Origin of the sequence: Pseudomonas sp. R9.37 (assembly GCF_963878885.1) — a bacterium.
Classification (GTDB): Bacteria; Pseudomonadota; Gammaproteobacteria; order Pseudomonadales; family Pseudomonadaceae; genus Aquipseudomonas.
Genome location: NZ_CAWNZA010000003.1, coordinates 57,672 through 113,761 on the forward strand (window position 1 = coordinate 57,672; position 56,090 = coordinate 113,761).

The 56,090-nt window shown below is 52.5% G+C and carries 55 protein-coding genes and 3 pseudogenes (2 of these 58 cut by a window edge); 30 read left to right on the forward strand and 28 right to left on the reverse strand.

The features are described 5' to 3' along the window. The 4 genes from AACU78_RS02360 to AACU78_RS02375 all read left to right on the forward strand — a co-directional run. On the forward strand, positions 1 to 113 hold the 3' end of the coding sequence (locus AACU78_RS02360; RefSeq protein WP_106579631.1) for an AraC family transcriptional regulator. 652 nt of this gene lie to the left of the window's left edge; the window shows 113 of its 765 coding nt (coding positions 653–765); the start codon falls outside the window, past its left edge; its stop codon occupies positions 111 to 113. A gap of 89 nt (positions 114 to 202) precedes the next feature. Next, positions 203 to 376, forward strand: a complete 174-nt coding sequence (locus tag AACU78_RS02365; RefSeq protein WP_106579632.1) for a DUF1427 family protein — start codon at positions 203 to 205, stop codon at positions 374 to 376. Between the two features lie 30 nt (positions 377 to 406). Then, positions 407 to 1,366 carry a quinone oxidoreductase family protein gene (locus tag AACU78_RS02370; RefSeq protein ID WP_106579633.1) on the forward strand — a complete coding sequence of 320 codons (960 nt, stop codon included), beginning with the start codon at positions 407 to 409 and terminating at the stop codon, positions 1,364 to 1,366. A gap of 1,500 nt (positions 1,367 to 2,866) precedes the next feature. Then, positions 2,867 to 3,202, forward strand: coding sequence for a DUF6124 family protein (locus AACU78_RS02375; protein WP_106579634.1), 336 nt, complete (start codon positions 2,867 to 2,869; stop codon positions 3,200 to 3,202). A 125-nt stretch (positions 3,203 to 3,327) separates the two neighbouring features. Here the strand turns inward: AACU78_RS02375 and AACU78_RS02380 are convergent, their stop codons facing one another. The 3 genes from AACU78_RS02380 to AACU78_RS02390 form a co-directional block, all read right to left on the reverse strand. Then, positions 3,328 to 4,353, reverse strand: coding sequence for a purine-nucleoside phosphorylase (locus AACU78_RS02380; protein ID WP_106579635.1), 1,026 nt, complete (start codon positions 4,351 to 4,353; stop codon positions 3,328 to 3,330). Between the two features lie 14 nt (positions 4,354 to 4,367). Then, complete coding sequence (locus tag AACU78_RS02385) at positions 4,368 to 5,315, reverse strand: nucleoside-specific channel-forming protein Tsx (protein ID WP_106579636.1); 948 nt, start codon at positions 5,313 to 5,315, stop codon at positions 4,368 to 4,370. Between the two features lie 154 nt (positions 5,316 to 5,469). Next, positions 5,470 to 6,408 carry an AraC family transcriptional regulator gene (locus AACU78_RS02390; RefSeq protein ID WP_106579637.1) on the reverse strand — a complete coding sequence of 313 codons (939 nt, stop codon included), beginning with the start codon at positions 6,406 to 6,408 and terminating at the stop codon, positions 5,470 to 5,472. A gap of 261 nt (positions 6,409 to 6,669) precedes the next feature. Here AACU78_RS02390 and AACU78_RS02395 point away from each other — a divergent pair, with 261 nt between their 5' ends. Both AACU78_RS02395 and AACU78_RS02400 read left to right on the forward strand, forming a co-directional pair. Continuing rightward, positions 6,670 to 7,929 (forward strand): ABC transporter substrate-binding protein, encoded by a 1,260-nt coding sequence (locus tag AACU78_RS02395; protein ID WP_371924194.1) that lies wholly within the window; start codon positions 6,670 to 6,672, stop codon positions 7,927 to 7,929. Positions 7,930 to 7,946: 17 nt separating this feature from the next. Next, the gene (locus tag AACU78_RS02400) at positions 7,947 to 8,720 is read left to right on the forward strand and encodes an L-iditol 2-dehydrogenase (RefSeq protein ID WP_106579639.1); all 774 of its coding nucleotides are present in this window, start codon (positions 7,947 to 7,949) and stop codon (positions 8,718 to 8,720) included. A 138-nt stretch (positions 8,721 to 8,858) separates the two neighbouring features. Here the strand turns inward: AACU78_RS02400 and AACU78_RS02405 are convergent, their stop codons facing one another. Next, positions 8,859 to 9,551: an NUDIX hydrolase gene (locus AACU78_RS02405; RefSeq protein ID WP_106579640.1), complete on the reverse strand. Its 693-nt coding sequence runs from the start codon at positions 9,549 to 9,551 to the stop codon at positions 8,859 to 8,861. A gap of 146 nt (positions 9,552 to 9,697) precedes the next feature. Between AACU78_RS02405 and AACU78_RS02410 the strand changes: the two genes are divergently transcribed. The 4 genes from AACU78_RS02410 (at position 9,698) to AACU78_RS02430 (ending at position 12,685) form a co-directional block, all read left to right on the forward strand. Beyond that, on the forward strand, positions 9,698 to 10,345 hold the full coding sequence (locus tag AACU78_RS02410) for a nicotinamidase (protein ID WP_106579641.1): 648 nt from the start codon (positions 9,698 to 9,700) through the stop codon (positions 10,343 to 10,345). Between the two features lie 978 nt (positions 10,346 to 11,323). Continuing rightward, complete coding sequence (locus AACU78_RS02420) at positions 11,324 to 11,719, forward strand: DUF6957 family protein (RefSeq protein ID WP_106579643.1); 396 nt, start codon at positions 11,324 to 11,326, stop codon at positions 11,717 to 11,719. A 47-nt stretch (positions 11,720 to 11,766) separates the two neighbouring features. After that, the gene (locus AACU78_RS02425) at positions 11,767 to 12,210 is read left to right on the forward strand and encodes a hypothetical protein (RefSeq protein ID WP_106579644.1); all 444 of its coding nucleotides are present in this window, start codon (positions 11,767 to 11,769) and stop codon (positions 12,208 to 12,210) included. Between the two features lie 91 nt (positions 12,211 to 12,301). Then, positions 12,302 to 12,685 (forward strand): hypothetical protein, encoded by a 384-nt coding sequence (locus AACU78_RS02430; protein ID WP_106579645.1) that lies wholly within the window; start codon positions 12,302 to 12,304, stop codon positions 12,683 to 12,685. 86 nt (positions 12,686 to 12,771) lie between these two features. Here AACU78_RS02430 and AACU78_RS02435 read toward each other — a convergent pair whose 3' ends face one another. After that, complete coding sequence (locus tag AACU78_RS02435; protein ID WP_106579646.1) at positions 12,772 to 13,593, reverse strand: DUF6602 domain-containing protein; 822 nt, start codon at positions 13,591 to 13,593, stop codon at positions 12,772 to 12,774. 328 nt (positions 13,594 to 13,921) lie between these two features. On the opposite strand from AACU78_RS02435, the gene AACU78_RS02440 reads away from it, so the two are divergent. Continuing rightward, a complete protein-coding gene (locus tag AACU78_RS02440) occupies positions 13,922 to 16,369 on the forward strand; it encodes a UvrD-helicase domain-containing protein (RefSeq protein ID WP_106579647.1) in 2,448 nt (815 codons plus the stop codon). 105 nt (positions 16,370 to 16,474) lie between these two features. Here AACU78_RS02440 and AACU78_RS02445 read toward each other — a convergent pair whose 3' ends face one another. The 7 genes from AACU78_RS02445 to AACU78_RS02475 form a co-directional block, all read right to left on the reverse strand. Further along, positions 16,475 to 17,011, reverse strand: coding sequence for a hypothetical protein (locus AACU78_RS02445; protein WP_256587024.1), 537 nt, complete (start codon positions 17,009 to 17,011; stop codon positions 16,475 to 16,477). Between the two features lie 124 nt (positions 17,012 to 17,135). Next, complete coding sequence (locus AACU78_RS02450; protein WP_106579648.1) at positions 17,136 to 19,358, reverse strand: hypothetical protein; 2,223 nt, start codon at positions 19,356 to 19,358, stop codon at positions 17,136 to 17,138. 1 nt (position 19,359) lies between these two features. Next, positions 19,360 to 20,517, reverse strand: coding sequence for an ATP-binding protein (locus tag AACU78_RS02455; RefSeq protein WP_106579768.1), 1,158 nt, complete (start codon positions 20,515 to 20,517; stop codon positions 19,360 to 19,362). Between the two features lie 498 nt (positions 20,518 to 21,015). Next, entirely contained in the window at positions 21,016 to 22,218 is a 1,203-nt protein-coding gene (locus tag AACU78_RS02460) for an XRE family transcriptional regulator (RefSeq protein ID WP_106579649.1), read from the reverse strand. Continuing rightward, entirely contained in the window at positions 22,215 to 22,850 is a 636-nt protein-coding gene (locus AACU78_RS02465) for a hypothetical protein (RefSeq protein WP_106579650.1), read from the reverse strand. The genes AACU78_RS02460 and AACU78_RS02465 overlap by 4 nt, the downstream gene beginning before the upstream one ends. Before the next feature lie 146 nt (positions 22,851 to 22,996). Further along, complete coding sequence (gene umuC / locus AACU78_RS02470; RefSeq protein ID WP_106579651.1) at positions 22,997 to 24,277, reverse strand: translesion error-prone DNA polymerase V subunit UmuC; 1,281 nt, start codon at positions 24,275 to 24,277, stop codon at positions 22,997 to 22,999. Beyond that, positions 24,264 to 24,695 (reverse strand): LexA family protein, encoded by a 432-nt coding sequence (locus AACU78_RS02475; RefSeq protein WP_106579652.1) that lies wholly within the window; start codon positions 24,693 to 24,695, stop codon positions 24,264 to 24,266. The genes umuC and AACU78_RS02475 overlap by 14 nt, the downstream gene beginning before the upstream one ends. Before the next feature lie 99 nt (positions 24,696 to 24,794). Between AACU78_RS02475 and AACU78_RS02480 the strand changes: the two genes are divergently transcribed. Continuing rightward, entirely contained in the window at positions 24,795 to 25,505 is a 711-nt protein-coding gene (locus AACU78_RS02480) for an SOS response-associated peptidase family protein (RefSeq protein WP_106579653.1), read from the forward strand. Between the two features lie 98 nt (positions 25,506 to 25,603). Here AACU78_RS02480 and AACU78_RS02485 read toward each other — a convergent pair whose 3' ends face one another. The 3 genes from AACU78_RS02485 to AACU78_RS02495 form a co-directional block, all read right to left on the reverse strand. Continuing rightward, entirely contained in the window at positions 25,604 to 26,338 is a 735-nt protein-coding gene (locus tag AACU78_RS02485; RefSeq protein ID WP_106579654.1) for a hypothetical protein, read from the reverse strand. A 310-nt stretch (positions 26,339 to 26,648) separates the two neighbouring features. Beyond that, on the reverse strand, positions 26,649 to 26,984 hold the full coding sequence (locus AACU78_RS02490; protein ID WP_106579656.1) for a hypothetical protein: 336 nt from the start codon (positions 26,982 to 26,984) through the stop codon (positions 26,649 to 26,651). A 170-nt stretch (positions 26,985 to 27,154) separates the two neighbouring features. Beyond that, complete coding sequence (locus tag AACU78_RS02495) at positions 27,155 to 27,649, reverse strand: hypothetical protein (RefSeq protein ID WP_106579657.1); 495 nt, start codon at positions 27,647 to 27,649, stop codon at positions 27,155 to 27,157. Between the two features lie 258 nt (positions 27,650 to 27,907). Here AACU78_RS02495 and AACU78_RS02500 point away from each other — a divergent pair, with 258 nt between their 5' ends. From AACU78_RS02500 to AACU78_RS02515, 4 genes are all read left to right on the forward strand, one after another. Continuing rightward, positions 27,908 to 28,324: a hypothetical protein gene (locus AACU78_RS02500; protein WP_106579658.1), complete on the forward strand. Its 417-nt coding sequence runs from the start codon at positions 27,908 to 27,910 to the stop codon at positions 28,322 to 28,324. Between the two features lie 205 nt (positions 28,325 to 28,529). Then, on the forward strand, positions 28,530 to 28,814 hold the full coding sequence (locus tag AACU78_RS02505; protein ID WP_146151456.1) for a hypothetical protein: 285 nt from the start codon (positions 28,530 to 28,532) through the stop codon (positions 28,812 to 28,814). A gap of 201 nt (positions 28,815 to 29,015) precedes the next feature. Next, the gene (locus AACU78_RS02510) at positions 29,016 to 29,636 is read left to right on the forward strand and encodes a hypothetical protein (protein ID WP_048402005.1); all 621 of its coding nucleotides are present in this window, start codon (positions 29,016 to 29,018) and stop codon (positions 29,634 to 29,636) included. Between the two features lie 527 nt (positions 29,637 to 30,163). Beyond that, a complete protein-coding gene (locus tag AACU78_RS02515; protein ID WP_106579661.1) occupies positions 30,164 to 31,411 on the forward strand; it encodes a colicin-like pore-forming protein in 1,248 nt (415 codons plus the stop codon). A gap of 18 nt (positions 31,412 to 31,429) precedes the next feature. On the opposite strand, the gene AACU78_RS02520 is transcribed toward AACU78_RS02515, so the two are convergent. The 3 genes and pseudogenes from AACU78_RS02520 to AACU78_RS02530 form a co-directional block, all read right to left on the reverse strand. Continuing rightward, positions 31,430 to 31,771, reverse strand: a complete 342-nt coding sequence (locus tag AACU78_RS02520) for a colicin E1 family microcin immunity protein (RefSeq protein ID WP_158266165.1) — start codon at positions 31,769 to 31,771, stop codon at positions 31,430 to 31,432. Between the two features lie 118 nt (positions 31,772 to 31,889). Beyond that, positions 31,890 to 32,353 (reverse strand): annotated as a pseudogene (locus tag AACU78_RS02525) (hypothetical protein). After that, positions 32,350 to 32,558: pseudogene (locus AACU78_RS02530) on the reverse strand (hypothetical protein). Before AACU78_RS02530 ends, AACU78_RS02525 begins: the two co-directional pseudogenes overlap by 4 nt. Before the next feature lie 187 nt (positions 32,559 to 32,745). Between AACU78_RS02530 and AACU78_RS02535 the strand changes: the two are divergent. Beyond that, positions 32,746 to 32,994, forward strand: coding sequence for a CsbD family protein (locus AACU78_RS02535; RefSeq protein WP_106579663.1), 249 nt, complete (start codon positions 32,746 to 32,748; stop codon positions 32,992 to 32,994). Positions 32,995 to 33,296: 302 nt separating this feature from the next. On the opposite strand, the gene AACU78_RS30000 is transcribed toward AACU78_RS02535, so the two are convergent. From AACU78_RS30000 to AACU78_RS02545, 3 genes and pseudogenes are all read right to left on the reverse strand, one after another. Continuing rightward, a complete protein-coding gene (locus AACU78_RS30000; RefSeq protein WP_256587036.1) occupies positions 33,297 to 33,620 on the reverse strand; it encodes a DUF7693 family protein in 324 nt (107 codons plus the stop codon). 210 nt (positions 33,621 to 33,830) lie between these two features. Further along, positions 33,831 to 34,439: pseudogene (locus AACU78_RS02540) on the reverse strand (histidine phosphatase family protein); the annotation flags it as partial. Between the two features lie 184 nt (positions 34,440 to 34,623). Beyond that, positions 34,624 to 35,139: a helix-turn-helix domain-containing protein gene (locus AACU78_RS02545; protein WP_106579665.1), complete on the reverse strand. Its 516-nt coding sequence runs from the start codon at positions 35,137 to 35,139 to the stop codon at positions 34,624 to 34,626. 199 nt (positions 35,140 to 35,338) lie between these two features. On the opposite strand from AACU78_RS02545, the gene AACU78_RS02550 reads away from it, so the two are divergent. From AACU78_RS02550 to AACU78_RS02560, 3 genes are all read left to right on the forward strand, one after another. Then, on the forward strand, positions 35,339 to 35,896 hold the full coding sequence (locus tag AACU78_RS02550) for a hypothetical protein (RefSeq protein WP_106579666.1): 558 nt from the start codon (positions 35,339 to 35,341) through the stop codon (positions 35,894 to 35,896). Between the two features lie 226 nt (positions 35,897 to 36,122). Then, entirely contained in the window at positions 36,123 to 36,530 is a 408-nt protein-coding gene (locus AACU78_RS02555; protein WP_093543799.1) for a hypothetical protein, read from the forward strand. Between the two features lie 12 nt (positions 36,531 to 36,542). Continuing rightward, the gene (locus AACU78_RS02560) at positions 36,543 to 36,746 is read left to right on the forward strand and encodes a hypothetical protein (protein ID WP_106579667.1); all 204 of its coding nucleotides are present in this window, start codon (positions 36,543 to 36,545) and stop codon (positions 36,744 to 36,746) included. 33 nt (positions 36,747 to 36,779) lie between these two features. Here AACU78_RS02560 and AACU78_RS02565 read toward each other — a convergent pair whose 3' ends face one another. Both AACU78_RS02565 and AACU78_RS02570 read right to left on the reverse strand, forming a co-directional pair. Further along, on the reverse strand, positions 36,780 to 37,595 hold the full coding sequence (locus AACU78_RS02565; protein WP_106579668.1) for a DUF1206 domain-containing protein: 816 nt from the start codon (positions 37,593 to 37,595) through the stop codon (positions 36,780 to 36,782). 194 nt (positions 37,596 to 37,789) lie between these two features. Next, on the reverse strand, positions 37,790 to 38,332 hold the full coding sequence (locus AACU78_RS02570) for a restriction endonuclease (RefSeq protein ID WP_256587025.1): 543 nt from the start codon (positions 38,330 to 38,332) through the stop codon (positions 37,790 to 37,792). Positions 38,333 to 38,509: 177 nt separating this feature from the next. Between AACU78_RS02570 and AACU78_RS02575 the strand changes: the two genes are divergently transcribed. From AACU78_RS02575 to AACU78_RS02590, 4 genes are all read left to right on the forward strand, one after another. Continuing rightward, entirely contained in the window at positions 38,510 to 39,178 is a 669-nt protein-coding gene (locus AACU78_RS02575; RefSeq protein WP_106579670.1) for a Cap15 family cyclic dinucleotide receptor domain-containing protein, read from the forward strand. A gap of 266 nt (positions 39,179 to 39,444) precedes the next feature. After that, the gene (locus AACU78_RS02580; protein ID WP_106579671.1) at positions 39,445 to 40,590 is read left to right on the forward strand and encodes a CBASS cGAMP synthase; all 1,146 of its coding nucleotides are present in this window, start codon (positions 39,445 to 39,447) and stop codon (positions 40,588 to 40,590) included. After that, positions 40,587 to 42,233: a ThiF family adenylyltransferase gene (locus AACU78_RS02585; protein WP_106579672.1), complete on the forward strand. Its 1,647-nt coding sequence runs from the start codon at positions 40,587 to 40,589 to the stop codon at positions 42,231 to 42,233. Before AACU78_RS02580 ends, AACU78_RS02585 begins: the two co-directional genes overlap by 4 nt. Then, positions 42,221 to 42,718 (forward strand): Mov34/MPN/PAD-1 family protein, encoded by a 498-nt coding sequence (locus tag AACU78_RS02590; protein ID WP_106579673.1) that lies wholly within the window; start codon positions 42,221 to 42,223, stop codon positions 42,716 to 42,718. Before AACU78_RS02585 ends, AACU78_RS02590 begins: the two co-directional genes overlap by 13 nt. An 85-nt stretch (positions 42,719 to 42,803) precedes the next feature. On the opposite strand, the gene AACU78_RS30005 is transcribed toward AACU78_RS02590, so the two are convergent. From AACU78_RS30005 to AACU78_RS02605, 4 genes are all read right to left on the reverse strand, one after another. Continuing rightward, positions 42,804 to 43,142 carry a DUF7693 family protein gene (locus tag AACU78_RS30005; protein WP_256587027.1) on the reverse strand — a complete coding sequence of 113 codons (339 nt, stop codon included), beginning with the start codon at positions 43,140 to 43,142 and terminating at the stop codon, positions 42,804 to 42,806. Positions 43,143 to 43,677: 535 nt separating this feature from the next. Then, on the reverse strand, positions 43,678 to 44,616 hold the full coding sequence (locus tag AACU78_RS02595; protein WP_106579675.1) for a Shedu anti-phage system protein SduA domain-containing protein: 939 nt from the start codon (positions 44,614 to 44,616) through the stop codon (positions 43,678 to 43,680). A gap of 637 nt (positions 44,617 to 45,253) precedes the next feature. After that, positions 45,254 to 45,946 (reverse strand): ImmA/IrrE family metallo-endopeptidase, encoded by a 693-nt coding sequence (locus tag AACU78_RS02600; RefSeq protein WP_106579769.1) that lies wholly within the window; start codon positions 45,944 to 45,946, stop codon positions 45,254 to 45,256. Between the two features lie 483 nt (positions 45,947 to 46,429). After that, entirely contained in the window at positions 46,430 to 47,260 is an 831-nt protein-coding gene (locus AACU78_RS02605; RefSeq protein WP_106579676.1) for an HNH endonuclease, read from the reverse strand. 1,180 nt (positions 47,261 to 48,440) lie between these two features. On the opposite strand from AACU78_RS02605, the gene AACU78_RS02610 reads away from it, so the two are divergent. Then, a complete protein-coding gene (locus tag AACU78_RS02610; protein ID WP_106579677.1) occupies positions 48,441 to 50,018 on the forward strand; it encodes an ATP-dependent nuclease in 1,578 nt (525 codons plus the stop codon). A gap of 33 nt (positions 50,019 to 50,051) precedes the next feature. On the opposite strand, the gene AACU78_RS02615 is transcribed toward AACU78_RS02610, so the two are convergent. Further along, the gene (locus AACU78_RS02615) at positions 50,052 to 50,603 is read right to left on the reverse strand and encodes a hypothetical protein (protein ID WP_177410124.1); all 552 of its coding nucleotides are present in this window, start codon (positions 50,601 to 50,603) and stop codon (positions 50,052 to 50,054) included. A gap of 437 nt (positions 50,604 to 51,040) precedes the next feature. Between AACU78_RS02615 and AACU78_RS02620 the strand changes: the two genes are divergently transcribed. From AACU78_RS02620 to AACU78_RS02640, 5 genes are all read left to right on the forward strand, one after another. Continuing rightward, positions 51,041 to 51,775 carry an ABC-three component system protein gene (locus AACU78_RS02620; RefSeq protein WP_106579678.1) on the forward strand — a complete coding sequence of 245 codons (735 nt, stop codon included), beginning with the start codon at positions 51,041 to 51,043 and terminating at the stop codon, positions 51,773 to 51,775. After that, positions 51,768 to 51,983, forward strand: a complete 216-nt coding sequence (locus tag AACU78_RS02625; RefSeq protein WP_256587029.1) for an ABC-three component system middle component 7 — start codon at positions 51,768 to 51,770, stop codon at positions 51,981 to 51,983. Before AACU78_RS02620 ends, AACU78_RS02625 begins: the two co-directional genes overlap by 8 nt. Further along, on the forward strand, positions 51,976 to 53,604 hold the full coding sequence (locus AACU78_RS02630; RefSeq protein WP_106579680.1) for a DUF2326 domain-containing protein: 1,629 nt from the start codon (positions 51,976 to 51,978) through the stop codon (positions 53,602 to 53,604). The genes AACU78_RS02625 and AACU78_RS02630 overlap by 8 nt, the downstream gene beginning before the upstream one ends. An 832-nt stretch (positions 53,605 to 54,436) precedes the next feature. After that, a complete protein-coding gene (locus tag AACU78_RS02635; protein WP_106579681.1) occupies positions 54,437 to 55,696 on the forward strand; it encodes an AAA family ATPase in 1,260 nt (419 codons plus the stop codon). Then, positions 55,693 to 56,090 carry the 5' portion of an HNH endonuclease gene (locus AACU78_RS02640; RefSeq protein ID WP_146151457.1) on the forward strand. The gene runs 334 nt beyond the window's last position, so 398 of the gene's 732 nt are visible here — the first part of the coding sequence; its start codon is at positions 55,693 to 55,695; its stop codon lies beyond the right edge, outside the window. Before AACU78_RS02635 ends, AACU78_RS02640 begins: the two co-directional genes overlap by 4 nt.

Here is a 56,090-nt window from a genome sequence, read left to right on the forward strand (position 1 = left end):
TCCAGGGCCAGTCGGTGAGTGGCATTGCACGGTCTTTGGGCTATTCGCCCAGCAGCTTCAGCGACATGTTCCGGCGTGAACTCGGCGTGGCGCCGTCGCACTACGCAGGTTGAGGGTTTGGCCGAAATCCTGAAGCACTTGGCCGATGCTTCAGGCAGGCGCTCACTACACTGAGCGCATCAACCTACAAGGCGCCGTCCTCATGAACTACCTGCTTTCCCTCGCCATCGGCCTGTTTGTCGGCGTGATCTACGGCGCCTTGGACTTCCGCTCACCCGCGCCGCCCGCCATTGCCCTGGTGGGCCTGATGGGCATGTTACTCGGCGAGAAACTCTGGCCCATGGGGCGCGAGTGGGTCAGCGGTTGGTTGTCCTGATTCCCTATTTCCCTTCAATGGATATTGGCCATGAAAGCACTGCAATTTTCCGCCACCGGCGACCTCGCCGCCCTGAGTTTCGTTGACGTCGCCGAGCCGGTGCCGGCTGCCGGTGAAGTACTGGTGCAAATCAAGGCTGCCGGCCTGAACCCCAGCGACGTCAAGAACGTGCTCGGTCGTTTTCCCTACACCACATTGCCGCGTATTCCCGGCCGGGATTTTGCCGGGGTTGTGGTCGAGGGGCCGCAGGCACTGGTCGGTCAAGAGGTGTGGGGCACCGGGCGCGACCTCGGCTTTTTTGCCGATGGCTCCCACGCTCAATACCTCACCGTGTCGGCCAAGGGTGTGGCGCATAAGCCAACGCATTTGAGTTTTGCCCAAGCCGCCAGCCTCGGTGTGCCGTACACCACCGCATGGGATGCGCTGGAGCGCAGCGGTGTGGTTAAAGGCACGCGGTTGTTGGTGATTGGCGCCAATGGCGCCGTGGGCAGCGCGGCCTTGGCGTTGGCGAAGATCCGGGGTGCGCAGGTATTGGCGGCGGTGCGCAAGGCTGATCAGGTCGAGGTGCTGCAGGCTCAAGGGTTTGAGGCAATTACGCTGGGCAAGCCGGAAGAGTTGGGCGCGCAGGTTAATGCCGTGTTCAAGGGCGGCGCGGATGTAATCTTCGACACCACCGGTTTCTGGTTGCCGGCGTCTGTTGTCGGTTTGGCGCCGTTCGGCCGTATTGCAATTATCGCCGCACCGGTGGATGGGCATGTGCAACTGCCGGCCCTGGCGCTGTATCGCAAAGGCGGTTCGGTGGTGGGGATCAACTCGTTACTCTACAACTGCGAGCAGTGCGCGGTGATGCTGGAGCAGTTCGGGCGTTTTTTTGATGAGGGGTCGTTGCCGTTGCCCACTGGCTTGCGCGAAGTGGCGTTGGCGGATGGCGTGCAGTGCTACGAAGAAGTGAACACGGGCAGTGCGGACAAGATCATCTTTGTACCTTAACTCACTCGCCAATGTGGGCGCTGGCTTTCCTGGGATGGCATCACCTTGGTTTGAGTACATATCCGTTGCTGCGGTAACGGCCGCTTATGGTTCCGCTCTTACAGCGGGTCACTTTTGGCAAACGCCCGGAATGCCGGCCCAGCCAAAAGTAACCAAAAGGTCTTTGCCCCACCACTCGGTGCCTCGCCTAGGCTCGGCATGCCCTCACTCCGGCTTGAATCCGTGGGCCGCCGTGACGGGCCATCCATGGCCCAACACGGCTAACCCGGCGTCCTGCCGGGTTACCCACGGATTCAAGCCTGCGTTCGGCCAGCGTGGTTGACGGGGCCTGTCAGATCAAGATCAAAAGCAGATCAAGAGCAGAGCACGGCGGCCTGGTAGCCGACCTGAGTGGTTGAAGCAAAAGCAGGGCAAAAACAGGGCAAAGGCAGAGCTGTTTTTCTGTGGGAGCTGGCTTGCCTGCGATGCAGACACTTCGGTACATCATGCATAACCAGTTGATGCCATCGCAGGCAAGCCAGCTCCCACCTTTGACCGAGTACACCCATCTACCTGATGTACTGGGCTCAAAATGTGGGAGCGGGCTTGCTCGCGAATGCGGTGGGTCAGTTACTAATTAGCTGACTGACACACCGCCATCGGGGGCAAGCCCCCTCCCACAATTCAACCGAGTTCAGTTTCCAAGATCAGGTCGGCTACTAGGCCGCCGTGCTGTAGACCTTGATCTTGATCTGTATTTTGATCTTAGGCGCCCCGTTAAACCACGCTGGCCGAACGCAGGTTTTGGAGCGGGGGTAAACCGGCAGGACGCCGGTTTAGCCGCGCTGGGCCATGGATGGCCCATCGCGGCGGCCCCCGCTCCAAAGCCTGCGTGAGGGCACACCGAAGCGTGAGCGAGGTGCCGAGTGGTGGGGCAAGAGCCCTTTTGGTTACTTTTGGCTGGGCCGGCATTCCGGGCTCTTTTCCAAAAGTGACCCGCTGTAAGAGCGGAACCCATATCCGCCATCACCCAAACAACGGATATGTACCCAGCGGCCTCCGCAACCCCCACAGAACTAAATTCGTAAAAAAGATGTGTAGAAACCTATGCCGCGATAGCGGTGAGTCAGCCCACAATTTTTTACCTGATAGGCCGCCATCGCGGGCAAGCCCGCTCCCACATTTTGATCTTCATTGGGTTTCAGGAGGCGCGCTTGATCAGACGTTTCCCACAAGGGTTTCAGGTTGTCGCTCGGAAGGGCGCTGACTAACCTCACTGCCGTCGCTGCCCATTCAGCGACCGGATTTGACCGTCCGATTAATTGAAGTACTGCTACGGCAAAAACCTATTTCAGGTGTTTTTTTTACGCCTGAGGTATCGTGTTGCGGTGGCTGTACGCGGGATACCTTCGGGTATGCCGGATTTCCTTTGATTGCCGGTCGGTCAACCCGCGTACAGCTGCCTCCCTCTTTGCTTGACCGCGAATGTTGGCAGCTCCACTCAATCTTAGGATCTTGACCATGATCAAAGACAGCCCAAATCCCCCAGGCCAACCAGACTTCGATACCAGCACCCTGCACGAAGTGGCCTACCGCGCGATCAACCACTACCTCAACCCCGCAAAACCCATCCTCGAACCTGCCGACGGGCTCTTCACCGTGCGCGCCGATCTGGGCACAGAAACCTTGCTGGTCAATGCTTCCCAGGATTTGGCGTCCATCAGTGACATCGCTCACCATATGGCGTTTGAAATCGAAGGGTCGCAACGTAATGTCGCGCTGGGCATCTGCCGGATGCTGGAAGGGGTGCAGCTGTTGGTGGATAAGGCGCTGAATGTGGCCCATCCGACGGCATAAGGATTGTTAACACGGTCGAAAAAATGTGGGAGCGGGCTTGCTCGCGAAAGCGGTGGGTCAGCCACAGAAAGGTTGACTGGAACACCGCATTCGCGAGCAAGCCCGCTCCCACAGTTTGATCTTTACTAGGCTTCGGGGACGCCTTTTTCCCAGGCGGACCAGTTCTTGAGAATCGCCTGTACCAACGGATTGCCCGTGCGATACAGGTTTTCCAACGCCGGCACAAACCCGCCTTGGTCGGCATATTTCAGCAGGTTGTCCACCTCGCTGTAGCCAGGGTACGGCCGGTCGAAATCGGACCCGGCACGCACCACGGCCAGGCGCTGGATATCCACCAACCCTTCGCGGCTGGCGCGCAGCAGGGCTTCATAGGTGGAGTTGTCTTCCTGCTGGGTGGTGCAGTACTCGCCTTTGTTGTCGGTGAGCAACTTGGTCCAGACCTCGGCGCGCTCGCTCAGGCGGGTACCGGAAAACCAGGTGTTGCCCGCCACGGTGTCACATTGGGTCACTTGCGGCGGCTGATTGGCCGGGGCCGCCGGGTAGTGTTTGCGCCAGGCGGTGGATTCCTTGCTTTCGCTCAACTCCACCTTGTGCGACAGGGCAAATGCCTTGGCTTGCAGCTTGGGGTTGAGCTCAAACACTTCGGTTTTGTAGTCCAGCGGCGGTTTCTCGTTCGGGCCTTTGGTGTTGATACCGATGTAACCGGTCGGCCAGCCTTTAGGCGCATCGCGCGAGTCGATTTCCCACTGGGTGCCGAACTCCACCAGGTAATGCGCCCAGGCGGCGGTGCCAATGGTGCCGTGTTTGGGGCTGATGCCGGCAATCCCGGCAATCAGGAAATAGCTCTGGCGCAGGTCGAACTTGGGCGACAAGGCCAATGCCAGGGTGGAGGCGGCGGCGTTGGTTTGGCCCATGCCGGTGACCAGCAGGCACACGTCCTGGGTGTTGCAGCGGATCACCGGGTATTCGGCGGACAGGCCGGGCACGCGCACTTCCTGCTTGAGTTCCAGGCGATCGATCCAGGTTTGCGCCTCGGGGGCAAACATGGTGATCAGCATCACTTTAGGCTTGATCGGCGCGGTGTCCGCCAGCACCACATGGGGCAACACAGCCAGGCCGACGGCCAGCGAAAGACGGGTTAATGCGTTCATCTAATACTCCTTGATCAGAATTGGTAGCCGACACCGGCGTAGTAGCCCCAGCCATCCGAGCGGGCGCGGAAGTTGCCTTCGCCAAAATTCAGCTCGCTGCCGTCCTCCCAGTTGCCGCCGTTGTGAAAGTAACGGCCGACCAGGGTGAAACGCAGGTGGGTGAACGAGTACAGCAGCACGTTGGTGGCCACCACCGAATTGGCGGTGCGTGCCGGGTTGTCCTTGTGCAGGTCCGAGCCGAAGTCGTAGTTGGTGAAGCCGATGTAGGTCAGCGACGCGCCGTTGTCGAACTTGCTGATGGGCACGATGTACTTCATTTGCGCGCGGTAGCCATCCCACTGGTATTCATTGCTCGCGCCATAGTTTTCCCACTGGTAACGCCCATAGAAGTTGGCCGACAGGTTGACCCGCGAGTGCGTGTCGATGTCGGTGCCCAGGCCGCTGTACAGGGTGTTGGCGCGGTTCGACTTGTTGCTGCCGTGGTCGTAGATCCAGTCAAACGCCACGTACCATTCCTTGAACGGCCCGATGGCCAGGCTGCGGCCGGCCAGGTAGTCGATGGAGATGCGCGGTTCGTGCTCCATGAACACCGGCGAGCCATGGTCCCACGCGCCTTTGTCATTACTGTTACCGATCCCGAGAATTTTCGGCACGTCGATATAGCCATACAACTCGAACGGGCCCTTGCGACCGAAGTACTCGTATTCCAGGTACACGTCATCCTGCGGTTTGGGGCCGAAGCTGATGTCTTTGCTGCCGATCAGTGTCAGGTCCTGGTTGAACCATTCCGACAGGTACGCGCCTTTTTTCGTCGGGCTGGCTTCAGGGGCCAGGGTTTCGCCCTGTGCTGAGTCATCGGCGGGTTTTTCCTGCGCCAAAATGGGTGCGCTGAGTACTCCCGTAACGGCGGCCAGTAGCAAGGAAACACCAAAGGAAGCAGGACGCCTTGAGGTGGGGTGCATGGAAAATCCCTATTCGTACGCGGTTTGACCCGATTCCTCGGGTAAAGGAGAACTTGCCTACCAAGTTCGTTCCGCAAACGTTTGCACAGGCTGTACCAACTTTGCTCAATGGCTTGAATAAAATGGAGAAAAGCATAATTAGTCGACGCTTTGATCAAAAATGACTGGGTGTCATTTTCTCGATCCGGTTGAACAAATGCATCGCCGTCTCCCGTCGATACTCGCTCGGCGTCTGGTTCATCTCGATCCGAAAATGCCGGTTGAAGTTGGACAGGTTGGCGTAGCCCACTTCAAAACAGATATCCGCCACCGACATGTCGCTTTGCAGCAACAGCCGACAGGCGCGCTGTACGCGAAACTTGCGCATCAGGTCGATAAAACCGTGGCCGGTGTTGCGTTTGAAAAACCGCGAGAAGCCCGGCTCGCTCATGTCCAGCTGTTGCGCGATGACGGACAAGCGCAGGTCGCCGGTCAGTTCCCTCATCAGGTAATCGAAGGCCTTGTTGATGCGCTCGGCGCTGCGTGCGTCCAGGGTGGGGGCGTAGCAGGGGCTGGCCAGCGCCTGCACGTGGGGCACCGGGGCGTTTTTCAGGGTGTCGAGCAGTTGCAGGAACAGGATCAGCCGTTGCAGGCCTTGGGCGCTGCCGATGTCTTCGAGCAAGCGCGCGGCGTGCACGGCGGTGTCGCCGCTGAATTGCAGGCCGCGCCGGGCGTGTTCGAACAGCGGTTGCAGGTCGCCGAGTTCCGGCAGGGTTTTGCGCAGGGCGAGGAGGGCGGCGCCGTCGAATTGCAGCACCACGTCGCGCCCGGTCAGGTATTCGCCGGGGGCCAGGTCGCCGATCCAGTCGTGGGGCAAGTCCGGGCCGATCAGCGCGACATGCCCGGCACTGAACGCGCCGATATAGTCGCCGGCCACCAACTTGCCGCTGCCCTGGCGGATCAGGTGAATTTCGAACTCGGGGTGGTGGTTCCAGCGCGCCAGATCATACGGGTAATCGTGTTCGAACCAGCGGAAGCAGTGGTCCGGCTCGGGCAGGATGACTTCGAGTTCGGCGGGGCGGTGCTCGAACAGTTTGGCGCGGCTGATGGGCATGGTGATGCCTCTTTTACGGCTGGAATCCCAGCAAAATACCCGCGTTGGCAGCGGCTGCGCTACCCCCGGTTTCGCTCGGCACTGATACTTTTTTGATCTGCGCGCCCGGGTTAAAAAAGTATCAGTGGCGCATTCGCCATTCGTTTGTGAGGGCTTGGCCAAGCTGCTGTAATCGGCGCTCGACAACAAAAACAACAGGTGGATACCGCCATGTCAAAGCTCCCGCAAGCGCTTTTCCTGCTGTCCGGCCTGGCCTTGGCCATGCCCAGCTATGCCGCCGACACCGTCACCATCGCCACCGTCAACAACAGCGACATGATCCGCATGCAACGCCTGTCCAAGGTCTTCGAGGCCCAGCACCCGGACATCAAGCTCAACTGGGTGGTACTGGAAGAAAACGTGCTGCGCCAGCGCCTCACCACCGATATCGCCACCCAGGGTGGCCAGTTCGACGTGCTGACCATCGGCACCTACGAGACGCCGTTATGGGGCGCCAAGCACTGGCTGGAACCCCTGACCCAACTGCCGGCCGACTACGACGCCGAGGATATTTTCCCATCGGTGCGCCAGGGCCTGTCGGTCGATAACACCCTGTACGCCTTGCCGTTCTATGGCGAAAGTACGGTCACCTACTACCGCACCGACCTGTTCAAGCAAGCCGGGCTGAGCATGCCCGCGCATCCCACCTGGACCCAGCTGGGTGAGTTCGCCGCCAAACTCACGGCCAAAGACAAAGACCAATACGGCATGTGCCTGCGCGGCAAGGCCGGCTGGGGCGAGAACATCGCGCTGCTGAGCACCATGGCCAACGCCTTTGGTGCGCGCTGGTTCGACGAACAGTGGAAGCCGGAACTGACCAGCCCCGAGTGGACCGCCGCCGCCAACTATTACGTCAACACCCTGAAGAACTACGGCCCGCCTGGCGTCTCCAGCAATGGCTTCAACGAAACCCTGGCGCTGTTCAACAGCGGCAAATGCGCGATCTGGGTGGACGCCAGCGTCGCCGGCTCCTTCACTACCGACAAAAGCCAGAGCAAGGTCGCCGACGACGTAGGCTTTGCTGCGGCCCCCACCGAAGTCACCGACAAAGGCTCTTCCTGGCTCTACGCCTGGTCCCTGGCGATTCCGGCGACCTCCAAGCACAAAGACGCCGCCAAGGCGTTCATCACCTGGGCAACGTCCAAGGATTACATCCAACTGGTCGCCGATAAAGAAGGCATCACCAACGTACCGCCGGGCACGCGCCAGTCCACCTACAGCGAGGCTTACCTGAAGGCCGCGCCGTTTGCCCAGGTGACCCTGGAAATGATGAAGCACGCCGACCCCGCGCACCCCTCGGCCAAGCCGGTGCCGTACGTGGGCATTCAGTACGTGACCATTCCTGAGTTCCAGGCCATCGGCACCTCGGTCGGCAAGCTGTTTTCGGCAGCGCTGACCGGCGGCATGACGGTTGACCAGGCGCTGCTCGAAGCTCAGTCCACCACCGAGCGCGAGATGAAACGCGCCGGCTACCCGAAATAATTTCTACAGGACAGCCCATGAAACGACTCGAAGGTAAGAGCGCGCTGATCACCGGATCGGCGCGCGGCATCGGTCGCGCCTTTGCCCAGGCGTATATCGCCGAAGGCGCTACGGTAGCCATCGCCGACATCAACCTGCAACGCGCCCAGGCCACCGCCGCTGAGCTGGGCCCACAGGCGTATGCCGTCGCGATGGACGTCACCGACCAGGCCTCCATCGACGCCGCGATTGCCGCCGTGGTGGCCCATGCCGGCAAGCTCGACATCCTGATCAATAACGCCGCTCTGTTTGACCTGGCGCCCATCGTCGACATTACCCGCGACAGCTATGAGCGCCTGTTCTCGATCAACGTCGCCGGCACGCTGTTCACCCTGCAGGCCGCCGCCCGGCAGATGATCAGCCAGGGCCACGGCGGCAAGATCATCAACATGGCCAGCCAGGCCGGGCGGCGGGGCGAGCCGTTGGTGGCGATCTATTGTGCGACCAAGGCGGCCGTGATCAGCCTCACGCAATCGGCGGGGCTGAATCTGATCAAACAGGGCATCAACGTCAACGCCATTGCACCCGGCGTGGTGGACGGCGAGCATTGGGATGGCGTGGACGCGCTGTTTGCCCAGCATGAAGGGTTGGCGCCGGGCGAGAAGAAGAAGCGGGTAGGGGCCGAGGTGCCGTTCGGGCGGATGGGCACTGCGGAGGATTTGACCGGGATGGCTATCTTCCTGGCTTCCAAAGAGGCCGACTATGTAGTCGCCCAAACCTACAACGTCGATGGCGGCAACTGGATGAACTAGCGCCTTGCACCAATCAAAAATGTGGGAGCGGGCTTGCTCGCGAATGCGGTGGGTCAGCTAATCCATCCGGTGACTGACACACTGCTTTCGCGAGCAAGCCCGCTCCCACATTTGATCTTCATTGTTGGTGATATCGAGTCAGTCAGCAAAACTGCGATCAAAAAAATACACTTCCCCAGGCTTCAGGTTCTCCACCGTCGCCTGGGGCCTGCCGCCTTCGCCATTCTTCTTGCGCCCCGTCTCACGCAAATACCCTGCCTCAGTCAGCTTCAACAAACGCTGGCGAATACTGGTCTTCAACACCGGCCGCGCCAGCACCAGCGAGAAGATCGTGGTCGCTTGCGGCGCGCTAAATTCGTTGCCCAAAAACATCAACGGCAAGTTGCTGTACAGCGACTTGGACAACAGCCGCTCCTGCACGGCGGCGACGATCAGGTTGTGATCGAACGGCAGCTTGATACTGCCGTCGGCCACTGCATTCAGCGAAAACCAGGCCTGATGCTCACCCAACGCCACGTCATCGGCCACGATCGCCAGGTAGTAGGTGGACGACGACCAGCAGCGCGGGTCGCGAAACGCATCGCCCACCGTGCCGACTTGCTCGCTCCAGGCCAGATCAAAGCCGACCTTGTCACTGGCCCGCAAGCGCTCCACGGCGTCCTTGAGGCTCAGATCTTGCACGCCGCCATTGACCACCACGCCCGGTAACGCCCAATGCCCGGCAAACGGCTCGGCTTCGCGCTTGTTCAGCAGCAGCTTCAATTCCCCGGAGGCGCGGCAGTAGAACAACACGCACAGGTCGACGGTGTGGAGGTAGGCGCTAAGTGGCATGTGACATCCTTCTGAACAGCGGTGGCGCACAGTCTAACGGATCGAACAGCGATGTCATGTACTTGCTCCAGCATAGATAACTAAATGTTTCTTGCAATGAAAGTACATGACGTGTACTTTTGTTTCCAGGCCACCGGAGAATCACCATGACCCTCGTGAAAACTGCCATTGCTTCATTTGACGTCGACGCCCAGAAGAGCTTCACGCCGCTGTGCCCCGACGAATTGCCGGTGGTGGGCGGTGACCAGATCGGTGCCGAACTCAACTACATGGCCAGCCTCGCCGGCCACCGTGTCGGCAGCAAAGACGCGCACGCCCCGCACGCCCCATGGGTGGTCACGCAACACAGTGAGATGCTGCAACCCACCGGCCTGGCCCACGCCGATGTCACCTGGGTCAGCCACTGTGTGCCGGGCACCGAGGGTTTTACGCTGCTGGACGAATTGCCCACGCCGTATGACTACGACTACTTCATCTGGAAAGGCGTCGAGCCCGATCTGCACCCCTACGGTGCCTGCTACCACGACCTGCACGACAAGCTGTCGACCGGCGTCATCGAATATTTGAACGCTCAAGGCGTGCGCCGCGTGATCGTCGGTGGCCTGGCCCTGGATTACTGCGTCAAGACCACCGCGTTGCAACTGCTCAAGGCTGGCCTGGAGGTGGTCGTGCACTTGCCGGCCTGCCGAGGTATCAGCGAGGAGGGCGGCGTACAGGCGGTGAATGAGTTGCTCAAGGCCGGTGCTGTCATCAGCAGCACCCGCGAAGAACTGGCCGCGATGGCCACGCGCTAAGGAGAAACACCATGGAAAGTGCCTACGACTACGAATCCCCGGTAATCCAGGGCTTGCTCGACACCGATATGTACACCCATGAGAGTGCCCAAAAATTGACATAAAAAAACTATAAATAACAATAATTTAGAGTTCTTAGCAGCTGTCCATCTTTTTCCAAGAAAATGGACATGGCAGGTAAGATCTCAACATTGATAGGGGAGAATCGTGGTTCCTGACAAGCCACGTCTCTGAGTAAATCCAGTCGTTGATGGCCCTTTTGGATCTAACTCGATCCTATTGCCAGAAAGCGTGATCTCTGGGAGGAGGCTGACGCGAGTACCGATCCACAATGCAAGATTCTCAGTTAGCTAATTGCCCAAGTTGATGCATTCACCGCACCAGCCTTAACCTTTAAGCGTCCGATGCCACAACCGACGCAACGTCGATTCAGGCATCCCTAGATGTCTCGCAGCCTCACTCTGGCTTAGTCCTCTTGCCTTCATCTCATGAACGGCCAACCATTTCCTCTGAGCCTCTAACTCTCGAGGCGAATTCATGGCCTTTGGTTCGGTCGGAAGGGAGGTATCTGCTAGCCCTAGGGCCTCAACCTCAGCCAAACAAGCCAGAAGAGCTTCGCGCACCGAGCGCTTCTCGTGAGATGCGATAGCAAGTGCCAGCAAGGTAATTGGCTCAACTTCAAGAGCTGTGGCTATTTGGGTACTCATATCAACAGTGGCAGAGCTTTTGCCAAGCTCTAGTACGCTGATGTGCGATTGCGTGACGGATCCCGAAATATCTCTCTGAGAGAGTCCTTTCTGAGAACGAAGCAGCTGAACTACTGCTGCATAAGATTTGCGCAGCGACATTTCACTATCCCGATAAAAGGAGACGGTATGTCGCATTTGCCTGCCGCCACACAAACATATATATTTGTCTAAGTGGCGGCATCATGCCCTAGCAGCTAATTATTGGATATTGACGGAGAGGGTTTGGGCGGTGGATGGGATCATCAAAGACGGTCTGCTAGGTGATCCTGGGATCGGTTTAAAGGGCTCTGAGCTCCCCCTCGGCGAAGCCCTCGCGTTGGCCAGAAAGCGCTACAAATGGATGCCCCTCTGCGTCGTCGAAGAATGGATCATTCTCGACGCCATCGTCACCGACGCCGAACGAGCCAAGGTAATCGCTGCCGGTTGCCAGCCAATGTTTATGTTTGCCCACAAGGTCGTTGATGACGAGCAGAGGCGTTTCGAGCCAGGCCATTGGGTGCGCTCCAGTATGGGTACTGCGTTCAACGACGGCTTTCTGTTCGAAACTCGGAATTCCGTCTACGTCCTTCTCGGGCCGGGACATCGCAAATCAGCAACCATCAAAGAGATCTTCTCTCTATTTTGAATTAACCAACCGGGCTGCTTTGCGTCCGCAGAAAACTGAGGCCCCTGATGTTCAGAACCGAAGACTCAGACGCTATTGGCGTTCCGGGATTGTTTGGCGAAGGCTTGATGCACTGGCAGGGAGTGTCACGGGTGCTCAGATCGCATTGGTATCACCTAACCGTCCGAATCACCGAGCAGGGTCGAAGCACTGAGTTCACGCGAATGATCGAAGGTGAGCAAAGACTGCAGCAAATACTTGTGCAGCAGGGTGCAGGAGCAGTGATAGTCGACGTGCAAGTAGTCACCCCTCCTTGGATGAATAACTGCGATGGCTGGCGTATGGGTCGTGTCGTTAAGGTGACTGTCGGTGATGATAACGACTTTGAAGTCAGTCTTATCGAGTTGGACAGTGGGGCTGTTTACCACAACTCACACCGCCCAGGTTTTCAAATCCAGTCACTAAAGAACTGCAGGCCAATTTTTCTCGAAACCATGATTCGATCAGCCTGAAATTTACCAAGAGTTCCGCACGATACCAGCACCTCTGGTTGCGTGGGAAATTCCTGATAACGCTATATGGACTGCCCATTGGAGCGCAAAGATGCTCGACACCATTGATGTCAATTTCCACGGAAAACGCCATACAGATTTCGACCTCTTGCGAATCATAAAAGCGCAAGAGCAGGGCTTCGACTTACCGGTTACCGCGTACCTATGTGGTGTATCCATAAGGGCGCGCGCAGGCATCGGTGTGGTTTTTGGCCACAAGCGGAAAGACCAATATGGGCGATTTGGTGACGGCCACTTGATCCGTACTTCTGATGTTCTGAAAGTCGAACGTGAAGGGCGATTTTGGGTGATGACGACGGAGAACTCGCGGTACGTACTGGCAACGTTTCAGAGGGGCAATGGGCGAGCCTCCCTGCGTGATTATCTGCGAGTCTCAAAGGGGCAGCACCATTTCACTCCGCGCGTGTTGCAGTGATATTCTGGAGTCCAATGCGGTGCAAAGGGTCTGAATTTCTTAGTCGCTGCCACTGGCTCGTTCTTCGTAAAGTCTACGGTCTTATGTCAGGTTTTGCGGTTGAGCAGGTTATCGAGGAACGTGGCGCTTAGTGCCTCCGTCCAATCTATCGGCATGAGATCGATCCAACTTAGTGCTTGAAGAAGGATCACTAACCCCAAACCGTACGCATTTGCATGGGCTGGCTCCACGCACAGCGGCGTACCGAACTTAGCGTCGTAAAAGAGGGACGATTGGATACCGTCTGCCCCCATGTATACAGTAGGAGTCGCGATGTGATCATTACCCAGAATCATCAAATCAGGCGCGTGCTCACCCTGGACGTTGTGAACTGAAATGTCCGGTGAGTATATGCGTGCAAAAACTGCACAAAAGGGCTGGTTTTTGAGTGGAGGGTAAGTGCGAGGCCAATCTCTGACCCTACCGTTGTAGATCGGCCCATCCACCTGATACTCAGGGTTGGTACGACCTCGACGTGTGAGCAGCAATTTCTTTACCGCTTCGGCTTGGCTGATCGCCTTTGCCAATACCGCTGAATCCGAGATCGAGTGCTTGCATTCGATGTAGGCGTACACCGCGTCAACAGGGATTTGTTCTTTTACCGGATACTGGCGGCTCATACCGGAGCGCAGGGTGGGGCTGGACATCTTGTCGTAAATGATGAGGTCATCCCCGGCCTTTTCGCCATTTTCGCCTACAACAAAACCCCGGCACACGCCGTACTTGGCTGGCAGAATATCCTCCAGCAAAGCGCATATGGCGACCTCGAATTCATCACCAAGGTCAAAGTTGTAGATCGCCTCGATGTCCTGCAGCCTCGCTTCGACTTTCCTGGCCAACCTCTCGATGTATCCACCGTATGAGCTCATTGATCCTCCTCCAGTTGCTCGATGTTTGTAGGCCTCTATGACATTAATCCTCCTGGCTAAAACAGGGTCTTGCAAGTCAGGACATGCTGCGGATTAGGCGGCTCGGGCTGTCGTGATCTCTGCTTTAGAAGCTTGACGTTGCAATTGTGGTGGTAATCTACGCCTTTATATCGAAGAGGCGGCGCCCGGATTCCTGGCACGCTCTAAGCCTGCAGGGAGCTCTTAGCTAGTGGATTCGCGACCAACCAACCCTCATTCTCAACCACCTCAGATTGACTCATCAGCTGACAACGTCACCTTGGAGACTGGCCGTAGCCTGCAGTCCACCATGCGTGGCTTTTTCAACTGGCTCACCAATGCCATCCTAGACGTCGTTGGATTTCAACAAACCTCTGCTTGGAATGCGGGTCGTCTGGTCGGTACCGAAGAGGGAAAAAGCAAAGGCTTGGAGGAGGGCTTCTCTCAGGGGCATGCCCAAGGACTGGACGACGGAAAGCTAATTGTTGAGTTGCGTCCTGGCACACCTACGATTCCCGCTTCACCGGGCATCAAGGAACCTGCACTATTCAAGGACTGGAGATTTGCAATCACTCCAGAAATGGCTGCTGAGATCCGGCAGGATGTGAAGCAATATCTTCCTGATCAACCTCCTTCTGAAGATCAGTGGAAGATGATCTTGTCCACCACTCCGACCACCTCTGTAGTTGCGGGCGCTGGTAGTGGTAAGTCGACAACCATGGTGTTGCGGCTGATCGTTCTATACCACTACCTCAAAATTGATTTGTCGGGTCTGACGGTTGTCACTTTCACAAAAGAATCCAAGCTGGATTTCGCGAAGAAAGTCCGCGAGGTTTTTGACCTTTGGGGTTATGAAGTCAGCGAGAAGAAGTCACTTGAGATTGTCCGCACGTTCCATTCCCGCATTCTGTCCTTCGCCAAAAGCATCGATGGTCTAAGTGATGTAAAGGCTTTCGAGTTTCTAGACAACAAGCCAGGTGAGGACGAAAAGGACGGTTCGATGCTGAATGTCAAGCTGGGCGAAACCCAGCTCGATCTGATGAACGCGACATACCATGAGCTCTACGAAAGCAACACGGAGTTTCGCTCTCTGATGGGAGAACTCTATCAACGCTCACTATTGCTAGCTGAGATGGATAAAGACCATCCAGACGTTCTGGAGCGCCAGGATAAGGCCTGGCAAATGGCGAATATCGATGATGCGTTGTGCGCTCAACTTGAAGGTCTTTGGGAAGCTGCCGGTTATTGGCCAATTGATGGGATAGAGCCTGCACGGAAGACCGTCCGACTGCTTGGGAAAAACTTCCGTGTGAACGGATATATTCCCGATTTCGATACCTACGTGATACTAGGGGTCGACGATACCGAACCAAATGAAATTAAGCTTGATCACCAATATGGTTGGTTCATGCGTAAGCACGTGCGCGACAAGCGGACGCTGTTTCAAGCGTTTTGCAGTCCCCGGGTTGTTTATCTGAACAGTTATGTCGATGCATCGCGGTCGGTTGACGCCCTCAAAGGTCGGATAAATGGATGCCCGAAATTCCAGTACAAGGTCAAGGGAGAGATTAGCTCCAGTTATATTTTGGAGGCATTTTTTTTCAATGCATCCTTCATCGAAAACCTGGGCCTGGACGCCATTGAGGCGGTCAAAAATATGACCTTGTACAAGGGCGAGCCCGACACGCCATTTTTCCATGCGATGAGTATTTACTGGGCCGCGTTCAACGAGCGACTGCTGCAGATGAGTCCGCCGGTAATGACGTTCAACAGTATGTTTGCGATGTTCAGCGAACGTGGTCAGCAAAATTTTAAGGCAGTACCGGACAGCGTACTTCGCCCCATGACCACGCTGCTCATCGACGAATTCCAAGATGTTGGGGCGAACACAATCTCTTGGGTCAGGGCGACCTTCAAGGAAATCGAACTACGCGGGTTGGCCGCTAAAACCTTGGGTGCGCCAGCTTATGCCTCGGTGATGGCGGTGGGGGACGATTGGCAAAGCATCTATGGATGGCGTGGCAGCTCTCCACGTTTTCTGATGGAGTTCGGCAAGGAGTTTAGGTCGCCGAAGCAGACACAGGTGTTCATGCAGGAAAACCATCGATCACATCAAATGGTTGTTGATGCGGCGGAAGCAATAGTCAACCAGACACCAGGTTTTGACAACAAGCACGGTGTTGCGGTCAACAAGCGTGTGATCGGCAACCAGGTACCGGTAGAGGTTCGAGAGCTTGACTGGGAGCACCTAGTCCAGATGGCCGAACACCATTACGACGCTGGCAACTCGATCCTTATTCTTTACCGTAAACGCGACACCAAAAAAGATGCCAAAGCAAAACTAAGCGTCGTCATTGAGAGAGCTCGTGAAGACAAGCGAGACAAGGCCGTCAAGTTTCTGACCTACCACTCCTCGAAGGGCTTGCAGGCTGACGCCGTCTTTTTGCTGGGGGATTGCGAGGTCACCACGTCATCGCCTTCGAGAAACGATTTCTATGCCCAGGCCGGTATGGCGAATCCGGGCGAGCCCTGCGGTTACGACAGGGCACAGCAGCAGGAGGCGCTGCGAACAGCCTACGTCGCCATCACTCGGGCCGTCACCTACTGCTATTGGTATGTTTCCTGGGACGAAAAGGTACCTGCGTCGGAGAAGGCAAGTCGTTATATCAAGGGGGATCAGGCCTATTGGAATGTTGTGACGCCTCGTCCTGCACCACCTTCAGATGGGATCAAACGCAAAGTAGTCAAGGGACGCTAGCTAGGGCCCTTGTTCGTTACATCTAATATCTGCAGGCGACGTGCGGGAATACAGAAAGGCGCAGTGGCTACGCGTTCAGGAGGTTTGAGCTATATACTCTTGCAGCTACCGCACAGCCTTGCTGGCTTTGATTTCAAATCGGCGCTCCACTTCTGCGTCACTTAGCTTAAGCGCATCATCGCCGAGCCACATGGCAAGTTTCTCGCGCTTCTGGCTCATTGTGAGGGCATCGAGGTTCGGAATGTAGCCGTTATTGGCTTCCATGCCCCGCTGCAGCTCGTAGAAGGTCTTGATCAGAGACTTTGGATGAATCTCGCCCCTTGGGCAGAAGCGATTTGTCAGCTTGCCGACCGTGTGGTTAAACGCCCGCAACTGAGACGTCGTGGTGATCTGGCAGAAGTAGGCTGCCCAGCCAAGACGTTTGCCTTTGAAGATGCAGCCAGTGATCCGGAGATTCAGCTTCCATTGGCAGTAGGCGAGGGCGCGTTCCTCGTCAGCAGGGCGTCGAGCCGCCGCCAGTTTATGCCGGTATGCCGTGAAAATTTTAGCGATGGATGACTCGATGGCGCAAGGAAGGCTTGCGTGTTGAAACATACCTGCATACAGCTGATACCTAAAATACGGGGCAGTGACGGTGTTCAACCGAACCCACCGCACTTATCCGTACCCAGGGGGTTACCAGGGAAATTGGGTATACCCTTGATGCTAGTCAGGATGGAACCGCCAGCAGCAACAGCCGGCAGCTCTCACAGGTCTTCCGTGCAGGTTAGAAAGGAGAGGGGTCACCGTCGAGAAGCAGCGAGAGGTCAGCTATTTTTTTCCCCAACGTCGCTTTCAGCGTTGCTCTCAGCTTCTTGTCCACCTCTTTATGCAGTCGAATCTTTTCTATGGCCAATGCGATTATGAATTCCATTGCCGCTTCGCCGCGCTCATGCGAGTAGCCCTTCGCCACGCGCAGAATGATGTCCGCCATCGCTGCGCTGTAGATCTCGTGAGCACTGTAATCCAGCTCTGTGGGAAGCGCCGCTCTGAGAAATGCCGACTGGATGATTCCGTCGTCATACCTGGAGAACACATCCGGCGACAGCAGCACCTGCTGTAACTCACCAGACTCCAGTCGTTTCGCGTCCTTGATTTTTGCCCCTTCACGGGCGTTCTGCAAAATCCAAAGGATGGTCAAGAAGATGTCTACAGTCGAAGCCTTTTTGACATCCTCCTTCCCGTTCACGAACGCGAAGCCATCAGTAAGCTTCATCTCTTCATTCGTGAAACTGCTTGGCCAGAATGCCTGGGACGATAGGCCGGATGCTTCCTCGGCAGCCAACTGATCAGCGCGGTGTTTGATCAGCAGCAAGCTCTCATCACCAAAGGCGACCAGCTTGTTGATTATGTCTTTCTCTTTGGCCCAGTGATTACTGCACACAGCGCTGCCGGCGGGAATCTCCATGAAGGCCTTGAAAACGTACCGGCGCTCACCCTTCGGTGGTTGCGTCAGATTGGAGCTCAGGTCTTTCATCAGCTCGTAGGTTCGACCGAAGAGGGCTCCGACGATGTAGAGGCGAGTTCCTGATTTCTGGGCGCTTCGCAGCCGTCTACTGACTCTCTGCAGAATAGTCCCACGCTCTGCTGCAGCTGCAACCACAATAACTGATCCATGAAGCTCTTCGTCTTGGTTGAAGTCTTCTTCGCTGATCTTGGTGCAGGTCAGGCCTCTTTCAGTCAGATATTCCAAAGCTTCCGTCGCGAGTTTCTCACTCGCCGAGTCTCTATCATGGATGATCAGCTTGGTCGACGCGGGTGACTCTTGGTCGAGGCATTTTTTGAACCAGGTCTTGAAACCGTCAGTCTCGACCAGTTTTTCCTTGTCTACGTGTACTGTGCGCCGTCTTTCTCCTCCTTGGATGGGCGTTACACAGCTGAAAAGCCCCTTGCCTATGAAGGAGTCAAACTTCACCTGAAGGTCATCCGGCAGATGATCCATGCTGATGTTTAACAGCCTTGTTTCAGTGTGTTCTGCGATAAAGCGCTCGCCGTGAATCCGGATGGTCTGTCGTGCTTCCGAAGTTTCGGACTCAGCGAGCATTTCGAAATCCTGAGGACGTTCCAGAGTATGGACAATAGTGCAGCTTTCAGACTTCTTGGAGAACGACAAAACCGTAGCGACTCGAGATGGTGGAGCGCTGTTGACTCGAATCCACTGGTCGGCCAACCCACACGTAGATGAGGCAGAGATCAGGCAAAGGGCAGCATTGGCGCCAGGCAAACGCCCATCCTTCAGCCCCTCGTGCGAATGGAAAGATCTGATGGTCTGGATAGTAGGTTTTCCAAACCGGGCCTGATAAAGCTGCATTGAAAGGGCTATGGGCAAGAAAGCCATAGTGTCGAGGTAGATCGTGTCGGGCTCACCCAACGTGCTTGTAGCAGCTTGTTTGAGCATCTTCAGCGAAGCAAATGCAAGAAAGTGGGCGTGCAGTGTCTCGGAGAGAAGATTTTCAGCCCGAATGAAATAATTTGCGGAACGTGACGAGGGCTTCGAAAAAAGAAAGCCAGCCGGGGCTTTGGTCAACACTGAGGTGCACTTGACCAGTTTCTCCATGCCGGCCCTGACGATTTTCGCGGTGCCGTTCTGTAGCAGTTTGGAAATATTTTTCGGGGCACCAGAAATATTCTGGTATTTGGTGATGCTGCCGTGGCCATCGTGATACGCAAATCCATAGCTCAGCGAAGAGTTTGTATTCCGACGCTGCAAGGCGCTAGATAATGGAGAGGCTTTATCTTGGCACTGCTTCTGAATCTGCTCCTCAAAACACTGCGGTATGAGGAAGATTAAGTGATCTGGCAGGATGTAGCCGGGTAGGCGCTTCTGCAGCGCATCCGTCACCTGGATATCGGTGATGGCATCAGGGCCTGTGAAGAACACCACAACCTGTGCGGGCTCAGCCTCAGATGAAGCCGCGAGAGATACTTCGAAATCGTAAAGATCGGACATGTCAGTTCACCGGGATGCAGATGGTGAAGACAGTCCCTTCAGCGGCTTCGAGCTCACCACCACCGCTCCATTTTTTGGGGTGATACGCCACCTCGCCTTCGTGCCCTTGAAACGCTTGTGAGAGGCAAAGTCTGCCTGTGCGTAACCGAACATAGGCTTGAAGCTTGTTGAAAGCCTGAACGGCGTTATGCAGACCCATACCCGATTCCTTCGACGGCTTGGTGGTGACGTGTTTTTTGAAGCAGTCGAGGGTAGCTTGAAGCTCCTCATCAAGTGACAGCTTGTCCAACAACTCAAGCGGTGCACCTTCATTTTTCGAAAGCCAACGTCTTGCGAGGCCAGGGCCGCTGTCGATGATCGATAGCTCTAGAAAGTCGAGCGCATCGACATCTTTGACCATGTGCCTGATGACGAAACGCGCAAATTCGGGCTCAGTGTGGGAGTAATTCTTGATCTCCATTTTGCTGATGCGACTTGCTTTGACTGTCATGCCACGCAAGCCCTTTTTGTATTTGACCCCCATCAAATCGCATGACGCATGTTCGTCAGCGTTCGATATCAGCTCTTCAAGGACAGTGCCCAAGGCGCTAAGGCCACTGCGCATCAACGCATTGCGCTCATGCCTGGTGTGCATGACTGATGACAAGTCTTCGATCAAGGTGGAGAAGGTTGGCCACTTATGGACTTCAGGTTCTCCTCCCCCGTAGTAGAAGGGCTTGATGTACTCCATCTGCGCGTGGTTGATACTGAAGAGGTTAATCACCTTGGGGCGAGCCCCTTTGCCCCCCGAGGTGTGTTTCAGATCACTTTCGAACATTGCTTCAATCATTGGTCGAATGACAGTCAATGCTGCACGGCGATCAATCGGATCATGATTTTCCGACACAATGTCTGAGCTCATTACCAGCGCGGCTAAACCTGCCGCCGTTTTGGCAAGCTGCGAAACTTGATCTAGGGCGTTTTCAGTGTCTGCGTAGAGGTGCAACGTGCTTTTGCTCTGGGCTTTTGCCCAGGTGATCACGAGTTGCGCAAGAGATGCGTCGACCCCCAGAAGTCCCCCATGACTCATAGATACAGGTAACCGTAATTGCCGTTCTGTGAAACACAGAGGGTAGAGCTCCTCTATGTCATACGTATTCATGCTTCGAGTGATTTTCATCAGCACCTCTGACATTCCATCGATTGGGTGCTGAGCCACGCTAGAAGCAAGGAGCACGGGGAGCTGTCACCAGCCGAAATTTCCACTCACGTAAACAGGCAGGGAATGAAACGTATTCGGAGGGCAGGGACAGCAACTTTACGTAACCATGCGGCTGCTTGGAAGGTGGCGGGTGCAAAAATGCCGGTATTCGAGCGACTGCTCCAAAGCAATCACGATGAATGAAGATCCTTGGCACTTAAATGACCGGACGATAGGCCGGAGTTTGCGAGCTGGCGCATCGACTGACGTTGCCACCGGCTATACCGAGGCAGGGAGTGCAGGAGGGGCTATACCCGAGAAGAAAAGGCTATAGCGGAGCGATCATGATTACAGTGCTTCGATCAGCCCCGAAGGCCCATTGCAACTGAAGCGTCATTCTGTAGAGGGGCAGAAAGGGAGCGCGGGCGAGCCGCATGTTGCAGCTCCCGGTGGCCCATTTTTGAGCTGAGCGAGTGGTCAGCTTCCCCGATTGAAGGGAAGCACCACGCCACTGTCGCCCGATTTGATGGCTGGATCGCCGCTGACCATAGACTTCAGCTTCGCCAGATGGAAGACCGAAGCTTTACCGGACAGATAACGCTCCGGCAGGCCCGCTAGCTTTTCAATATCGTTTGCAGCCAAACCGATATAGCTCGATACCGACTCAATCGGCATAACTCCAGAAGACGACAGCAACTCGATGGTACGCTTCAGTAGCCGAGGTTGTTCAGGGGCGCGCGCATCATCACCTGGCTCGGATTTAGCTCCCCACCTGGCTGACCTGCGCTTGAACAATACGAGCTTTGCATCCGCGTCGATAATCTTGAGAGCCTCGAGACGCATGATCATGGCCGCGACCGACACGCCCCAGCGCTGTTTGAGCAGCAGTAGGCTGTCCAGTGTTACCGGAGTCCTCACATCGGCAGCAAACGTTTCTGCCGGCAGCAGGAAAGCCCCGGCGAACCGATGAGCCTGCGACTCCATCAGCTTGTAGCGTTCAGGGTCGGTTGAGCGGTCTATGCCCTTGTGAAGGATGAGATGGCCGAGCTCATGCGCCAGGTCAAATCGACTGCGAAAGCCATTCCCTTTATCGGCCGACAAGAGAATCAATGGCCGTTGAAGTTCGTGACTCCATGCTGAAAGGCCTTCGATTGGCGCGATACCGGTTTCTTCTCGCACCACGATAATGCCCGCACCCTCTACAGCTAGTGCCAAATCAGGAATTGCCCGGCGGCCAAGACTCCAGAGGTCTCTGCATTCACTGGCAGCTTCCTCGATGTCGGAGTTGGCGATTTGCTGAGGATCGGTGAACGACCTCACTGGCAGATTTACGTCCGGAAAATCCACGAATTCGTTCATCGCCAGCACGATATCCTGCGTCCATTCTAGCCGTGCTTCCAGCATTGCCCTCGCAGAGACGTGCGCGGACGCGTTGCTCCGGAAAAGAGGCAACGAGCCCTTCTTTGGAAGAGGGCGGGTGAACCATTCAGGGCTGACATTGATGACCTTGGAGAGACTGTCTAGCGCCTCCGCCTCGGGTGCCTGCTGTCCCGACTTCCACTTGCTGATGGTCGCGGGTGACACGCCGACCATTGCAGCGAGCTGTACTTGCGAAAGCGCGCGGGCAGCCAATGCTTGAATCAATCGACCTGGCTGGAAATCTGTGATGCCCCGGCTCATGTTTCTTCCTGTCCTCCAAGCTCGATAATGCCTGGTTTAAGTTTTACTGTTGCGTTGTCGGCTTGTTTCGGCGCTGCTTCATAGCGATCTAGGAACTGGCTCAAAGGTTCCCGAAACAGCCATCCGTCCATCTTCGGATTGGGCACAGCGATGTAAACCTGCAGTGGTTTTTCAGGATGGTGATGCAGTGAACCACTGAAGCGTGCGACGAAGAAAAATGCCCCCGAGGTCACATCCTGAGGCCCAAAAAGGGACGGCTGTACCAGTTGGCTCATGGCTTCGTTCGATTCGGCGAGTTCACGTCGGATGATGCTACGAGTGGGTCGATTCCAGTTCGTCGTGTTCATGTTCAAGCGCGCGAATTTAAACATTCCAGCCAGACCCACTATCACGCGGTTGCCTTGGGGGGAGATCAATTCAGCGTTGGATGCCTCCAACAAGTCGCTGAAGCGCTCGTTCATCAGGATGTGCCGCATGTGCCCAAGAGCAGTTTTGCGCTGCTTACTCACCTCCTTCGTCACCCCGAAAGCTTGTAGCGCACCGGCAGCAACGGCGTCTTCGACACCCATCACAAGGTCGCGCGGAACGTTGGCGATTAGCAAAGCGGCGATGGCGTCTGGGTTTGGGGTCATTTAGTCATGCTCAGGTTTCGGTTGGCGAGATTATATACCTGAAAAATTTCGTGTGTGTAGGTTTTTAATGGATTTACATGCTGTGAAGCGCCTTAACATCGGTTTTGCTCATGCCTTGGCTGAAGGGCATAGATGAATCGTGCGTATCATTCAGCCTTGACCGTCCACAACTGATCTACCTTCGTCGTGTAGCTCTGACTCATCAGCTCCCGACGCATTGCCCAACTGGGAGCAGCAGGCACGCTGGCTAAACGCAGCACTCCCTTTCCCCAGCGGCCATTGATCTCATCCAGGACGGTCATCACCTTGTCCGCCGTAACAGGCTGGGAATGTGTAAACAGGTCGTCCGTGAACTCACCGGGCTGTCGCAAATCCATCAAGAGAACCTCCGCCTTGCTGTACTTGAAGCCCGGTCGGAAGAGGCGATTGACCGCTTCGGTCGCAGCCTTGGTCATGAGTCGAACATCGTTTGTCGGGTAGGGTAGTTCGACAAGTGCGCCATTCGCATACTTCGCTTCTTCGGGATTGAACATGCCTGTCCTGATACTCACGCGGATCTTCTTGCACAGCGAGTTTTGCGCTCGGAGTTTTTCCGCAGCGCGCTGGGTGTAAGTAGCCACTGCCTCCTTGATTGGCTCAATGGCGGTAAGGCGTGTGCCGAACATCCTGCTGCAGCAGATTTCCTGCTTTGGCGGGTCAGCCTCCCCGAGCTCCAGGCATGGAGTACCAGCGAGCTCTCGAGCAGTCTTCTCAATCACAACGCTGAATTTTTGGCGAAGCATCCAGGCATCGGCTTTCGCTAAATCCATTGCCGTCCTAATCCCCATCACCTCCAGGTGAGCTTTCATGCGCCTGCCGATTCCCCAGACTTCGCCGACATCGGTGTTGCGCAGTGTCCAATCGCGTTTGAACGGATCGCAGAGATCGACCACGCCGCCGGTGATGTCCAGAAGGCGCTTGGCAGTGTGGTTCGCAAGCTTAGCCAAGGTCTTGGTGCGGGCAATTCCTACCCCGACTGGAATGCCGGTGCGCTTGAGGAGGGTGGAACGCACGTGCCGACCGAACGCGGACAGATCGCCCTGGACGCCAGTGAGATCGGCGAACGCCTCATCAATGCTGTAAACCTCTAACGCTGGCACCATTGACTCTATGATCGTCATGACGCGCTCGCTCATGTCGCCATAGAGCGCGTAATTACTGCTGAACGCGACGATGCCGTTTCTGCGCAGGTGATCTTTGATTTGAAAGTAAGGCTGCCCCATCTTCACAAAAGGCTTGGCATCGTAGCTCCGCGCGATCACACAGCCGTCGTTGTTCGAAAGCACCACGATGGGTGTTTTGGCAAGGTCTGGTCTGAAAACGCGCTCGCAGCTCGCGTAAAACGAATTGCAGTCAATTAGGGCGAAGACTGGCTCAAGTGTTGTCATGATCGCGGACGCTGTATTTCACCACTCCCCAGATCACAAGCTCGTCGCCTTCCATCACATGCCTTGCTGGATATTTTGGATTTTCGGACAGGAGGATCACGGCGTTGTCGCGCAGATGCAGGCGCTTGCAGAATGGCTCGGAGTTGAGAGCTGCGATGACAATATCCCCACTAACCGGATCTACGCTTCGATCAACAACGACCAGATCTCCTGAATAGATGCCGGCGCCCTGCATACTGTCTCCGTCGATCCTCACCAGGTACACGTGCGGGGCTCGAATATCGAACAGCTCATCAAGGGAGATGTGCTTTTCGATGTGATCAGCCGCAGGGGAGGGGAAGCCCGCCGGCACCTTGGATGAATAAAGGGGCAGCTTCTTACCGCCAGTAGCGAGTGGGCCGAGGATGGTGATGCTCATGATGCAAGCCTTAAAGTTTTAGACTGTACGTATATACAGTTAACGATTTGCTTCGCTTGCGGTCAATCTCATAAGCATCACTATTCGACGGGTGACAGCATGTGCGGACGCTACTCGATCTACGAGTCAATGGATCACTACCTGAAGGAGCTCGCGCCAGAGCAGTTGGTGATCAACGGCTACGATCTTTGGCCAGTAGAGCGATACAACGTCGCACCCTCGACTCGGGTGGAAATTATTCGGCCAGTGGACGACCAATTGAGCGTTGTTAAGGTGAAATGGGGGTGGTCACCATTTTGGGCGAAAGGAAAGCGTCCTGACCCGATAAACGCCAGGGTTGAAACAGTCATGAGCGGGAAATTCTTCAGTCAGCTCTGGCCAAACGGTCGCGTGCTTGCACCGGCAAACGGTTGGTTTGAGTGGGTCAAAGATCCGGCTGATCCAAAGAAAAAACAGCCTTACTTCATAACCCTGAAAGAGCAGGCTCCGATGTTCTTCGCTGGCTTAGCTGAGGTTCACCAGGGCTTGGAGCCAGACCCGCGCGACGGGTTCGTCATCATCACCGCCGCCAGTGATCAAGGGATGGTAGATATCCATGATCGGAAACCGCTGGTTTTGGCTCCTGAGCACGCCCGCGAATGGATCTCCTCAGGTACTTCACCTGAACGTGCGCGGGAAATCGCGATGGATCACTGCCGGCCTGCTACCGATTTTCATTGGTACAAGGTAAGCAAGGCTGTGGGTAGTGTTCGTAATCAGGGCCCAGAATTGGTCGAGCCGCTCGCAGGGGCGTCAGACGGCGATGAATGAGTGCGTACCGTAATGTTGATGGAGGGCAGCTGCAGCGTTGCTCAGCCGTTCCATGAGTAGCGCATATCAGATTTTATTAAGAGCGGACGTCGCTTAGATCAACCCCCAGTTTTGACACCCGGCATACCTGAGACCGCCCAGGTAACGGCTGATACTGGTACGGTATATGCCCTGCCGTTAGCAAAAAGCCCGCAGAATTTATCCGAGCACTGGATGATCCTGAACTGGGTGACTTCTTCAGATCCGGGTAGTTTTAGAGTCACGACGGGGGAATCACTAAAACCCTGCTTAACGTCTTCCCTAGCGGTTTCTCGTCCTACATCGCTAAAAGGCATAATTACCATCGCGAGTGACATTGAGATCAAGCACAGGATGATGAAAACACCATAACTTCCAACGAACAGAAACAGTCCTGCCCTTCGCCAGGATTTAAGAAAAGACCGTTTCTTCGCTTTTATAGGCTTCTGATTTCTTTGATTAACAGAGCCCGTACGGTCTGTCATAAAATCAACGAGACCAAAAATCAGGCTTAGGCCAACCATGCCTAGAAGCGCCAACAGCCAATTTCGTCCCAAGCTGTCGAGCCCGAAGGTAAACCAACTTACAACGACCCTGAACCATGCCACAGCGGTCTCACCGATATACTCCGTTGTCTGCAGAGGAAACATGGACGGCTCAAGGTTCAAGTAGGAGAGATAGCCCTCGTGATAAGCCTTTCCGTTCAAGTAAAAAATGGGGGCTGAAATGGCCAACGCTAGGGCTCCCAGCTTCCCCCAACCCATGAACGTAGCCGCTTTTTGTTCCGAACCCTTTTTCAGTCTGTCTTCTGACATTTTCCACTCATTATCTAAAAGTCCTAGAGAGCACGGTGCAGCCCTCCTGTTATGCCTACGTCTCAACCAAGCGCCGAGGAGTCATTCTTGAAAGTCTGTGCGTTGTCATCATCGGATGCACTGCGAAAGTGCAGCGCTGCATGATTGATCGTGGGTTTGAGCCTAAAAACAAAATTATGCTGGTTTGCCAGACTTACTCAGAAATGAAGGGCTGTTCGTCGACAACGCCACCGAGTTGATGCAGATAGAGAGCAGAGCCAAGGGGGGGGCGCTCGTTAGAGATAGAGAGCTCATCGGCCCAGTGGCTCGTCTACATCGGTTTAACCGATACCACATCCACGTACTTGTACTTCTTCCTAGCAGCCTTCACAGCCTCTTGCTCAGCAAGCAACGAGCTCAACGTATCGGCATCGTGAATCAACTCGATCATCTTCCCCTCAAAGTCGTTTCCGACACGTAACGTTACCCTCAGCCTGGGTGTGAATGCTCTCGCCACCTTCTTCTTGGCTGCTGGAGCGAATACGGGTTTCGCTAGCACAACTTCTTCCACTGGCTCCTGTGCTAGAGGAGCAGATATCTGCTCTTCGGGCTGAGGCGTACCGAATAGAGCACGACGCATTTCTTCTTCAGTTAATTCAGAGCTCATAGAACATCTCAAAGTGGGCGGTAATCAGATCGACGAATTCTACTAGGATGGCTGCTCCAGCGTGTCCTCTGGAAGCATGTATGACCACTGTTAATTCGGGCTACGTGCTCGCAACATTTCAGCGTGGTAGTGGGCCGGATAGCGATAAGAATGATGCAACGTAAGCTAGGCTATTGAGGGCTTAAGGGTGCATCGCTATGGTTGTCTGGCTTCGTCTTCGACAGCTGAGTGAACTGCTCCAATGCGTTTTGGAAGTCCTCCAACGCAAAGCTTATCGGCTTGCTCTCCGCAATCCATTTTGTCGAGATTCCAACTTCCAGTTTGTCCGAAATACTACGACCAAAGCGCCGCCAGTGTACGGTGTCACCTTCGATTACCTGCTCTGCGACCAAGACGATACAGTCGAAATTCATGTCATCGCTACAGACCAGCAACGGCACGATTGTGGAGCTTCCATCCTCCGCCGGGATGATGCGACGGTTCGAAAGAGCGTCTTCGTCTTCGTCGATAAGCCAGATCAGAGAAAGACCAAGGCTTGCGACGTCTGACCATTCGAGATGAGTGGACAGCCATTGCTCAATGCCAATGCCGTCAATCATTAACCATGCGCAAGCGCTACTGGCGAATCTAGGTCGGTAGTAAGCGGCGCTGATAACTTGGTGCATGGCGAAGTCCTTTAGTGCGGTGCGGCTGGGTCATAGAAAATGATGATACTCCAGTGATATCACCCTGCGTTTCAGATCGCTCCTCTCGACGCTTGAGGGGCAGCCTACTGCACCGGGACGTATTGGCAGCTTTCAGCCTGGTCACAATGATGAGGTTGGATTGTGAGCATCTTTGCCCTTCGGGCTTCCCTGACAAGCTGCTCCTCCGATTTTAATCAGGTACGATTCTGACGACTCTTCAACAATCGAGATCGTGTCATGCAAGATGGCTGCTGGCCCTTCCATCTCTTCGGTGCCAATTTCGTCACTGAATCCGATGCGCAGAAATTTGTGTTTGAGCAGTGGGAGCCAGAGCCCCCTGAAAGCACAAGCGAAGCCGAGTACATTTCGTGGGAAGACCGCAATCCAATCTGGCGACTAGCGGAAGAACTTGGGGTCTATATGGATTCAGACTTCGTTGAGCTTATCGGCACCCCAGAAGACGTCATAGCGCAAATCCGCAGCCCCTCTGAGAGAGTGCTTTTCAGCTCCAAGGCAACAGATTTTACCCATTTTATTCTGGTGGGGTCGAATGCCATCTGGGGTGACCGTCGTTCGACTTCTACCCAAGTAGAACCGCTGGTGCGCTTGCCGGAGAGCACTGCAACCATCACATATCTCGGCCTGTTCAACTGAGCTGACGGCCTCATAGGTTAGGCCCGTTTTTGACTAGGGGCGGACACTGTATTAAGGCTAAAATTGTCCTCATTAGGGGCAGGATGACGATTCAACCAGACGTGAAATTATGACCAGACAGCTTGTCTACCAACGAATACGAAATCGAATTGTCGAGCTACTTGAGTGGCTGATTGAGTGCGAGAATGAGCCACCTCAGTGTGGTATGAATGAGTTAATCAATTCATGGGAAGATTGGGTGCCAACTCCGTCGCCAAAAGGATACTTCGTCGATCAGGGGTTCACTCCAAGGCAGAGCGTTTTTTTGGTAAATGTAAGCGCAGCCATCGAGGATTTTTGCGAAGCAACACCTGAACCTATAGAGAACGATGCTGCGGCAATTACGCTCCCTCAATGGCGACTTGTCATCGCTGCTGCCAAGCCGACGCTATCTGCTATGAAAACGAGTACCAAAATGTCGGAGGAGAGTGACGACAGGCTCGAGCGTTGAGTTGCTGGCTGTTTAAGCAAGGTATTGCGTACGATTTTGCCAGGGTGCAGCAATCGGTCAGAAATAGGTAAGCGTCCAGTCAAGTCATCTACCGATCCAGCTATCAGCACGAGGATGACTGCTTGCCGCCCATGCCGTAAGGTTCGCTACCAAAATCGCCACAGCCTTCCAGTGGTGGTAATACAGCAAGGAGAGCGAACAATGAACACCTTCAAATCATCAGTTCAAAACGTAGCTGCGGCCATAGGCCTCATCGCAGCAGTGACAGTCGGTGGATGCGTCATGATCCCTTACGACACGCCGGAATCAAAAGCCCAAATCCAGCGCGATCTGAAAATTGCACCATCGGATATTCAAGCCGTATCGGAAACTAACTGGTGCTTGTTCCCATATGGAAGCGAAGGCAGCTGCAGGGCCACTCAAGGCCTGGGAGTGTTGACCAGCAAAGGCCTGATCCTCAGCCTCTACAACAACCACACCTACACTGAAACCGCACGCATCCTCCCAGAACAAGTGCAGTGCGTGAAGACAGTTGGTGGTCGCACTGGAGTCGAACCGTTCGTTGTATTCACCAAAGACCGAGCGATCATGCTCGCCGTCATTACGCCGGGTGGGCAAATGAATGTGCCTGTGAAAGTCAGTTTCTTTGATTATCTGACGAAGCCAGGGCAGCACGTCTTCACTGGGACGGATGGCGGATATGTGCGCAAGTCGGGTCGAAAGCAAACTGTAGGCGGAATGGTGTCAGGCACTGCCATCCCGTGGCATACAACACTCGACGTAACCGAGGTTTTTAACCCTTGCCCGCAGGTTACAGATTAACGAGGACTGGCGCGTTCCATCGCAAGCGGTGCGCGCATGCCGAAGCCCGTAGGTGTGAAGGATGAATGCCCGAAGGGCCGAGCCCCCCCCGGCGGCTCGGCTCGCGAAAGCCGCCCTTGAAGAGGCTGGGTTCGAATGCCATCTGGGGCGACCGACGTTCGACCACTACCGATGTAGAGCCGCTGGTGCGCTTACCGGAGAGCACCGCAACCATTTCATATCTCGGTCTGTTCAACTCAATTTGACTGCTCGAAAGAGCATGTCTGCGTTTGCATACATTCTTCTTTTCGTATCGCGCGACCTTTTTATCCCGTTATGAGGAGAAATTTGCTCGCCTCATGAAGAGATATGCGTAAATGCATAAATCGCTTGCGTCGATAGCTGTGTTTTTGTACAGTGGTCGTGCCTTGTAACTTCTTCCTGATTAGGAAGGTAAGTCCGGGTACGCAAGCCTCATGTCCTAGTTTGGGCTGTAGCAATGAAGACATTCGCATCAAGTCGAATGCGAATTCTCAAGGAGATTTATGATGTCTACTGCAAATGGAATTGAACTGCCGCCAATTATCGTCACGCCTGACCCTTTGCCACCACCGCTGCCTCCGATTCCAACACCGGGCGGGGGTTATGTCGCTAAGCCGGGAACATGGATCGAAGGAGTTGGCGCTGTAACAAAGCTAAGCGACCTTCCCGTCAATGTTTATTCAGACACTGCAGTTGTGACAGTTGTCGTCACGGTAGCTTCGTATCAACGCAGAATCGAAGAGTCTTATAACGCTCACGTCCCAAATATTGCATCTGATTTGGAGCTTGAAATTAATCAGGCGATTGTGCAGGGGGCAGATGTATCACTGGATGGGCTTAAAGCAGAAAAAACAGTCATTGATAATATTTTACTGAGTAAAAAGGCTGAGCTTGAAAGCGATGCTTTGAAAGCAAACTCTTTTTTTGGAAGAGGGTTTCTGGATAAAGAATTTATCCTGAATGGGGTGGATTTTGCCAACTCCCTAAAAAATCATAGAGATCCAGACGTATATTTTGACGAGTTCGGAGCCGCCGCTACCGCTGCTTACAATAGTCGGGCACTAACTGAAGAAATTCGAATTCTTACAGAAAAAGCTAATGCTCTTTCTTCTCGAATAGCAACAGCTCAAGCAGAGGAGGACGCTCGACTTGCAGCTGAGGCTGAGGCGAAGCGGTTGGCGGAGGAGCAAGCCAAGGCTGAAGAGGATATGAAGGGAGCTATCAAGTTTACAGCTGATTTTTACAAGGACGTCAGCGAGAGGTTTGGAGCTCAGATGTCGAGCTTGTCTCAGGAACTCGCTGAAGAAACTAAGGGTAAGACACTTCGGAATGCGCAGGAAGCACTAAAGGCTTTTGACCAATACAAGGAGAATCTGAATAAGAAGTTTAGTTCTGCGGATCGAAAGGCCATTCTTGATGCTTTAGAGTCACTTGATAAGGCAGAGCTTGCGAAAAACCTTGATATCTTCGGCAAAGCCTTCGGTTATGTGGGTAAAGCAATCGATACTTTTGACTTGCTTACCGAGGTAAAGAAAGGCTATGAAACAGGTGATTGGAATAGTACCGTATTGAAGGTTGAAACACTTTTCGCTGGTGCGGCTGCAACGGGTCTTATCGCATTTGCATTTGGTGTAACTGTCTCCAGCCCAATTGGTATCGTTGCATTTGCTCTTATTATGGCTCTCGTTAGTGCGTTCATTGATGATGCTCGTGTCAAGCAGTTCAATGATGCTCTAGACTCTGTTCTGCCTTGATGGCGACTAAAAAGCGGCCTAGTTAGGCCGCTTTTTTTTGATGATGTGAAGTAAGTAAGCACCGCCAGCCGGAATTGCAATAATCAAGCAAAAGAAATAATAAAGCACGTAAAGACCATTTTTTCCTGGGCTTTCGGTAAATAATCCAGTTGACCAGAAGTTGCGAGTTGAAAAGCGCAACGCTGTCTTTTCAGTAATCATTCTAGAGAGCGGGAAAAGCAATGTACTTAATATGGCGACAAAAATATAATATAGATTGGCGTTTTCATATGCTGATTCAGTGCTAAGCCATATGGTTGTCCCTAAGCCTAGTATTGCTGATGAAATCAATAAGTTTTTAAGGTAATATGCTTTTTTCAATTTTTTCTCGTGCTTTTTAAAAATGATTGGAGCTTGATGTAAGTAGAATACGCACTATAATAAGTTCGATGATGGCGGTGGGCCATAAAGGGGATTTGTTTCCTATTCCTTTATGACGTCACTGCGAGCTTAGCCAAAGCTTCACCTTTTCCAGTTTGCCCACCTCTTGAAGTTGTGACTTCCCGGTATCTAGGAGGTTGAGCAATCGTTGCTTTTCTCTTGCTGACGGAAACCACTCATCAATCTCAACATTACAGCGGTCAGAGTTGCTCAGCACCCACCTAACTACCATGTCCGCTGTGGCTCTGTAGTGATCTGCCATGTACAGCCTCCGCCCCTCGACAGACCAACCACGGTCAGCTAACTGGTCAGTGACATCGGTAATGCCAAGGTCGCCAAAAAACTTGGTGGTATCAGGATAATGGATGCCAGCCAACGACACCTTGGCCACGCCCGTCTCTCGGTCAAAGTACGACAGGAAATGCCATCCACCCGTTGTACTCCCAGCGTGCGGAAAATTGATGGCGGCTTTACGCGTGATGAGACGCGTTTGAGATCAAAATCGAACAGTGGCTGCCTCATGGGAGCTTTTTGAGCCGGGCTAGACCCTGTTTGATGTGCCCAGAGTTCTCGCCGATTGTCTCGAGGGCACCTCGGACATTATCCCCAACATCTGCATGACCGTGAGCCTCGACGTGGAGGGTCAGTTCCATCAGGGCGGCCTCCAGGGCGAGTTGGTTTTCGCACATCCTTTCAGCACATCTGACAATGAGTATTCCTTTGGCATTGGGGTGATCTCCTTCAGGGCCGCTCAGCATAGCGCAGCATAAGAAATGGTTAGGTGTCTTGCGGACAAATCCTGAGGCTCATCAACTTTGAACTAATCATTACGTCCTTTCCCCTAACTCTGTGCAGGTTGGTTCAAGCCCAGGTTTTTCTGGGTTACTCAATCACACACGAAGGTTTGGTGAATCATGAAGAGCGAACAGGTAGAAGGCGTTGTAGAAAAGGTTGCCGGCAAAGCGCAGAGCGCAGTCGGAAAACTGTTTGGTGATTCGAAGTTGGAATCTGAAGGTGCTGGACGTCAAGCTGCTGGTCAGCTGACCCAAACCTATGGCGATGCGCTGGACAGCGTATCTACGTTCGTCAAAGAGAAACCGGTTGCTGCAATCGCGATTGGTGCAGTAGCGCTGCTGGTTCTAGACCGTCTCTTTCGCCGCTGAGTAAGGAAAAGGACGTTTCGACAGGGGGGCTCCGTTTTCACGTTTATCGCCTTCGCCTCTAGAACTGTCCATATTGGGTTGCGGGGGCGAGGGCTGGTATGCACAACTCACTTCCATCCAAGCAGCACGTCCGAAGTACGACGAGGCTATTGGGCCACAAATCTTGTGGAGGGGTGACGTGGGGTCACTAGCAAGCGGAGCGCGTAGGCCGGAGGATGGAAGCCCACAGGGCCAAGACTCGGCAACATCGAGGCTTGGTTTACGACAGCCGTCCTCGTAGAGGCCCGCTCGAACTTGGCTCCCTAGAGCGCTTTCAGGAGACGCTCAAGCGTCTGATGTTCCCAAGTGCTGAGCAACGCTATCGGGTCAGTACCAAAGCGATCTCCAGAGTCAAAAGACCAGCGTCGCCCATCAGAGCTGATGCACTCTTCGCAGTAGTCGAGCGTGTCACAGTCGTTGTAGATCGATAGCCGCCAACCATCGACGCTCACCACGAAATGGCCCGCATAAATCTCATCCCAAGACGCCCGACTCACCTTGGTAATCGTCCGTCGCTCGAAGGTGACCTCTCGCAATACCTGGCATACCTCTCTCGCTGAGAGCTCCGCCGCAGTGCTTTCGCTGATGCTACCTACCTGAGATGAATGCGCTGCCGCTCTGGCCTCTTTCAGCCTTTGCTCAGCGTACATAGCCGGATCATCGTCTGGCGGAGGGTAGCCTGCTGCTGCGAGAGTTTCGGCGCGCTCCTCAATGAGCAAACGCTCGGGATCTCGAACTGCTTGGTAGGCTCTGCCTGGCACGCATTGAGCCACGTCAATTCGCGACTCTCCAGGACTTAATCTCCAGCCAGCATCTTCTGGGTGCTTGGTTAGCTTGTAGCCACAGCAATTAGGCACGTGGTTGGTGATCTCGTACTCGCGCCACTCGGTCATTGCCTGGCCATCGATTGTCAGCGGGTTGCGCTCGATCAGCCACGCTACGGCATTGATAAGTTGCCCATGCGAAAACACTACGATGTCATGAGCAGGATGCTCTGCAAGTCGATCCAAGAAAGACTGAGCCCGAGATATAAAGTCCAGGAAAGACTCGGCACCTTCACCATCCGTGAATGCGGGGTCTGCTTTGGCCCAATATGCTTCCACCCAATCTCGCCTCTGAGCAACGGTCGTGTTGATACACCGTGCGGGATCAAGGTAGGTGAACTCTTGGGTAGGCCATATTTCAAACGGCACTGAAGGGAAAGCAGCCACTGTCTGCATCGCAGTTGCTTGAGCTCTGGAAAATGGAGACGCAACAATCAGATCTGGGGCCTGGGCGAATGACCCTGCCACTAGGCTCGCTTGTCCCACGCCCTTTGGCGTAAGAGGGATGGTCGCGTGATCCAGGCTTGCTTCGCCGGCGTTAGCCGCACTTTCCCCGTGTCGGATTAACCTGACATGCTTCATCGAATTCTCTCACGGCCTGGTACGCATAGCGTTCTATCCATTGATGATCTTCAGGACTGAAGTAGAGCCAAGGATTATTGCTGCAACGATATCAGAACGCTCTGATCAGTAATGCTGCACGGGTAAATCAGGATGGGGTGATGCGCAAAGCCGCTGCGGATCTTACTGCGCTTTAGTGAGGAAATTAGTCTTTGTGCCAGTACCTTTGCACGGTGGAAGCAGGTAAACCGAGCTTCACGACTGTCTCACGCTGAGTCATGCCCGCAACCTTGCACTCTCGTACAGCAGCCAATTTTTTCTGGGAAACCTGAGCTCCCGAGGGTCTGCGCACCAGCTCGCCATTTTCTATTTGGCTTGCGAAATCGGCCAAAAATCGTGGCGAAGAAAACTCGCGTACTTCCGTTTTCACTTCGGCCAGTAACTCATGAGGCGATATTTTTTCGCGAAGACTTGTTGCGAGCACCAGCAACGAGATGGTTCGGAGGTCAAGGATCTTTGCTACGGACTCTAGCGTTTCAAGCGATACGCTGACTTTACCGTTTTCAAGGTTGTTCACGTGAGTGGGGTCGATGCCAGTCGAAAAATCCTCTGCTTTCAGATCACGTGCACGTCTGAGGACGCGTAGGACAGCGGCAAGTGAATCCCTAGCAAGCATTGGAATCTCCAAATGCGAGGATAAGGCCACATTGCTAAAACCCATTCCATCTAATATATTCAGCTTCGGGCATGGCTGGTTGATATCACCTGCGTATCGCCTACCAGCAGGGAAACGCCAGAGCTCCTCGCAGCAGGGGCTTACGCGCGCACCTTCCTGCTACCGGAACATGGTTACATTTGGGGAAGCTGTAGATTTCAACTGCTCCAGAACTCTATTACGTGAATAAAAGGTAAATGTTGTAATGAAGTTTGATTGCGTAAAAGTTTCCGGAACGCTCGACTATGTCCGATCTGTGATGCCCATGAATGGTGGGTATAAAGCCAAGATCAGTATTGATGGATTCATCATTCCTAATTTAACATTGACCAATAAAATTTACGAAGAATTAGAAGTTGGCCAAAGTGTGACACTTTATGGGATGTTCAAGAATAGTAGTAAAAAAGAAAAAAATATTGGTGTGATTTATGGTGTTCAAAAAGAAAGTGGCGAGAAAATATTCGCTACTTCCTTTAGGCTCATGGTGCCAATGATTTTGGCGGGCGCCGCCGCTCTCGCATTCTGCATGGTATTTCTCATCGGCTGGTTTCCTTCTTTATTCGCATTGATCTTCTTATTCGGACAAGATCAAAGCTATATGTATAACGCTACAGTGGTTACGGTAGTTGAAGCAGGGTTGGTTGCGCTGTTTTTCCTTTGGCGTGCCTGGGTAATTTTCAGTGCCACCTCGAGGCCGGAATCGTGGGAAATTATCGCCCCTTCCACGCTGTCGAGTCGCTTCAGCAAGTTTCATAAGGAGTAATGTTCGCGGCTGGCGGTTAAAGCGAAATGTTTGGCCCACAAGTTCGCTAGGAACTGAACTCAGGCAAATCCAGGCGCGCTACGCATTATGCAAGCGGAGCGCGCAGGCGTGCTGGATGAAAGCCCGGAGGGCCGAGACGTGGCTTGCCACGGCTCGGTTCACGCCAGCCACCCGCCGAAGGCGGCACGCCATAACCACCGCCGAGCTTTGTGAAAAGGAGGCTGAAATGACCTGCGATTTACTCCGCGAGCGTGAGAGAACTAGGCGAAAGGTTCTGTGGGCGCTTGCAAGCCGCCGTCCTGGTGATCCCAATGCATCCGACCTCCTTGCCATCCTCGATGATCTCGATGACCAAGAGCGAAACGACACCCCCTGTAGCGATAAGCCACTCGAACTCATTGAAGTTCGTAATTCTGTCTCGGTGAGGCGTCATCACTCCGGTATGGATATCATTTTGGAGCGCGATATCCCGCAGCCCTGGAGAGAGCGTTTCCACCAAGCAAGCGTCGGGTCAACCAGGTTGGTCGATGGGCCATACGCCTCAGGCTGGGATAAATTCTTGGCGAGTTGGGAAGCAGAGATGCGACACCTGGAGCAGCATCGGGCCGCAAGAAATAAATCTAAAAAAGACTGAGCGGGTGAGGGCATGGGACAAGACGATGACACGGTGTACTGCGATATCCAGATGCCGCTAGCCCAGGGTCGAGAGCTTCTGGAGTTAGTAAATGCACTGCGAGAATCGAAAGCTCATCCGCGTCTCGACAAAGTCTTCGAGCACATGCAAGACGAGCTCAGTATGTCCATCGATATCGTGGACAACCCGCCAACATTGGGGCCTTGGTGCGAGTAAGGCTCCTCATGGCGGTGAGACTTCCGTTTCTCATCAACCCCTGCTCGGTACTCCCGGCACATCCATGTTGATCTTTCGCCAAAAGGCTTCAGAGAAACTGTAAACCGAGAATGCAATTAGCCCTAAGGCCATCACCATCAAAATCAACCATCCAGCAGGTAGATTTTGGAGAGCATCCAGTGATTCCTTCATACCAGGTGGATCCATGGCTTGATAAGTGGAACCGCTGATGGCGAGTAGTAACGCAATCTCTATAAAAACAACCCCTCGGGCTATTAGGCCGAACCGCGACACCGGACGGACATACCGCATGACGTCTTCGTCAGCTTCAAAATATTTCTCGAACGACGCCTTCCATCCCTTGATGATGTGAGCAACACCCACACCAAGGGGAACGAGAGCGATCAGGTACACCAATAAATTCGAGTGATCCCAAGACAAAAAATGCGCTAGCCAGTCTTTGGTTTGCCCTCCGGAATCGCCCGAACTTTTAATACCGCTAATGAGTAGGCCCAACGCAAAGAACGCAAGAGCGCCGTTGACCATACCTCCCGCGAACAGGCCTGCGCGAATTACCAAACCTTTGAATTTTTTGCCATGATGATCGACATCACGCGTTGCCTGAAGCACGCGCCACGCCGCAAACGCGAGCAGACCCGCCACCACAAGCCCAACCAGAAAATAGCCGAATGGTTGGCTCAGCAATGCTTCCAGGCTCTTGTGGCTGTCCTTCGGTTTTGTCGAGTCTTGTGCTGCGAGCAACGCGAAAATACCGATGATCAAATACAGCAATCCTCGAGCGGCGTAGCCTCCACGAGCGAGTATTACTAGGCTGTGTTGCGCGGACATTCGATGTATTCCCGAGATCTGATACAAGAGCAGACCCCTCTCGCTGGGCAGGGTTCTATATCAAGCCGGTGACTGCGGCGAATTCGTTACCCAAGACGACTGCCGACATAAAACATGAGTGCGGTACGTCCATCGATTTCATGGAGAACCCACTAACGTGGAGGTTTATAGGTACCTACGCTGTAGAGTTAGGTTTAGTCACCAAACATCTCATCGAGCTCCGTATCAGCACGACCCAAGGATTTCATCGTGATGTTGCCAGCGTCATTTTCACCGACGTGCCAGAGCGAAAATTTCGGAAGGTTTAGCCAAGCCGGTGGCTTCGCATCAACTGGAAAAGCCGAGCGGGTATGATAGGTTGCTGCACCGTCGATTATCGACACCAGCGCAATACCATGCATCCTTGCGTATTTTACCGCTCCGGATTGAAACCCTGTTGTGGTGAACAGCATTCCTTTATGAGCGCCCACAGATCTCACCTTGTCGTGCAGTACCTGAACCAGCTCCCGCTCGACTGCGTTACGGTATTTTTTGCACTCAATCAGAACGATAAATTCGGCGCCCGCGAAGGCTTGGAATTTTGCCAGCACGTCGATCTGGTAGGTTGAGTCGTAGGCCTCGACCTTCACGTCGTGCTTGACCTCCAGCGATGTCAGTTCACCGCCCTGTTTGAGGATCCAGTCTCTGACCAAGAACTCGAATTCAGTGGCGGTAATTTCGAGGTTGGGATTCGCCATCGGTGGAAACATTTGTCGACACTCAATGTGTGAAATTGCCCCCGGCCTGTGCCTCAATCGCGGTGCCAGGAGGGCGAAAATGGGGGGATGAAAAATGGTTGAGGATGGGCTTGTATAGCGACACGTCTCTCAGGTGCGCTATGTTGCTTGCCTACATCGCCTTTCAAGGATCGATTCATGTATCAAGTTTTTGGCGTGAAGACCATGCTCGCCTGGTTCACGACTCTTTGTGGAGCAATCGTAATAATCAGAGTGTGGCTCTTAGGTTACCAGTTCGACGGGTCGATGGCTGATGGATGGAGACTGATCTCATCATCGATAGCAATCGGAACCTTGCTGGTTGTCCTAATCGGGCAGACAAAATTGTTTTCGTATCTATGTCGAGCTCCGCTGATCAAAAGTTTTTTTCCACCCATCGATGGAATATGGGTGGCTGAGCTAAGTTCAAACTGGAATAAAATCCAAGAATTGCAGGGAAAGCTGGCAGAGGATTCCGCTAAGCCGTTGATGGCGCACGTCACGATAAAATCTACTCTCTTTTTCGTGCGGATGAATCTGACTAGCGCGGACAGATACTCAAGATCAAAGACCATTCATGTGACCGTTTCTCGAGACGCGCAGGATTCAAGCGTGCAGTTGAATTATATGTATATCAACGAGACGGATGTTCCTCTGAGTACCGATAGCCCAACTCACAACGGCGCTGCCCGATTGAACGTCCATGATGATGGCCTCTGTATCTGGATGGATGGTACGTATTGGACGGATCGTAAGTGGTCGGAAGGGCTAAATACGGCGGGAAGAATCGCCCTGCGTAGGCCTGATGCCCCCTCAAGCCGTGAGTAGCATTTCTTGTGCGAAAGAATTTCCAGCACGCTACACCGCCGCTCTCAATCTGAAATCACGGTGATGTTGAGATAGCCCGTCCGGCGGACATATCTCGCAACAAAAAACAACATGTGGTGTTGTGTTTGTGCTTGTTGCACTACATGTGGTGTAGTGGCACTATGAGTTCAACCCATGAGCCGGTTCCTATCTGACTTTTCAGCGTAGAGCACTATGGCCATTGGCTCTTTATAGTGTGTGCCGATTGGTGGCAGTTGGAGGGATTCATGCTCAACCTAAGTGCTCTATTTTTCACAACCCTTGACCAGCCTCATTTTCACGATGAGCTGGATCTCACCACCGAGGAAAAGACGTTCATTTCGAAAGCTAAGACTGACGTGAGGAACGCCCTACGCAGAAATCTCTCCGAAAGCATTTCCCTGGAATTAAGAAAGCACGGACTGCCGTCTCAGACTATTGAGCCGAAGTTTTACATTCAGGGGTCGTGGGCTTACAAGACACTAAACAGGCCATGCCAAACACCTCCTCAGCAGTCAGATCTGGACGATGGCGTCTACCTGCCTATGAGCATCGTCAAGGGGCAGGGACGTCCGAGTGTTGCCAGTGCTTTGTTCTTCGAAGCAGCTGAACTCGCCCTTAGCCCTCTAGCACGTGAAAATAATTGGGAGGTGATCAAAAAGCCTACCTGCATTCGAATTGAGATCTCTGATTTTGCCCACATTGATATTCCGCTATACGCGATTCCTGACGACGAATTCTTGGTGCTCAGGGCATCCATGGAGGCACGCAATAGCGCCGTTTTCGATTCGGTGAAAGGATCTGTCCCAGATCGCTGGGCAGCCCTTCCGACGGATAAAGTGCTTCTCGCGCACCGGACTGAGAACTGGCTTAAGTCTGACCCACGCGCAATGAATGATTGGTTCGTCCAAGAGGTCGAGGACAAGGGTATTCAGTTCCGACGCATAGTTCGCTACCTCAAGGCTTTTCGCGATATGCAATGGCCTGTGCGCGGGCCGAGTTCGATCTTGTTGATGGCGGCCTCTGCACTGATCTTCGAGGGGCGGCATGCGCGCGACGACTTAGCTCTCGTAGATGTCCTTGAAAAGCTGCCTGGCGTACTTAGAGAAGGAGTCGTGAGTCCTATCGACGACGAAATTTACCTGACCGACGCGCTCACAGCGGATGACTTAGAGGACGCTGCGCTCAAGTACGAAGAGTTTCATAAGTATCTTCGAGCAGCCATCAATTGCTCCAACCAAGAACAGGCTTGCGTCTGGGTTGGACAGATGCTCGGAAAGCGCTTTCCGATCCGGCCTGACTTAATTGTTGCCGCCACGGTCGCGAGTGTGGTCACCTCAGCGGCGGCTGAGCCAGGGCCACTAGAATTGGCAAAAACCACGAAGGCAGGATGATCGAGGCGATGGAGGTTATTCCTGAACTCATCGCCAAATTTCGTGAGATCGGATTCGAGCGGTCTGCGCATCAAATTGTTGGTGGGTTACTCATATTAGAAGGGCAACTTAAAACCTCAGTTGGGGATTTCGATTGCCTTGTCGGCATTGATCGTCAATTCCGCCGTTTACCGCAAGTGCAACTGCTCAACTCTCCTGCACAGTTGCCGCACCTGTCACCTCATATCAGTTCCACGGGTGGAATTTGTTATGCCATGCCTGGAACCATCGTCTTCGATATATTTGATCCAGTAGGCCAGACGCTACTGTGCGTTCGCAAAGCCACTCACGTTCTGAGTATGGTTTTGCAGGGAAAGATGGTCGAAGATTTAGCGGAGGAGTTCTTCGCATCTTGGTTCGATCTTCACTGCTTTATGGATGTTGACGACCGCCAGACTGGGGTCATTTCCGCAGTCACGATTCGAGACGGTAAAAGTGTTTTTCGACGTAATGACGTGATTGCGACGGATGATGTGCAGCGCACAAGTCTTAAACTGGAGAGCTTGGGGGTCAGTTTTGAGGAGATGAGTTGCAATGTTTATAAAATTAGTACGACCGCGCAACCCAGACCTTACCAAAATGATTGGCCTCCAAAGACCATCGGCGAAGTTGTGAATTGGCAATATGAGCTAGATCACACTGCGAGAGCTAAGGTGCTGGAGGCGGTGAAGCGAGGCATCCGCTCGCCTTATATGGCAATTGTCGTAATTATAGAGTCGCCGTTGATGAGCTATGGAGTGTTCATTGATCTGCCGCACCCGAATGAGCGCCGACTCCTCAAGAAGCCAGCACTCGCACTCCAGCACATTTATCGTTTACCTATTAAGCAGATCGCCATTTTCAGGCTAGATGATGAATACATCGCGCAGAGAAACACCCCCGGTTGCACCACCCTTTCGGGCCTTCGTATAACGCTTGTCGGCTGCGGGACGATAGGAGGCTATCTGGCAGAGGCGCTTGTTAAAGCAGGTGCTGGGATTGGTGGCGGCTCGGTCGCTCTTGTTGATAGGGAGTCGCTGCAGCCAGGAAATCTAGGTAGGCATCGGCTTGGTTTCTCTGAACTATACAAACCTAAAGCTACCGCCTTGAAGGGAGAGCTCGAGCGAATAATGCCTTCTGCAAAAATCATTGCATGCCCCGAAGACGTTCGAGATTTGACCCTGGGTGAATTCGACTTACTGATTGATGCTACGGGTGAGGAGTCATTGGGGTATTGGCTCGCGGCTCGCTACCATTCTGTAGTTCCTACACTGAGCGTTTGGATTGAAGGTGCCGGCGTTGCAGTGCGCTCGCTTTTAAAGCGTCCAGGTGATGGAGCTTGCTATCGTTGCCTGTGCGATTACAACAAAGGCTCTCGATATCGTTCAGTGAAGGAGGATTTGAAGCCTGTTTTTGCTGGGCAGGGGTGCGAAGGGATCTATGTGCCATTCTCTGCGGTTGTATCCGTCCAGGCAGCGTGTCTTGGTGTGGAAGCAGCGCTGCAATGGGCCGGCGGATCCGCTCACGAAGCACTGCGAACTAAAGTATTGTCACCTGGCTACGAAGCAGCCACTCCGGACTGTTCGCCGGAAACACGTTCAGGTTGTCCAGCATGCTCAACTTAAACAGTTGGGTGACGCCAGATCGGCGTAACTTAATCCTCCTAAATCCAGATGTTCTCGCGACAGTTTTGAGGTATGTCCAGATTGGCAGCCAAGATCCCGAGGCGGGAGGAATTCTGCTGGGAAAAGTACGGGCTGGAAACTTAGAGATCATCGAGGCCACTGAGCCTACGCGTAAAGATTTGCGCTCCCGGTTTTTCTTTATTCGTCATCAAAACGACCACCAAAAAATCGTCAAGCAACGGTGGGAGGATAGCGAGGGCCAGGTCAGATACCTTGGTGAGTGGCACACGCACCCCGAGGATTTTCCCTCACCTTCTGGCACAGATTTAAGAGAGTGGAGAGTCCTTGCGGAGTCGCGAATAGATGGCAGACCGCTGCTTGCAGTGATCGTCGGGCGCAAAGGCTTGCATGTTGAGTACATGCATAAGGATGGACGACGAGTCTTACTGAGCCATCTCTTGGAAACCTGTCTCTCGTTGGTCTGAGCGACTGAATGAAATCAAATTTGTGGGAATGCTTCCCGTACGCGAGGGGATCTTCCTGAGATGGTTCGTCGAGATGTAATCCTCATCACAACGCCTTCAGAAGCCGCTCAAGTGTCTGATGCTCCCATGTGCTAAGCAGAGCTATAGGGTCAGTCCCGTATCGATCTCCTGAGTCGAACGACCAAAGCCGTCCATGGGTGCTGACGCATGCTTCGCAATAATCGAGCTCATCACAGTCGTTGAAGATCGTCATGCTCCATCCCTCGACGTCGACCATGAACATCCCGGCATAGAGCTCGTTCCAAGTCTGAGCGCATACTCTGATCATCGTGCGTCGCCCAAAGATCGCATCGCGCAGTACCTGGCAAAGCTCCCTTGCTGCGAGCGCACGCGTAGGTTCGTCAGGGCAATCGGATAAAGTCATAAAAGTAACCAGCCGGCTTTGATCGTTCTGCCAAAGGTACACTGGCACGCATGAACCAGGTACTTACAGGGGAGGAGGGGATGAAGCTATTTTTGGACTGTGAGTTCACACAGCTCAACCGAGATACGAAGCTGATTTCCCTGGCACTCGTGTCCGAAGCCGGCCATGAATACTACGTCGAACTCACAGACACCTACCTAGTCGGAGACTGCAGCGATTTCGTGATCCAGAACGTCCTGCCTCAGCTCAACCTACCTGAATAGGGGCAACCCTTGGTCGAAGCTCAAACCTCACTGCTCGCTTCCCTAAACAGCCTTGAAGGCCCGCTCGAGATTTGCACGGACGCTCCGGATTGGGACTCGGATTTCTTCTGCCAATTGGCCTAAGTAAATCACCGCTGGCCAGCCAACGTTAAACAACTTACTGCTGATTCACATCGAGGTGCGGAGGATGGCTGATGATCTGCGTAGGAATGTCGCAGTTCGTGTACCTCCAGCGCAGCTGGTATAAAGCGCAATTGCAATACCCAGGCAGCTCAAGAAAACACCTCAACCAGAGATTTCATCTTGTCAAATAACTCATCAAAAGTGACTATAACTACACTCGAGTTAGCTCGAAACAACTCAAATGAGGCGCGCTGACTAGCATCGAGGCCTTCAGCTGCCAAATTTCCTACTATCACAAAACATTGAGGGTCAAACACTTCAATCTGGTGCCCCTCGGCATGTGTTACCGCATAATAATTTCTAGACAACTCATTGCGATACCCTAAAACTTGAATCGTAGACCCCACCACATCATCGGAAACCGCAAAGACGTTCGACCGATATTCTCTGCCGATTAGCCTAGTTGCAGGAGTTTTTATCTCAACTAAAACTACATTTTTAGTGCTCTTTTTTCCATATATGAAATCTATGATTTTACCCCCGGAGTTGTCTAAGCCCTTGCCTCCTACATAGGCTTTATCAGCGATCTGGACTAGGCATTCTGGGACTATCTGAGCTAATAGCTGAGGATTTTTCTTAAAAAGTTTATGCCAAAATTCCTCGTCACTAACCGTTGAGCTTGCCTCCCAAATGGCTAGGGCCTGATGAAAAACTGAAGTGCCGCCAGTAGGTTTAAAGGTTGTATTTGCAGAGTCTTTTGGAAAGTCAGTATCCTGACTAAGCTCATGATCCGAACGAAATTTTTTTAAAACTTCAGCAGAATAAAGCTGCGGATCAAAATCTACAATCCTATGATGCTGCGGACACAGGACAATTATATTTTCTTGAGAGTAGATGATATCGGCTTTAGCTTTTTCATCATATCTGGCACTCCCCGGTGCCAACGATGTTATATGGCAAAATTCTACAGAAGGTATGCCAAGGTTATTAGTGAGAGGGGTCGCACAGCCGGGGAATGAGCATCTATATCCAGCCCTCAATAGTAATTTCTTTTTGATATTAGCTGCGGAATCCTGTCGCCATTCCATTTAGCACGTCCTTAGAAGCAAGAATGAAAAATTAAAAAAAGAAATCCTAATCAGATACCAAGATTTAAAGCAAAAAATTATCGAGCATACATCTATAAAGGGGAACAGTGCCACCCCCTCATTGGCATGCTGCCGAGTTGTACCGATATATTCAGGCGATGACTACCGTTGAGGCCAGCATTTGGCAAGGGATGGGAATCAAAATGAGGTGGGACTGATTACTAGAGCCAATAGCGTGTGAGGCTGACGCGGATATAAACCGGAAGCAGGTGATTACGCGGCCCAGTATGCAAGGCAGGCTGAGCGCGGGATGAAGTCCGAAGGGCCGAGACGCAGGCTTTGCCAAGGCTCGGTTTACGACAGCCATTTCCCGCAGGGGCACTCACGAGAAATTCCGTTGTGAGGCGCGATGGCGAGCGACTGGGTTGAGCGGGGGAAATCCGATGCGTATTACAGGCGATGACGATATAGCGCATTGCGACCTTCAAATGCCCACCCGACTCTCAACAGCGTCTTTCAGCGCATGCAGTAAGAGCTTGGTACGTACATTGATGTTGTCAAACCCACCAACCTGGAACTCGTGGTGGCCTACACATTACTGAGTATAGGCACTTGGCTAGATCCTCATAGGAGGACGCTAGGGCCAGCGTACTAGCTGCAGCTCCTTGATTCGTATCGCCATCGCAATATCCGAAACCCCAAATTGAACCGAAAGTGGAATCAAATTGCGGTTGTTGAACCGGGCACACCTCGCCAGCGAAATCTCTCGATCAAGCGAATCCCTTTCTGCGTTAAGAAGCGACCATGGATCTGAAGGGTTGAGGTGGTAACAGGTGGTATCGGTGAAGGGGAAGGGGCCCTTCATTTGAAATTGAGCAGTAAAAGCATCCAGTAGAAGTCTGGCTGGTATCAAAAAACACGCCGCAAAGTAATCAGCCTCCCTTTCCTTGGGAGGGCGACTTTGTCCTCGTGCCGATCCGTCCAAAGGCTTATCACGATGCATCACCTCATCTTCATGAAGCACAAAGTGACCGACCTCATGAGCGCCGGTGAACCGGATCACATTTACTGGGAATTCGGTGGAAACTGCTATGCGTCGAATCGAGCGATTCATTAAACCTGCAGCCTTGAAGCGCTCTCCCTCTCGCCCGAACAGTGGAGAGCCCAGGTCTGGAAGGAGCTGGTAATCCAGTCCCAAAATATGGGCCGCGACCTCAGGTGCCAGCATCTGAAATGGCGTCAGGTGTCGGTTTGGCCATAAGCGTTCTTGGTTGTCCCAAATTTCTTTATGAAGACGATGGGCTGCTTGCTGGATGCTTTCACGATTCATAGCTTTGTACACCATATGATGTGCTATTTTTTCATCCTAATCACCATATGTAGTGTTGTCAACGACCTATAATGTCAAGGTGATGTCTGGAAAACCTCGAGCACAACCTAGGCATCATCCGGGGCAAGGTGATAGCAGTGCCACTGCAAACCAGCTGCGTGTCATGGAGACATCCTGGCAGCTCATATAAATGCTCAAGATGACGGGCTATAGTAATTTTTGGAAGTTGTGTAAACAAATCTGGTGTCGCTGCTGGCGTCTCTCATCGGCTATAGTCTCGAGACTGACAGTGGTTCGCTCTTAGAGGTGACCAAAAAGAAGAGCGCGGTAGTCGTCATCTTATCTATCCCGCCACGTTCCAACGTAGAGCCCACCAAGATCGGGAAGTTACTGTGTATATTGCACCATCGGCATGGGCCAGTATCATACGAGGACTCTGCGGTGCAGATACCGGCCGTGTTAGCTCACCCTAAGTAACTGTACTCACCACTGGTAAGGCTCATAGGAGTTCAGATCAATTTCTGGGTAGTTGAAGCGTAGGTACTTCATTAGCTCTACATAGCAGTTAAGAAATTTCTCTCTCCTAGCGCGAATTTCATTCTGGATTTCAAACGACTCTTCGATGGCGTAAAGCTCGCCTTTGTTAAGAGGAACGTAATACCTACTACCTCTTTGAATCGCCTCGCGGTAAACTGAAATTGTTCCCTTTTTCTCAGTCTCTATGTGTGAACTGAGAATCCAAGAAAGTTCTCTGTATGATTTCTCAAACTCCGAAAATTTTGCTTCGAGTACCCCGTCATAAAAGGGGCGCGCATCCGGCAAGTCGATGGGGAAATTGTCCAAGGTTGTGCCGGTGTCAAAAAAATTGAGGTCAAAGCTGTCTGGAAGATCATCACACTGAGCGCGGATTCTGGTAAATGCTAAGTTTTTCATCAGCAGGCGCAATGCGTTTACATCACTATTGCGCCGACTATCCAACTGAAGGGAATTATTGACCCATTGCTCTAATTCTTTTTTCTTTGCTCTCAGCCAACTACTCGGAAAGCTGCTGGGGTTATCGTCAACCGCCTTATGGTGAGTTGGGCAGAGCAGCACTAAGTTATCATAATCGTCGATGTCACCGGTGTAGCCGTCTTCTCCCCGAGGCCCTTTTTTACTCTGGGCGATGACATGCGCTACTTCGGACATATTTTTATTGCTTATTTCAACTGAGCAGATAGTATCCTTGAAAACACTTTCGTAATTTGGACACATCGCGCACCGTCCAGCGGCCTTGGCGTATAACTCTTTAAAAGCCTTGGGCTTCACTGCCATTTCTTAAATCCTTACTCTAATCAGATTGGAATTTGAATTCTAAGGGTTCGCCTCCGTGGGTGGCAACGTGCCACTGCGGTCTGCCCACCTTTCCGCAATATGGAGTAGCTAACCCGAGTTTCATCGCTCTCAGAGGCGCAGGGGATGAACTGCTGCATCCCCGCGATTTCGTCTGCCAGATTGAGCCAAGTAGAGGTATCTGCTGAGTACGTGCCTCAAGTCCTATACCCCAAGCAGCGACTCGTGCGAGTACCAGTATCTCCACGGCCTGCTCCCGGTATAAAGCTCGTCTCACGTCTGAGCGAATACTCTGACCATCGCGCATCGCCAAAAGATGGCATCGATCAACATCTGGCAAAACTCTCTTGCTGTGAGCGCAGACGTGGGCTCGTCAGGGCAATCGGTTAACGTCGTAAAGGAAACCAGCCGGCTTTGATCGTCTTACCAGAGGTACACTGTCACGCATGAACCAGGTACTCATAGGGGAGGAGGGGATGAAGCTATTTTTGGACTGTGAGTTCACTCAGCTCAACCGAGATACGAAGCTGATTTCCCTGGCACTCGTGTCCGAAGCCGGGCACGAATACTACGTTGAGATCACAGATACCTACCAAGTGGCAGACTGCAGCGATTTCGTGATCCAGAACGTCCTGCCTCAGCTCAACCTCCCTGACCATGGGCAACCCCTGGTCGAACTCAAACCTCACTGCTCGCTTTCCTTAGCCACCTTGAAGGCTCGCTCGAGATTTGCTCGGACGCTCCGGACTGGGACTGGGATCTCTTCTGCCAATTGGCCTACGTAAATCATCGTTGGCCAGCTAACGAGGTCAATCGTCCAACCAACCTGATTCTGCTATTCAGGCATTTCGAAGCGGATGATCTCGTCAACGTGACGCTCCCGGAACTTCCCCATCACGCGCTGTTGGATGCTCGCCTCTTAGCCGACCTTTATCGTCGACTGACTGCTGATTCACCTCAAGGTGCGGAGGATGGCGGGCATTAATACCGTGGAGAACCGAGCAATGCGAACGCCCCGGTGTCAGTCCAGCTCCTGCCAGCACTTCTCCTTCCGTCTCTCTAGGTACAATACAAGCGTGACGCCTGCACCGCTCGGAGGCTCATTTTCAGAAGATGTTTAATGAGTGCGTCTATCAACATCAATTAGTAAAGGAATACGATCTTGCATATTAAAAGCTTTGGTCTGTTGGGGCTTCGAACACTCGGCCTCAACAACATCATGAAGACCAACTCCCTCAATCCGAGTGATGTTCCACAAGTCAAAGCTTCACAGGTTAATATTTTTGTCGGCCCAAACGGCGGCGGCAAGTCAACTGTGCTAGATATGGTGCGCGCACTCAAGGATGTCGACATTATAAAAACGATTGCTCGTGAAAATATGCGCTCTACTACCGTAGCGACATCCATCATCTATTTCGACAATGAAACTTGGGTAGCTTCAATATTCAACAAGCTAGATATTGATGAATTTGGAACATATATCGCCGTTACAACACGAGATGAGAGACACCTATTCGAGGGAAGCATCTACAGTAAATCATCAAAATCACCGAAAGAGCTTATAAGGGTCTTAGATAAATTAGAAGTCATAATCAGTTTTCGCTCATCACACGACGAGCGCGGAGTTTGTATTCAAAATGTCATCAATGCGCTCAATAATGATGGCAAGCATCTCGTAGGACTCGCTCCACACCCATTGCAACCCGACCAAGTAGATTATAAGAGACCTCCGAATGAAGATCACACCTACAAGCATGCCAACCCAATTAGCTTTATTGATAAGAATACTTTAGGTATCTACCTCAACGATGATTTAGGCCAGTACAACCATATCCCAATAAAGATGCTGCCGTCTGGATGGCGCGCGTTTGCTGGACTAATAGGATGGCTGAACTCTGTTAATGATAACCAGATATGTGTCATCGAGGAGCCTGAAGTACACCTGCATCCAACACTTCAGAGACTCATGATGGCTAGGGTTTCTGAAATCGTTACCCGTAAGAACCTCCAGCTTTTCATCTCTACGCACTCGTCTGTGCTTCTAGACATATCAAGCTGGTCTGTACCAGACACAAAGCTATTTGAAGTCAATGGTTACGCATTATCAGAATTAACATCACCTGCAAGGGCTCTTTCAGGGCTCGGGATAAAGCCAAGCGATGTTTTCCAAGCCAACGGCGTGATATGGGTCGAAGGGGCGTCTGATCGGATCTACATTTTGCACTGGCTTTCGCTCTGGTGCTCTACACATGGTAAATCCATGCCCATGGAAAACCTTGATTTTTCCTTCGTTCTTTACGGCGGGTCTATGCTCAGCCATTTCACATCAAATGCTACGCCAGGATTAATCGACATATTCAGTATAAATAGGAACTCCATAGTAGTTATGGATCGAGATCTGGACTTTCAGCGCGCAGCTGATGGAACTGACGAATGTATTAACCAAAGCTGCGTGAAATATCAGATTTGGGCAGATATTGCTGAACATGAGTCGAAGACAGGATATTGCTGGGTGACTGAGGGCTATACGATTGAAAGTTATTTGCCAGCAGCTTTTCGAGACAAGCATTATCGGATTTTCGGCGCTAGATTAAAGCAGATTACTACCTATTCAAAAGTTACAATTGCGGACAAGTTCGTAGCCGGGGGTAGCACTTTCAATCATAGCCATGACCCACGAACCGACTTGCCAACTCAGATTGAAAGGCTTTTCAACACTATTGAGGCATGGCAGTTGTAGGCCCAAGCATCGGTAAGCCTCGCCTCAAGGCAATCAAAGGTCTGCATCCCAAGCATTCATCGCCTCGCTCACAGTAGTCAACCAGCGAAGATGATCGTTCTGTATGGCATTGGCGACGTGCTTGGCGGTGTTGGCTTCGATCCAAGTTGGAATACTTTGCCTGCCGTCCGAGAACAGGCTTGCGGTCGCTACAGCGAATCGCCCCGTACTCGTAGACTGGAGGCACACATAACGCACCGCACCGCCACTGTGCAACTGACGCCAAGCCACCACCTCGATACAGTCCATGGCGCTCATCGGAGCCTTTACGGCGGGACTCACTAACGGTTCCACCTGGGCATCTCCCGCTGCTCTAAATGATCGGCGAGGTGATTCTCGTTTTTGGACAAGATGTTTCAACTGCTCACGTGAGGCGATTACCTGATCTCTGAGCTCTTCTGGATCAATGGACATGCCACCCCGGTCATTTACTGATAGGGTTTTCAAGGAGTTTGCCGCCAGGATGAATTCGCGCTCACGCTTCTGCTCCCAATCGGGACGGCGGTCGGGATAGAGGGCGTTAAAGACGCGTTTCACAACATTCATCATCATTCTTGGCCTGATTTGAGGGAGCCAAGCTCCGAGGATCATACCTCACACCTTCAATCATGCTCACACGGACATCGGTTACCCCCCCTCAAAAGATGAGACCGGGCTATACCGGCGATGATGGCAAAATGGTATGTTGCGCAAGAGGAGCGGAAATCAGGCACAGGGAATGTGGAATTTTGAACAGGCAGCCTGCGAAAGCAGCGTGTCGATATCAACAACAGCAGCCGCCACGTCGGCTTACAGCGTTCTGCTACTCTCCCCACCATCCGTAGGTCGGGCGATTTCATCATGCCATATGATGCCTATACCCGCGCCTAGTTATAACTCTTCTATTATCCAGTCAGGGCATTGCTCAGCCCTGAGTGGCATGCAGACAATTTAGGTTTTATATGGCGAATGTAAGGACACCATACCATCCTGAAGAGCACAGCATGCTTTATGCGGAGACAGGTGGTATCTGTCCGCTGTGCGCTCTTGTAATCATAGATAAGAAGCCAGGTTCAAAAAACCCTAGAAAGTTTTATGAAGTCGCTCACATCTATCCTCTGAACCCTACTGCCGCTCAAACTTTGGCATTGGTAAATCACACGATCCCTATCGACATCAATGGGCTCGGCAACGTGATCTGCTTGTGTCCTTCTTGTCACCGAAAGTACGACAAGGACTTTAAGATTGAAGAATATGATCGGTTGCGCGGAATCAAGGACAGTTTCATCCGAGATACGGATGCCAGGAAGTCGATTTCTGAGCATGGCCTCAGGATTGAGATAAGGGAGCTGATTGAATCCTTCGCTGATCTGGACGACGAAGGCCTAGTCGCATTTGATTTAGATCTAAATGCTTTCACCTTGAAAGAGAAACTAAAGAAAGGCGCCAGCAACGTCTTGAAGCGCAACATACGACATGATGTGGTTGGCTATTTCGTGACAATCCGGGACGAACTGCGGCTGCTGGAGCAACGGGATCAAGCAGCCGTCAAAATGCTGCTCAACCAGGTCAACACTTATTTTTGGGCGATGCATAGAGAATACCCCGACAACAAAGATGTCGTTTTCAATTATATCGCTCAATGGATCAGCGCAAGGAGCGGTAAATCCCTGGACGTTTCGAAAATCATCACTTCATTCTTTGTTCAAAACTGCGAGGTTTTCGATGCTAGTGCCTAGTAAGTTTACAAAGCTTGAAGAATCTACCATTTTCAAGATGCACGCCATCCTGGCAGAGAAGGAGCCTGGTGAAACTGTAGCCCAAGCCTTCGCGAAGACTCGTGATCAATTCTTAGACGCATCTGAATTTCTTGCTGCGATGGATGTTTTATTTTTCCTAGGTTATTTAGATGTTCAGAGTGAAGCTGGGGTGATTGAATATGCTTAAACAGATAAAGTGCAACCTATTCAATCAAAGCTCTATTGAGTTCCATGCTGGGCTAAACATTGTCCTTGGTGATGATGAAGCCAAGAACTCCATTGGCAAATCATCAGCTCTCTTGGTGATCGACTTCGCAATGGGCGGTAATAGCCTATTGGTAGACGACGCCGGAGTGATTAAGGTGCTTGGAACCCATTCATACGAAATCACTTTTGAGTTCGGTGGTGTCCCCCTATTTGTCACCAGATCTACCGAGCTGCCAGACGTTGTTGAGATCTGCAACTCAAACCATGTCAAAGAAGACGAAATATCACTTGAAGCGTATAGAGGGAAACTCAAAAGCCTATATGAGCTGTCTGAGCTAGAGAGCTCCTTCCGATCCATCGTTGGCCCATTTGCTCGTATATGGAACAAGGGAGAAGCTGATCCAGATCATCCATTAGCGGGAGCCTCAAAAGAAAGACTCAGCGCGGGCGTGGCAAGGTTGCTCGATCTCTTTGAGCGTACGGCTGATGTTTCCGTGGAGCGGGCTGTACTCCAGATTTTTAAAGATAAAAAAGATTTGATGAGAAAGTCGATGGCTGCGGAAATTATCCCACGGATCACGATGACCAAGTATAAATCTAACAGTCAGCTCATTAAAGCCAATACGCAAGCTATCAGTGATATCAAGGATAACTTCGCCGGCGCCATCACTGCATACGAAGCCCTGTTCGATGAAAAACTAAGGGCCATACAACAAACCAAAAATGAGTTGATCAATAAGAGAAGTCTGATTTCGGCTAGAATAGAGAAACTTCAGAGAGACCTCTCTGGCGTATCCCCTCGCCTCGCTGCAAACATAGCCCTCGTTGCTGAGTTCTTCCCAGAGGCCAACCTTGAACGTCTCGAGCAGGTAGAGCAATTCCACGCAAAAATTGGCAAGCTAGTAAGCAAAGAACTTAAAAGTGAACTTGAGCTTTTGGTCGCAAATGAGTCTGAGATTACCGGCCTCATCACCGACTTGGATGAGAAAATAAAATTCACACTTAAAGCTAAAGGCACTCCAACAGACCTATTTGCGAAGGTGTTTGAACTCAAAGACGTTACCGACAAGGCTAGGGAAGAAAATAAATTCTTCGAGCAGAAAGTTTCCATTGATGATAGCGAGACAGCTTCCAAAACACGTCTAGACGCTATCTACGACAAAATCTTTCTTGAAATTGAAGCGGCTATCAATCAGAAACTTGAGAAATTCAACAATCTTGTTTATGGGCCTGAGCGTAACCCGTCCCAGCTGCGTATTAAGAGTGCTAACTCTTACAGCTTCACCTCTCCACTGGATACTGGAACAGGCAAATCATATGCGGGCTTGGTTGGGTTCGACCTATCAATGTTGTCACTAACACGGCTGCCATTCGTCATCCACGATTCGATGATATACAAAAACATCGAAATTGCCGCCACCGAACATATCATTAAGATCCTGGCCTCCTTCAAACAAAAGCAAATTTTCCTAGCTTTTGATGAGGCAAAGAAGTTCAACAGCGCAACTCAGCAAATCCTGCAGACCAATACGGTATTACAACTACACCGCGACAAACTGCTCTATACCAAGGACTGGCGCGCTAAAGAAAAGAGGGCGTAAGGAGGCTTGTCGGGGAACGGAGACGTTCACCAGCACGGGCGTGCTCATACGTAGCTGACAGCTGTTGAGTCGGCTCTTGTGTGCCAGTCTTGCCGGCGCGCTTGGCCTGTCGATACATGGAGGATCAGTTAATGGCAGCCGAAGGGAGGATGAACCTAGCCTCAGAACCGTCAGGTTCATGTCGTGTCGCCCGGTTCTCGCCCGACTCATACACGAACCATCTGAACAGCGACTGAAACAGGGGCACGAGATGAGCAGCTTGGACAACGTTGAAACCCGCGCATTAAGCAAAGGTGAACTGGGCCAAGTAATCAGGTATCTGCGCGAACCCCGCCAGTGGTCACAGGAGACTCTGGCAGAGTTCGCCAAGACGACATCCAGAACCATCCCGCGCGTTGTAGCGGGGGCCGGTGCTAGCTTTGGCACTCTTCGCTCTCTCGCATCCTCTAAGTTGGGAAAAGGTGATAAAGGGAGCGAGTTGGCAGAGTAATCCTGCCCGATTATTGTTAGTGATTACTAGGGTGCTCAAGAGCGCAGTTGCGACCTATTCGGGCCTTGGCACACAAACTGGGCGCAAGCGGGCGTTGGCAAGCAAAAAATTCTCAATCCCGACGAGGCAGTCGCTTCGTCAGAATGTGAACAGTCCTGACGAATCATCTGATAACAGGCTGAATGACGCTGCAATTCTTATTGATTGTTTTGCCCGTCGTCATGCAATATCTCCTGCACCACTTAGCCTAAGATTAGGTGGGCGAAAATGCTGGCATCTTAGTCGAATTTGCATTCGATCACCGGCGCTAAAAATTATAAATGATTGGAGTCGAAACAGAGCATGGAGCTAAATTTTCATCATTCTTCGGGTGGTTTGGTTCAATCAGTCCTTAAACGAATTGAAGATTCAACGGCTCGTAAAGGTAAAGGAAAGTTCACGTATATCATTGGAAACAATGGCTCGGGAAAAATTAGGGTTCTTGGCGCGCTATCTGAAATGTTAGAGACGAAGCAGGCAAGAAACATAGTTGCCTGTATTGCAAGCTCTATTCATGACAGATTCCGTTACGGTGATCACGGAAATGTAAAGTATATGGGGGCGCGGAACGCAAGAAATGCTGTGTTTTTGACAGCTATTGAGCGAGATCTCAGCCGTTATATACTTCAAGCTATGCTGATTGATAGGTCGCTATTCAAAGTGCTCTGCGAATCTGTTGATTTAAATATTACGTTCTCTATAGGTGAAAAGTCAGTCGCGTATTTGCAGCCAAGTTTCAATGAAGATCTTCGGGACGCAACCCGGTTACGCAACAAAGCAGCTGAGCTTGGTTTGCTGCGAGCAAGACCATTAGGAATGCTTAATAGAATAGCTCAAGGGGGCGGGCGTTTCGATCAGTTGTCTTTGGCGCAAATACCAGCACTAATTGCATATCTCGACGCAAATATTGAAATAAAACTAAAAATTGAAAATCAACGTAAATTAGTTACGGATTTTGAGGGGCTAAGCACTGGCGAGCAAAATCGCTTGCTTATGTTTGCAAAAATACTGAGCGTGATGGAAGAGCGCACAGTGTTTTTAATAGACGAGCCTGAGCTAAGTTTGCACTTACATTGGCAAATGGAGTTTCACAAAACCTTAGTGAAAATACTATCAAGGCTCGATAGGTTTCACGTTGTTATTGCAACTCACTCTCCTATTATGATTAGCGAAGGAGTGCGCGCAGACGGTAATCTAGATAATGTCGTGGCCGTATTGGATGCTAGGATTGATAATAGAAGAAAGACAAACCAACAAGAAAACCATCATCAAAGTGTTTCGTATAAATTCTATAGCTTTGTCGAGGTTGCAAGCCATGAGCAATTGGTGTTGAGGCAGTTTCATACTTCACCATATCAGACTCGGGAAGTGAGCGTGGAGATTGCTGATACCGTGCTTGATTACGCCGAAGGCGCAACTGAACGAGCCGAAGCGATAGCACTCTTGCGCAGCTTGAGTTCGGCAATGGGATTATCCGAACAAGCTGAAAAGCAGATTCAGGCCGCTATTCAGTTTGTACGGAAAGGTTTAACAAAATCAATAAAGGATAAGATTTCAATATGAAATCTCTTTGTGTAGACAGCGACGAAGAAAATCATCTGCAAAAGCTTATTGATATGATAAAAAGTAAGGAAATGGACGGTGGTGAGGCTTGGACGGCTTTTTCTTCACCCGCAGCTTCAAAGACTTTTAAGAGAGGGGAGGCTAATTCAAGGACGTTTAATTTTAGTGCGGTTGAGCGGGCGACATATAAAAACGTTAGACAGCGCGTACAAAATCATCTTTTTAATAAATGTGCTGGATCTTGTGCATATTGTCGTCGCCCTGTTGGCCATTATGGTTGGGCATGGCATATAGAGCACGTTCTTCCAAAATCAAAGCACTCGTCACTTACCTTCTCACTTGACAATCTAACGGTCGGATGTGTGCATTGTAACCAATGGAAAGGCGCTCGGAT

Excerpts from the sequence above, each read along its gene's own strand:
- AACU78_RS02365 (WP_106579632.1), top strand. The coding sequence starts at position 203 with ATGAACTACCTGCTTTCCCTCGCCATCGGCCTGTTTGTCGGCGTGATC.
- AACU78_RS02370 (WP_106579633.1), top strand. The coding sequence starts at position 407 with ATGAAAGCACTGCAATTTTCCGCCACCGGCGACCTCGCCGCCCTGAGT.
- AACU78_RS02375 (WP_106579634.1), top strand. The coding sequence starts at position 2,867 with ATGATCAAAGACAGCCCAAATCCCCCAGGCCAACCAGACTTCGATACC.
- AACU78_RS02380 (WP_106579635.1), bottom strand. The coding sequence starts at position 4,353 with ATGAACGCATTAACCCGTCTTTCGCTGGCCGTCGGCCTGGCTGTGTTG.
- AACU78_RS02385 (WP_106579636.1), bottom strand. The coding sequence starts at position 5,315 with ATGCACCCCACCTCAAGGCGTCCTGCTTCCTTTGGTGTTTCCTTGCTA.
- AACU78_RS02390 (WP_106579637.1), bottom strand. The coding sequence starts at position 6,408 with ATGCCCATCAGCCGCGCCAAACTGTTCGAGCACCGCCCCGCCGAACTC.
- AACU78_RS02395 (WP_371924194.1), top strand. The coding sequence starts at position 6,670 with ATGCCCAGCTATGCCGCCGACACCGTCACCATCGCCACCGTCAACAAC.
- AACU78_RS02400 (WP_106579639.1), top strand. The coding sequence starts at position 7,947 with ATGAAACGACTCGAAGGTAAGAGCGCGCTGATCACCGGATCGGCGCGC.
- AACU78_RS02405 (WP_106579640.1), bottom strand. The coding sequence starts at position 9,551 with ATGCCACTTAGCGCCTACCTCCACACCGTCGACCTGTGCGTGTTGTTC.
- AACU78_RS02410 (WP_106579641.1), top strand. The coding sequence starts at position 9,698 with ATGACCCTCGTGAAAACTGCCATTGCTTCATTTGACGTCGACGCCCAG.
- AACU78_RS02425 (WP_106579644.1), top strand. The coding sequence starts at position 11,767 with ATGTTCAGAACCGAAGACTCAGACGCTATTGGCGTTCCGGGATTGTTT.
- AACU78_RS02430 (WP_106579645.1), top strand. The coding sequence starts at position 12,302 with ATGCTCGACACCATTGATGTCAATTTCCACGGAAAACGCCATACAGAT.
- AACU78_RS02435 (WP_106579646.1), bottom strand. The coding sequence starts at position 13,593 with ATGAGCTCATACGGTGGATACATCGAGAGGTTGGCCAGGAAAGTCGAA.
- AACU78_RS02440 (WP_106579647.1), top strand. The coding sequence starts at position 13,922 with ATGCGTGGCTTTTTCAACTGGCTCACCAATGCCATCCTAGACGTCGTT.
- AACU78_RS02450 (WP_106579648.1), bottom strand. The coding sequence starts at position 19,358 with ATGTCCGATCTTTACGATTTCGAAGTATCTCTCGCGGCTTCATCTGAG.
- AACU78_RS02455 (WP_106579768.1), bottom strand. The coding sequence starts at position 20,517 with ATGAAAATCACTCGAAGCATGAATACGTATGACATAGAGGAGCTCTAC.
- AACU78_RS02460 (WP_106579649.1), bottom strand. The coding sequence starts at position 22,218 with ATGAGCCGGGGCATCACAGATTTCCAGCCAGGTCGATTGATTCAAGCA.
- AACU78_RS02465 (WP_106579650.1), bottom strand. The coding sequence starts at position 22,850 with ATGACCCCAAACCCAGACGCCATCGCCGCTTTGCTAATCGCCAACGTT.
- umuC (WP_106579651.1), bottom strand. The coding sequence starts at position 24,277 with ATGACAACACTTGAGCCAGTCTTCGCCCTAATTGACTGCAATTCGTTT.
- AACU78_RS02475 (WP_106579652.1), bottom strand. The coding sequence starts at position 24,695 with ATGAGCATCACCATCCTCGGCCCACTCGCTACTGGCGGTAAGAAGCTG.
- AACU78_RS02480 (WP_106579653.1), top strand. The coding sequence starts at position 24,795 with ATGTGCGGACGCTACTCGATCTACGAGTCAATGGATCACTACCTGAAG.
- AACU78_RS02485 (WP_106579654.1), bottom strand. The coding sequence starts at position 26,338 with ATGTCAGAAGACAGACTGAAAAAGGGTTCGGAACAAAAAGCGGCTACG.
- AACU78_RS02490 (WP_106579656.1), bottom strand. The coding sequence starts at position 26,984 with ATGAGCTCTGAATTAACTGAAGAAGAAATGCGTCGTGCTCTATTCGGT.
- AACU78_RS02495 (WP_106579657.1), bottom strand. The coding sequence starts at position 27,649 with ATGCACCAAGTTATCAGCGCCGCTTACTACCGACCTAGATTCGCCAGT.
- AACU78_RS02500 (WP_106579658.1), top strand. The coding sequence starts at position 27,908 with ATGCAAGATGGCTGCTGGCCCTTCCATCTCTTCGGTGCCAATTTCGTC.
- AACU78_RS02505 (WP_146151456.1), top strand. The coding sequence starts at position 28,530 with ATGAATGAGTTAATCAATTCATGGGAAGATTGGGTGCCAACTCCGTCG.
- AACU78_RS02510 (WP_048402005.1), top strand. The coding sequence starts at position 29,016 with ATGAACACCTTCAAATCATCAGTTCAAAACGTAGCTGCGGCCATAGGC.
- AACU78_RS02515 (WP_106579661.1), top strand. The coding sequence starts at position 30,164 with ATGTCTACTGCAAATGGAATTGAACTGCCGCCAATTATCGTCACGCCT.
- AACU78_RS02535 (WP_106579663.1), top strand. The coding sequence starts at position 32,746 with ATGAAGAGCGAACAGGTAGAAGGCGTTGTAGAAAAGGTTGCCGGCAAA.
- AACU78_RS02545 (WP_106579665.1), bottom strand. The coding sequence starts at position 35,139 with ATGGGTTTTAGCAATGTGGCCTTATCCTCGCATTTGGAGATTCCAATG.
- AACU78_RS02550 (WP_106579666.1), top strand. The coding sequence starts at position 35,339 with ATGAAGTTTGATTGCGTAAAAGTTTCCGGAACGCTCGACTATGTCCGA.
- AACU78_RS02555 (WP_093543799.1), top strand. The coding sequence starts at position 36,123 with ATGACCTGCGATTTACTCCGCGAGCGTGAGAGAACTAGGCGAAAGGTT.
- AACU78_RS02560 (WP_106579667.1), top strand. The coding sequence starts at position 36,543 with ATGGGACAAGACGATGACACGGTGTACTGCGATATCCAGATGCCGCTA.
- AACU78_RS02565 (WP_106579668.1), bottom strand. The coding sequence starts at position 37,595 with ATGTCCGCGCAACACAGCCTAGTAATACTCGCTCGTGGAGGCTACGCC.
- AACU78_RS02570 (WP_256587025.1), bottom strand. The coding sequence starts at position 38,332 with ATGGCGAATCCCAACCTCGAAATTACCGCCACTGAATTCGAGTTCTTG.
- AACU78_RS02575 (WP_106579670.1), top strand. The coding sequence starts at position 38,510 with ATGTATCAAGTTTTTGGCGTGAAGACCATGCTCGCCTGGTTCACGACT.
- AACU78_RS02580 (WP_106579671.1), top strand. The coding sequence starts at position 39,445 with ATGCTCAACCTAAGTGCTCTATTTTTCACAACCCTTGACCAGCCTCAT.
- AACU78_RS02585 (WP_106579672.1), top strand. The coding sequence starts at position 40,587 with ATGATCGAGGCGATGGAGGTTATTCCTGAACTCATCGCCAAATTTCGT.
- AACU78_RS02590 (WP_106579673.1), top strand. The coding sequence starts at position 42,221 with ATGCTCAACTTAAACAGTTGGGTGACGCCAGATCGGCGTAACTTAATC.
- AACU78_RS30005 (WP_256587027.1), bottom strand. The coding sequence starts at position 43,142 with ATGACTTTATCCGATTGCCCTGACGAACCTACGCGTGCGCTCGCAGCA.
- AACU78_RS02595 (WP_106579675.1), bottom strand. The coding sequence starts at position 44,616 with ATGGAATGGCGACAGGATTCCGCAGCTAATATCAAAAAGAAATTACTA.
- AACU78_RS02600 (WP_106579769.1), bottom strand. The coding sequence starts at position 45,946 with ATGAATCGTGAAAGCATCCAGCAAGCAGCCCATCGTCTTCATAAAGAA.
- AACU78_RS02605 (WP_106579676.1), bottom strand. The coding sequence starts at position 47,260 with ATGGCAGTGAAGCCCAAGGCTTTTAAAGAGTTATACGCCAAGGCCGCT.
- AACU78_RS02615 (WP_177410124.1), bottom strand. The coding sequence starts at position 50,603 with ATGAATGTTGTGAAACGCGTCTTTAACGCCCTCTATCCCGACCGCCGT.
- AACU78_RS02620 (WP_106579678.1), top strand. The coding sequence starts at position 51,041 with ATGCTTTATGCGGAGACAGGTGGTATCTGTCCGCTGTGCGCTCTTGTA.
- AACU78_RS02630 (WP_106579680.1), top strand. The coding sequence starts at position 51,976 with ATGCTTAAACAGATAAAGTGCAACCTATTCAATCAAAGCTCTATTGAG.
- AACU78_RS02635 (WP_106579681.1), top strand. The coding sequence starts at position 54,437 with ATGGAGCTAAATTTTCATCATTCTTCGGGTGGTTTGGTTCAATCAGTC.